The sequence below is a fragment of the Chromobacterium sp. ATCC 53434 genome (genome assembly GCF_002848345.1).
Classification (GTDB): Bacteria; Pseudomonadota; Gammaproteobacteria; order Burkholderiales; family Chromobacteriaceae; genus Chromobacterium.
Map to the genome: position 1 here is coordinate 1794581 of NZ_CP025429.1, position 56711 is coordinate 1851291.

Sequence of the window (56711 nt, forward strand, 5' to 3'; positions counted from 1 at the left end):
TTTGCCCTGGGCGGTGAGGACCAGCTCCTTGCTGGCGCCGGTCAAGGTTTTCGGCATCAGGAACCAGCGCTGGTTTTTGCGCGAGTTGGGCTGGGTGATGTAAATGGCGGTGAACGGCAGTTGCTCGGGTTTCTCCGGGTCGGTCAGCGACACCCCGACCGGCGTCTGGCCCAGGATTTCGATGCCGACCTTGGTGCCGTTGTTCTGACGCAGGATGCGGCGGATGACGCCGAGCAGCAGCGGATGGCTTTCGGTCTTGACCAGGATCAGCCGGCCGATCGCCAACTGGTCGATGGTCTTGCCGACGAAGGTCAGTCCCATGCCGGTGCTGCTGATGTCGTTGATGCGCCAGTCGTCGCCGCGTTCGGATTCCAGCGCGCCGACGTCCTGCACCTTGATCTGGAACGCGACACGGTCGAAGCCGATCGATATCTGGGCGGTCGACGCGTGCAGCGAGCGCTCAGACTTGCGCAGCGATTTGCCGCCGTCGTTGGACCAGCGCACGGCGAGTTTTTCGCACAGTCCGGCCCATTCCTCCCGCTCCAGCTCGCAGCCCAGCGCCGCGATCTGGGCCGGAATGCGGCTGTCCAGATCGAACATCAGATCGGCCAGCCGGCTGGTGATCTCGTAGGCCGACCAGTAGCGGTGCCATTTGCCGGCCATGCCGCGCAGCATGGGCTGCGGCGGCTCGGGGGCGGACAGGTTGTAGACGAAGATCGGTTCCTCCGCCGGCGGCTGCTTGTCCAGCGGGATGTGCTGGCTGATCAGCATCAACAACTGGTCGACGGCGACGATTTCCTTGTGCAGCATGTTCTCGGTCTGCGCCAGATGCAGCATGCCGGCCTGGATCAGCAGGTGTTCGCAGGTGATTTCCTGGCGCGCGTCCGGGTAGAGCAGGATGGGCGTGCGGGCGAAACCGGCGTCTTCGGCGTGCGTGTAGAAGCGGAAGCCCTGCTGCCAGGCCGTGCCCTCCGGCTTCAGATAGCGCAGGGCGTTCCAGGCCAAGAGCCGCATCTGGTGGTGCAGGCCGCGCAGGGTAACCAGTTGCAGGTCCGCCTCCGAGGTCTGGTTCTGCCCGCTCTTGTGCAGTCGCAGGCAGATCTGGTACGCGCTGGACAGCTCGTGCCAGTAGGCGAGGATGGTGGGCAGATAGCCCTTGCTGCCGCCTCTGGAGTGCAGATAATCCTGGCACAATTGCTGGTGGATGTCGGCCGCCTTATCGTCGACGTAGAGCAAAGTCCTGACCCGCTCTTTCAACGACATCTCGGTGTCTGCGTTGATCTTGGATACGGCCTTGATGATTTCCACCAAGGCGGTAAAGTATTCGGCTTGCGGCAGGTCGCGCACCAGCAGGGTCGCGGATTGCGCCACGCCGGATGCCGGTGTGTTTTTGCTGAGAAGTGAGCTGACTAGGGATTTGAAATCAAACATTGAGCCAAGCTTTTAATGAAAGTTATGTTCTGACTTATATGTCACTCTATCTTACGTCACGCTTTGACGATGGTGAAACCATAATCGCAAAATTATCCGAGATGCTTATCTGCAAACCTTTTTCCTTGTACGCGCCGGTGCTGGCTTTGTGCCTGGCCGGCATCATCGCGCCGCCGGCGGCGTTCGCCTCCGAAACGGTGCCCAAGGGCGTCGGAGTGGTGTTGGGCGGCGGCGGCGCCCGCGGTTTCGCCCACCTTGGGGTGCTGAAGGAGCTGGATCGCCTGCGCATTCCGGTGGCCTGCATCGCCGGCACCAGCGCCGGGGCGCTGATCGGTGGTATTTATGCCAATGGGCTGCCTCTTGACGAGATGGAGAAGGAGTTCAACGCTGCCGACTGGGACCAGATGCTGTCCGGCAAGCCGGCGCGCTCCGACATCCCGTACGACCGCAAGCGCGACGACTACAAGAACTACCTGGACATCAGCTTCGGTCTGAAGGATGGCGCCTTGCGTGTGCCGCGCAGCGCGATCAACTCCCAGGGCATCGAGCTGTACATCCACAAGATGACCCGCGACCGCGACATCGACGATTTCGACAAGCTGCCGATTCCGTTCCGCGCCGTCGCCGCCGATCTGAACAATGGCGACGCGGTGGTGTTCAGCAAGGGCTCGCTGGCGCGCGCCCTGCGCGCCAGCATGGCGGTGCCGGGTGTGTTCGACCTGGTGGAGGACGACGGGCGTCTGCTGGTCGACGGCGCCATCGCCCGCAATGTGCCGGTGCAGGACGTCAAGGGGCGCTGCGCCGATCACGCGATCGTCGTCGATGTCGGCACGCCGCTGATGAAGCCCGACGAGATCCAGACCTTGTTCGACGTGGTGGAGCAAAGCTCCAATCTGGCGGTGATGCGCAATGTGCAGGAGCAGATGAAGCTGCTGGACAAGAACGATGTGGTGATACGGCCGGACCTGGCCGGCTATGCCGCCACCTCCTTCGGCGACCATCAGGCCATCGTCGAGCGCGGCGCGGAGGCGGCGCGCAAGATGGCCAAACAATTGTCGGCCTATTCGGTGTCCGAGGCCGAGTACGCCGCCTGGAAGCGCCGGCTGCAGCGGCCGCGCTACCCGCTGCTGGACGAGGTCAAGGTGGAGGGCAAGGACGGCAGCTTCACCAAGGTGTCGTCGTTGCAGCAGGCGCTGAACTTCTCCGGGCCGACGGTGCCGGTCGGCGAGGCGAGGGACAGGCTGGCGGCCATCTTCACCGGCGGCGAGTACGACAGGCTGGGTTACCACATCGACAGCATTTCCGGCCGCAACGTGATGACGGTGATGCCGGTCGAGCGCAGCATAGGCCAGAACTACCTGCATTTCGGCCTCAACCTCAGCAGCGACACGCCCGGCGACAGCAGCTTCACGCTGCGCGCCTCGCACGAGTGGGCCGCGCTGAACAGCGCCGGCGGCTCCTGGCGCAACGATGTCGCCATCGGCCACGACAAGGGCATCAAGACCGAGCTCTACCAGCCGCTGTGGCAGGGTAGCCCGCTGTTCGTCTCGGCCTCGCTGGGCTACCGGCAGAAGCCGTTCCAGCTGTTCAACGACGATCATACGGTGCTGGTCACCTTCAAGGACAATATCGTAGACACCCAGCTGAATGCCGGCGTGGCGCTGGGCCGCTACGGCGAATGGCGGCTGGGCGTCTACAAGCAGGACAACCATTTCACGGTGGCCCAGGGGTATTCGGACGATCTGGAGGCGCTGGCGTCCAGTCAGTACCGCGACGTCGGCGTGCAAAGCAGCCTGGTGGTCGACCAGTTCGACAATCCGCGCTGGCCGCGCTCCGGTTATTACTTCAACGGCAAGATAGGCGCGGGCTTGCCCGGGCTCGGCAGCGACGTCAACCAGAAGTTCTACGACATGACCGGCGAGCTGGCGCACACCTACGGCAACATCACGGCGCGCTTCACCGCCAAGGCCAGGGGCAGCGTCGACATCCGTTCCGAAGCCTTCATGCCGCAGAATCTTGGCGGCTTCCTGAACCTGACCGGCTACCAGAGCGGCGAGTTGCTGGCCAGCCAGGTGGCGCTGGCGAGGCTGATGATGTACTGGCGCGCGACGTCGCTGCCGGCGGTGCTGGGTTCCGGCGTCTATGCCGGCATGTCGCTGGAGGCGGGCAAGCTGTTCGGCGAGAATTTCAGCAGCCAGTCCAGTAGTCGCTGGATTCCGGCCGGCTCGGTCTTTCTGGGCGCGGATACCATCCTGGGGCCGTTCTTCATCGGCGTCGGCACCGCCAGAGGCGGACAGTTGACCGGCTATATCTACCTCGGAGTCGATTACTGAGCGATGCCGATGTGACGATCCGAATGCCTCGCCCGGCCTTGGTCGGGCGAGGGGCCAGTCCTTTGGTACAGGTTTTGATTGATTTGAATCAGTTTTAACTGTAGTTACTAGATTTTATAAGCCAAATGTCCTATCTCGGTATTAGCCGCTGTTCGGCGGCATACATACAATAACCGGGAGAAACAATGAATCGCCTCTTGTCGCGCAGTGCGCTCCTCATCGCCATGCTGCTGCTGCCTGTCGCCTCGGCGCTGGCTTCCACCAACGGCGGCTATACCCAGACCCGTTACCCCATCGTGCTGGTGCACGGCCTGTTCGGCTTCGGACAGGTGCTGGGCGTCGATTACTTCTACCAGGTGCCGGCCGCGCTGAAGGCCGACGGCGCCCAGGTCTTCGTGGCCGAGGTGTCGGCCACCGACAGCAATGAAGTGCGCGGCGAGCAGCTGCTGCAGCAGGTGCGGCAGATCCTGGCCATCACCGGCGCGCAGAAGGTCAATCTGATCGGCCACAGCCAGGGCGCGCCGACGGCCCGCTACGTGGCCGGCGTGCGTCCGGACCTGGTGGCCTCGGTCACCACCGTCGGCGGCGTCAACAAGGGCTCCGTCGTGGCCGACATCGTCCGCGGCGTCGCGCCGCCGGGATCGGTCAGCGAAACCGTCGCCGCCGCCGTGGCCGGCGCCTTCGTCAAGGTGCTGGCCTTCTTCTCCGGCACCAGCAACCTGCCGCAGCAGCCTATCGGCGCGCTGAACTCGCTGACCACCGCCGGCTCGCGGGCCTTCAACGCCAAGTTCCCGGCCGGCGTGCCGACCAGCGCCTGCGGCGAGGGCGATTATGCGGCCAACGGCGTGCGCTACTACTCGTGGACCGGCGCCGCGACCACCACCAATGTCCTCGACCCGCTGACCGTGCCGATGGGCGTGCTGGGCCTGGCCTTCGGCTCCACCCCGTCCGACGGCCTAGTGGCCGTGTGCTCGGCCCACCTCGGCCAGGTGATCCGCGACGATTACAAGATGAATCACGTCAACGAGATCAATCAGAGCTTCGGCCTGGTCAGCCTGTTCGAGGTCAGCCCGGTCACGCTTTACCGTCAGCAGGCCAATCGCTTGAAGAACGCGGGATTGTGACATGCGGCGTCCGCGCTTGATATTGCTGACGGTCTGCGTCGGCGCGCTGCTGGCGTGGTGGGCCTGGCCTTCGGCGAACCCGGCTGGGGCCGGCGTCGCCGTGGCGGCGGGGACCTTCGCGCCGTCTTTGCGCGGCACCGCCGTCGACGGCGCGGTCCGCGCCGTCGACGGCAGTCTGCGGGTGGACCAGGAGTTGCGCCGGCAGTTCGACTACTACCTGGCCACGCTGGGCGAGCGCCAGCTGCCGGCCATCCGCGCCGAGCTGCGCCGGCATCTGGCCCAGACGCTGGGCGTCAAGGCGCTGGCGCAGGCGCTGAATCTGTTCGACCGCTATGTCGCCTATCGCCAGTCGCTGGCCGGCATGACGGTGGCGGCCGGCGCCGACCTGCCGCAACGGCTGGCCAGCGTGCGGGCGGCGAAGCTGCGGTACTTCTCCGCGGCCGAGGTCGAGGGTCTGTTCGGCGACGAGGACCGTTACGACGGCTTCACCGCCGGGCGGCTGGCCATTCTGGCCGACCCCGCGCTGAGCGCGGAGGAGAAGCGGCGGCGGATCGCGGAGCTGGAGCGGCAGCTGCCGCCCGAGCTGCGCGCGGCGCGCGAGGAGCCGGTCAAGCACCTGGAGCTGGCGCAGGCCGAGGAGGCCTTGCGCCGGCGCGGCGGCGGCGAGCAGGAGCTGTACCAGCTGCGCGCCGCCATGGTGGGGCAGGCGGCGGCGGACCGGCTTTCCGATCTGGATCGGGAGCAGGCGGCCTGGCGGCAGCGGGTGGACGATTTCAAGCGCGACAGCGCCGCCATCGCGGCGAATGCCCAGTTGAACGCCGCGCAGCGGCAGCAGGCGCTGGCACAGCTGCAGGCCAGTCGTTTCACGTCGCAGGAGGCCTTGCGCTTGCCGGCCTACGCGCCGGTCAACTGAGCCGCAATGCAAACAGGCGCCGTTGCCGGCGCCTGTTTTTTATCGATCCGGCGGATCAATCTTCGGCGTGGAACAGCCGCTGCAGCGCCTCGCCCGGCTCGGCCTCGCGCATGAAGGCCTCGCCGACCAGAAAGGTGTGGACGCCGCTGCTGCGCATCAGCCGCACGTCGTCAATGGTGGCGATGCCGCTCTCGGTGATCGCGATGCGGCCGTCGCCTATGCGCGGCAGCAGTTTCAGCGTGGTGGTCAGGCTGACTTCGAAGCTGCGCAGATTGCGATTGTTGACGCCGACCAGCTCGGTCTCGAGCGCCAGCGCGGCATCCAGCTCCGCCTCGTTGTGCACCTCCACCAGCACCGCCATGCCCAGCTCGCGGGCCAGCGTCTCCAGCGCCTTCATCTTGGGCAGCTCCAGGGCCGCGGCGATCAGCAGGATGCAGTCGGCGCCCATCGCGCGCGCCTCGTAGACCTGGTATTCGTCGACGATGAAGTCCTTGCGCAGCGCCGGCAGGTGACAGGCGGCGCGCGCGGCTTCCAGGTAGCTGGCGTCGCCCTGGAAGTATTGGCGATCGGTCAGCACCGACAGGCAGGCGGCGCCGTGGGCGGCGTAGCTCGCGGCGATGGCCGCCGGCTGGAAGTCCTCGCGTATCACGCCCTTGCTCGGGCTGGCCTTCTTGATTTCGGCGATGACCCCGGCCTTGCCCAGCGCGTGCTTGGCGCGCAGGGCGGCGACGAAGTCGCGGCGATCCTGGCGGGCTTCGGCGTCGGCCCGTACCGCGGCCAGCGGGCGGCTGTTCAGCGCGGCGGCGATTTCCTGGCGCTTGGTGGCGATGATGGTGTCGAGAATGTCGGACATGCTGGCGTCGAGTGTTCGTAATCGGATGGACCATCATGCAGAACATCCCGGACGATGGCAAGGGGCCCCGCTTTCCGGATGCTTGATTCAAATCATTCCCGTTCCCGGCGGCGGATCCGATACTGCGGCCATTCCACCTGTCGGAGTTTCGCCATGGCGCGCGCTCATCCATTGTTTTCCGCCCCACATCGGGCGGCCTTCCTGCCCGGCATACTGCTGGCCATCCTGATGCTGGCGCTGTGGAGCGCCGAGCTGGCGGCGCGCCTGTTCGGCCAGGGCCTGCCGCTGGCGTTGCCGGCGATGCTGGCCCACGGCTTTCTGATGCTGTTCGGCTTTTTCCCGCTGTTCATGGCCGGCTTTCTGTTCACCGCGGGCCCGCGCTGGCTGAACGTGCCGCCGCCGGGGCGCGGCGCCTATCTGGCGGTGCCGGCGCTGCTGGTCGCCGGTCTGGCGCTGTGGCTGGTCGGCGCGGCGACGGGCGGCGTCTGGCTGCTGGCCGGCCATCTGCTCTACAGCTTGGGTTTTGTCGGCCTGGGCGGCGGTTTCGCCCGGCTGCTGCTGCGCAGCGCCGCGCCGGACCGGCGCCATGCCTGGGCGGTGCTGTCGGCCTTCGGCATCGGCGCGCTGGCGCTGGCCTGCGCCGGCTACTGGTTGCTGAGCGGTGACGTCCGCGGCTGGTTGTGGATGCGGGACCTGGCCTTGTGGGGGTTTCTGCTGCCGGTTTTTCTGACGGTGTGCCACCGCATGCTGCCGTTCTTCTCGGCCAGCGCGCTGACGCCGTACCAGGCCTGGCGGCCGTGGTGGCTGCTGGCGGCGATGCTGGGCGGCGCCCTGGGACACGGCCTGCTGTCCATCGCCGGCTGGCCGTCCTGGGGGCTGGACCTGGTCCTGGCCGCGCTGTTCGGCTACACCAGCTGGCGCTGGAGGCTGGCGGCCTCGTTGCGCGTCAGGCTGCTGGCGATGCTGCATCTGTCCTTCGCCTGGCTGGCTGCCGGCTTCGCGCTGTATGCCTGGCAGGGCGCCTTTGGCGGCCTGGCCTGGGCACCGCTGCACGCGATCACGGTCGGCTTTTTCCTGACGATGATGATCGCCTTCGTGTCGCGGGTGTCGCTGGGCCATTCCGGACAGCCGCTGGAGGCCGGCAAGGCCTTGTGGGGCCTGTATCTGGCGGCGCAGTGGCTGGCGCTGGCGCGCGTCGCGGCCGACCTGCTGCCCCTGGGCTGGCGCGGCGGCCTGTACAGCCTCGCCGCGGCGGGCTGGCTGCTGACCCTGCTGTTGTGGGGCGGCCGTTTCCTGCCCGTTTATCTGCGTCCGCGCGCCGACGGCCAGCCGGGCTGAGCGGCGCCGGACTTCAAAACTGGAGAACATCATGAATCCATCCGAATCACTGATCCGCCAGCACCGCGATTGCGACGCCCGTTTCGCCGACGCCGAGCAAGCCGCGCGCGCGAAGGACTGGCCCGCCGCCGAGTCCGCCTTCGCCGCGATGCGCGGCGAGATGGAAGGCCATTTCCAGCTGGAGGAGGAGCGCTTGTTCCCGGCCTTCGAGCAAGCCAGCGGCATGCGCGGCGGCCCGACCGTGGTGATGCGCGCCGAGCATGCGCAGATGCGGCAGTTGCTGGATGGCATGGCGGAAGCGCTGGCCGCCGGCGATGGCGACGGCTTCCTGGCCGAGGCCGACACGCTGCTGATCCTGACCCAGCAGCACAATATGAAGGAGGAGAACATCCTGTATCCGATGTGCGAGCAATGCCTGCCGGACCTGGCGGGTCTGCTGCAAGGGGCCGGCGGTGCCGCTTGACCTGCGGGACCTGCCGCCGCCGGAGCCGATGGACATCGTGCTGAGCCAGGCCGAGCGGCTGGCGCCGGGGCAGTCGGCCAGCTTCGTGCTGCCGCGCTTCCCGACGCCGCTGCCGCCGCTGCTCGATCAGATGGCCGGCCTGGCCTACCGTTTCGAGCTGTCCGGCGACGGCGGGGTGCTGCTGCGGGTGGAGCGGTCGTGATGCAGGGCTGGCCGTCGTACGACAGGGCGCCGCCGCTGAGCCTGCCCTTGCCGTTTCTGCTGGCGGCGCCGTGCTGGCTGTTCGCCGCCGGCCTGTGTCTGGCCTTCATGCCGCCGGGGCCGCTGGACCGTTTCGACCCGGAGGCGCTGGCCGCCGTCCACCTGCTGGCGCTGGGCGTGCTCGGCAACGCGATGTGCGGGGCGGCGCTGCAGATACTGGCGGTGGTGGCCGGCGTCGCGTTTACCCGGCCGCGATTCTTGCTGCATGTCTTGTTCTGGCCTTTGCAACTGGGCTGCGGCCTGCTGGCGGCGGCCTTTCTGCACGGTTTTTCGCCGGCGCTGCTGTTGCCGGCCGCGGCTCTGCTGGGCTGGGCGCTGCTGGTCTTCGCCGGCGTCGGCCTGCATGGCGTCGCCAGCAGTCCGGCGCGCGACGCGACGAGCCGCGGCATCGCGTCGGCGCTGGCCGCGCTGCTGGCGGCGGCCTCGCTGGGCATCGCGCTGGCGGGCACGCTGGGCGCGGGCTGGCCGCTGCCGTGGAAAGCCCTGTTGGACTGGCACGTGTTGTCGGCCCTGGGCGGATGGCTGCTGGGCCTGGTGATGGCGGTGGCGGTCACCGTGGTGCCGATGTTCCAGATCACGCCGGCCTATCCGGCGCGTTGGATGCGCGATGCCGCCGTCTTGTGGCCGGCGGCGTTGCTGGCCTCCGGCCTGGGCTGGCAGCTGGGGGCGGGACCGTTGGCCGGCATGCCGGCGTCGGCGGTGGCCATCGCCTTCGCCGTGATGACCTGGCGCCTGCAGCGGCGGAGCCGGCGTCCGGCCGATTGCGGACGGCGTTTCTGGCAGATGGCGATGGCGGCGTTGGCGCTGGGCCTGATGGCGGCCTGGGCGGCGGCGGCGGATTGGGCCGCGGCAGGCTGGGCGGCGCTGAGCGGCTGGCTGCTGCTGTTCGGCCTGGGCGTTTGCGCGATGCTGGGCATGTTCTACAAGATACTGCCCTTCCTGCTGTGGCTGAATCTGCAGCGCAAGGCGCCGCCGGGCAAGCGGGCGCCGGCCACGCTGGCGCTGCTGCCGGAGGCGGCGCAGCGCCGCTGTCTGTACGTCTGTGCCGCCTGCCTGACGGCTGGCTGCGCGCAGGTTCTGGGCGGCGTGCCGGGAATGGCGGCCGGCGCAGCGGTCTGCGGGCTGGCCGCGCTGGTGGCGGTGGACGCGGGCAGGGCGGTGTGTCGCTACCGGGCCTGCGTTCGAAGCTGGCGCGAGGCTCAGGCCGGCGGCGCCATGCCGTAGTTGGCCAGCGCGGCCGGATCGGGCAGCGCGATGTCGCGACCGTCGACCTCGACCAGGCCGGCCTTGCTCAGCTGTTGCAGCACCCGGGAGAAGGTTTCCGGCGTCAGGTTCAGCCGGGAGGCGACCAGGTTCTTGCTGGCCTCCAGCGTCAACACGACTTTTTCGCCGGCCGACGCGTCGTCCAACTGCTGCAACAGGTAGCCGATCACGCGCTGCAGCGCGCTTTCCACCGAGTAGCGCTCGACATCCCGCACCATGCCGTGCAGGCGCAGCGACATGCCGGCCAGCATATTGCGGGCGAAGCCCGGGTCCTCGGCCAGCGTCTGGAACACGCCGGCGGCGCCGATATGCAGCAGCAGGCTGTCTTCCAGCAGCTGGGCCAGCACCGGATAGGGCTTGCCGAGGAACATCACCGCCTCGGCGAAGCTCTGGCCCGGATGGATGATCTCCACCACCTTCTCGACGCCCTGCGGCGACGGAATGGCCAGCTTCACCTTGCCGTAGACCACCAGATACATGCCGTCGCAATCGTCGCCGCGCTGGAACAGCAGCTGCCCCCGGTCGCCGCGCTGCGCGCGGACATGGCTTTGCAGCGCGGCCAGCTGCCGGTCCGACAGCTGCTGGAACAACGGTTGGTGGCGAAGATGCTGGACGATGTCGATCTGGGACATGGTATGGCCTTGGATAATGCGTGACAGTTACCGATGCTAGCCTATCCGGCCAAATGGAAAAAGGCCGCCGGATCGGCGGCCTCGCGGTTTTCGCCGCGGATCAGCGGGACACGAAGCCGCCGTTGATGAACAGCGTCTGGGCGGTGGTCCAGCGGTTTTCCGGCGAAACCAGATGCTTGATCAGCGGCACCAGATCGGCCACCTGGCCCAGCTCGCCGTTGATGCTGGCGCGTTTCAGATAGGCCACGGTCTCCGGCGTTTCCACCGAGTAGAAGAAGGCGGTGTCCATCGGGCCGGGGGCGACCACGTTGACGGTGATGCCGCGGTGGCCGATCTCCTTGGCCAGCGCGCGGGTGAAGTCCTCCAGCGGCGCCTTGCTGCCGGCGTAGACGCCGTAATAGCCGGTGGTGGCGGCCAGCAGCGAGGTGCCGATGCTGACGATGCGGCCGTTGTCGCGGATGCGGCGGCCGGCTTCCTGCAGGCAGAAGAAGGCGGCCTTGGTGTTCAGCGTGAAGATGGCGTCGAATTCCTCTTCGCTGACCTCGGTGACCGGCTTCTTCACCATCATGCCGGCGGTATTGATTAGGATGTCGAGGTGGCCGAAGCGGTCCTCCACCGCGTCGAACAGGCGGCGGATTTCGGCCACCCGAGTGATGTCGGCCTGGACGGCGAAGGCCTGGCCGCCGGCGGCGTTGATCGCGGCGGCGGCCTGCTCGGCGCCGTCGCGGGAGCCGTCGCTGTTGTAGTGGATGGCGACGGCGGCGCCGTCGGCGGCCAGCGCTTCGGCGAAGGCGCGGCCCATATTGCGCGATGCGCCGATGATCAGGGCGACTTGGCCTGCGAAGTTGGTTTGGCTCATTTCACTTCTCCGTGATGGTTTGCCGCGGCGGCGCGGCGGGCGGTTGACGCTTCGCAGTGTATTGTTTCGATATCGCCAGATAAACGGTGCAAATTTGATTACACTATCCAGATAATCGATCTAATTGAGGCGGACATGGACCGGATTCAGGCAATGCGGGTTTTCGCAGCGGTGGTGGACGCCGGCGGTTTCACCCGCGCCGCGCAGCAACTGCAGCTGCCGCGCGCCACCGTTTCCAGCGCGGTGCAGCAGTTGGAGGCCCAGTTGGGCGTGCGCCTGCTGCACCGGACCACGCGCCGGGTGCAGCTGACGCTGGACGGCGGCGGCTTCTACGAGCGCTGCCAGCAGCTATTGGCCGATTTCGACGAGGTGGAGGCCTTGTTCAGCCAACAGGGCGCCAGTCCGCGCGGCCGCTTGCGCATCGATGTGCCGGGGCCGATAGGGCGGCAGGTGCTGGCGCCGGCGCTGCCGGACTTTTTCCGCCAGTATCCGGACATCGAGCTGGAGCTGGGCGTGACCGACCGGCCGGTCGACCTGATCCAGGAGGGGGTGGACTGCGTGATCCGGGTCGGGCAACTGGGCGAGTCGCGGCTGGTGGCGCGCCGCATCGGCATGCTGCCGCAGGGCAACTACGCCAGTCCGGACTATCTGGCGCGCTTCGGCGAGCCGCGCGCGCCGGACGAGCTGCCGCGCCACCAGGCGGTCAACTACGCCTCGCCGTCCACCGGCAAGGTGTTCGGCTGGGAATACCTGCGCGACGGCGAGCGGCGCGAGTTGGCGCTGCGCTCGCCGATCAGCGTCAATCAGGTGGAGACCTATATCGCTTGCGCGCTGGCCGGTCTGGGACTGATCCAGCTGCCGCGCTACGACGCCGAGCCGCATCTGGCGGCCGGGCGCCTGGTCGAGGTGCTGGCCGACTGGCCGCCGCCGGCGATGCCGGTGTCGGTGTTGTATCCGCACCGACGGCATCTGTCGCGGCGGGTGCAAGTCTTCGTCGAATGGGCGGCGGCGCTGCTGCGCGAGCGGCTGAGGCTGGAGGGGTGAGTGTCTGTATGGGATTAGTCTGAAAAAAGCGGAGGGTGGAACTATCTTGTAAGCAAATTGCCTGACTGGCTGGTTTTTTGTTAACGAATTGTTTGATATATGCGGTTCAGGCGATGGTTTGGCATATTGTTGCGTCCGGTGCGCGGAGCGGGCGCGCTGTGGCGGCGCCTTCGGCGCTGGGGATTGGGGAAGCGGCCGTGGCGCAATGGCGCGGCCTTGCTGGCGGCGCTGGCCTTGATCGGCTGGGGCGCGCACCACTGGCTGGCGGAGGACCCGCCGCCGCCGGTGCTGACCGCCAAGGTGGAAAGCGGCGAGCTTGAGGACCTGGTGCTGGCCAGCGGCGTGATTCAGGCCTTGCGGCAGGTCGATGTCGGCGCCCAGGCCACCGGCCAGCTGAAGACGCTGAAGGTAGAGGCCGGCGACAAGGTCAGGCGGGGCCAGTTGCTGGCCGAGATCGATCCGGAGGACAGCCTGAACGAGTTGCGCGCCGCCGAGGCGTCCCTGGACGCCCGCGTCGCCCAGCGCCAGGCCAAGCAGGCCTCCTTGCATCAGGCCGAGCGGGAGCTGGCGCGCCAGCGGCGCATGCAGGTCGAAGGCTCCACCTCGGACAAGGAACTGCTGAACGCCGAGACCGGCTATCTGACGCAGAAGGCCGGCCTGGCCGATTTGCAGGCGCAAATCCGCCAGGATCAGTCGGTGGTGGACGGCAAGCGCACCAAGCTTGGCCATACCCGCATCCAGGCGCCGATGGACGGCGATGTGCTGGAGATCGTCACCCAGCAGGGCCAGACCGTGATCGCCACCCAGACGGTGCCGGTGATACTGAAACTGGCCGATCTCAGCAAGGTGACGGTGCGCGCCTATGTGGCCGAGGCCGACGTGATCCGCGTCAAGGCCGGCCTGCCGGTGTACTTCACCGTGCTGGGCGCGCCGGACCAGCGCCACTGGGGCAAGCTGCGCGCCATTCTGCCGACGCCGGAAAAGATCAATAACGCGATGTTCTACAAGGCGCTGTTTGACGTGTCCAATCCGGACGGCAAGCTGCGCGTCGACATGACCACCCAGGTCAGCATCGTGCTGTCGCGGGTAGACAAGGCGCTGAGCATCCCGCTGTCCGCGCTCGGCGCGGTCGGCAAGGACGGCCGCTACGCGGTCAGGGTCAAGGGGCGCGACGGCAGGCTGGAGGAGCGGCGCGTGCGCGCCGGTCTGAAGACCTCGACCCGGGTCCAGGTGCTGGACGGACTGAAGGCGGGCGAGCTGGTCGTGACCGGCGAGCCGGCCGACAAGCCGGAGGACGGCGGCGCCGTGGTGGTCAGCGCATGAGCGGGGCCGGCCTCGAGCTGGACGGCGTCTGGCGGCGGTTTCCGTCCGGCGACGGCGAGGTGGCGGTGCTGAAGAACGTGAGCCTCGGCATCGCCGCCGGCGAGATGGTCGCCATCGTCGGCGCCTCCGGCTCCGGCAAGTCCACGCTGATGAACATACTGGGCTGTCTGGACCAGCCGTCCGACGGGCGCTACCGGGTGGCCGGCCGCGATGCCGCCAGCCTGGATGGCGACCAACTGGCCGCGCTCAGGCGCGAGCATTTCGGTTTCATCTTCCAGCGCTACCACCTGCTGCCGCATCTGAGCGCGCTGGACAATGTCGCGATGCCGGCGGTCTACGCCGGCATGCCGCTGCAGGCGCGGCGCGAGCGGGCCCAGGCCTTGCTGGCCCGGCTGGGACTGGCCGACAAGGCGCGCCACCGCCCGGGCCAACTGTCCGGCGGCCAGCAGCAGCGGGTGTCGATCGCCCGCGCGCTGATGAATGGCGGCCGCATCATCCTGGCCGACGAGCCGACCGGCGCGCTGGACAGCCGCAGCGGCGACGAGGTGATGCGCATCCTGAAGGAATTGAACGCCGCCGGCCACACGGTGATCATCGTCACCCACGATCCGGCCATCGCCGCCCAGACCGACCGCGTGATCGAAATCCGCGACGGCGAAATCCTGCGCGACAGCGGCGCGGCGGCGCCGTCCGCGCCAAACATCGGCGAAGAGGCGCCGGCGGCGGCCGGACCGTCGCTGCGCGAGCGGATGGCCGAGGCGTTCAAGATGGCGTTGCTGGCGATGCTGTCCAACCGCCTGCGCACCGCGCTGACCATGCTGGGCATCGTCATCGGCATCGCCTCGGTGGTGTCCATCATCGCGATAGGCGAGGGCGCGCGCGACTATGTGCTCAACGACATCCGCGCGATGGGCACCCAGACCATCACCGTGTTCCGCGGCAAGGACTGGGGCGACGACAAGGCCGACGGCATACGCACCTTTCTGCCCGGCGACATCGTCGCGCTGGCGGGCGAGGGCTATGTCGACAGCGTGACGCCGGAAACCACCCAGCCGCAGCGCATCCGCTACCGCAATGTCGACGTCAACGGCTCGGTCAGCGGAGTCGGGCGGGACTTTTTCCGCGTGCAGGGCATGAAGATGGCCGAGGGCCAGGGCTTCAGCGGCGACGATATCCGCCTGCAGCGCCAGGTGGTGCTGCTGGACAAGAACGCGCGCCGCAAGCTGTTCGGCGACGGCGAGGCGGTGGGCCGGGTCATCCTGGTGGGCACGGTGCCGGCCACGGTGGTCGGCGTGGTGGCCCAGCGCGACCGCGGCTTCGGCGGCAATTCGCTGCAGCTGTGGATGCCGTATTCGACGACGGCCAGCCGCCTGTTCGGCCAGCAGCATTTCGACCGTTTCGTGATCCGGGTGACCGACGGTCAGCCGACCAAGCTGGCCGAAAAGGCCATCACCACGCTGCTGACCCAGCGCCACGGCGGCAAGGACTTCTTCACCTACAACATGGAAGAGGTGGTGAAGACGGTGGAAAGCACCAGCCGCACGCTGGCGCTGCTGTTGACGCTGATCGCGGTGATCTCGTTGCTGGTCGGCGGCATAGGCGTGATGAACATCATGCTGGTGTCGGTGACCGAGCGGACCCGCGAGATCGGCATACGGATGGCGGTTGGCGCGCGCCAGGGCGATGTGTTGCAGCAGTTCCTGACCGAGGCGGTGCTGGTCTGCCTGGTCGGCGGCGCGATAGGCGTGGCGCTGTCCTACGGCATCAGCTTCGTGTTCGCGCTGTTCGTCAGCAAATGGAAGATGTCGCTGTCCTTGACGGCGATTGCGCTGGCGGTGGCCTGCTCGTCGCTGATCGGCGTGCTGTTCGGCTTTCTGCCGGCACGCAGCGCCGCGCGGCTGAACCCGATAGACGCGCTGGCACGGGAGTGACGGAGATGAGGAAGCACAGATGGCCGTGGCTGGCCCTGGCCATGCTGCTGGCCGGCTGCCAGGCCACGCCGTATCAGCGCCAGGTCTTGCAGGCGCCGGCGCGATGGACGCAGCCGGACGAGGCGGTCCAGGACATGGGACGGGAGGCGTGGTGGGGCGGTTTTGACGATCCGGCGCTGCTGCAAGTGCTTGAACAGGCGCGCAGCCGCAATCCCGATCTGGAAATCGCCTTGCTGAAACTGCGCAAGGCGCAGCTGGCGGCCGATCTGGCCGACAGCGACGCGCGGCCGACGCTGGACGGATCTCTGTCGGCCAAGCATTCGCGGCCGCTGGACGGCGGCAGCGGCGTCAACACCCGTTCCATCGGCCTGTCGGTATCGTACGAGGCCGACCTGTGGGGCCGGCTGGACGCCGCGCGGCGAGCGGAGGGCGAGGCTTTCGTCGCCAGCCGCTACGATAGCGTCGGCGCCGATCTGCTGTCCGACGGCGCGGCCGCCGGCCTGTATTGGGACATCGCCGCGCAGAAGGCCAGGCTGGCGCTGACTGGGGCAGAGCTGGCCGACGCGGTCCGCATGCAGGCGCTGGCGCGCGCCAAATGGCGGGCCGGCGCTCTGGCAGAACAGGACGCGATCCAGGCCGAGGCCGAGGCGCTGGCGCGACGCGCCAGCCTGCTGGGCCAGCAAGAAGCGCTGAGCAAGAAGGAGAACGCGCTGGCCATGCTGCTCGACGCGCCGCCGGGCGCGCCGCTGCCGGCGATTCCGCCGCTGGCCGCCCGGCCGGCGCTGCCGGGCATCGCCGCCGGCCTGCCGGGCGAGCTGCTGCGGCGGCGTCCGGACCTGAGGGCGGCCGAGGCCAGGCTGCGCGGCAAGCTGGCCGAGGTCGATCAGAAACGGGCGGATTTCTTCCCGCGCTTCAGCCTGAACGGGGACCTGAGCCGGAGCAGCGCCGTTCCCGGCGCGCAACTGGGCCTGGGCGCGACCTTGTCGCTGCCTTTTCTGAACTGGCGGCAGATGCGGCTGAAGCTGCAATCGAGCGAGGCCGACTACCGCCTGGCCGAGGTCGAGTTCCGCAAGGCGGTGTACGGCGCCTACGGCGAGGTGGAGGAGGCGCTGGACGCGCGGCGCCGGCTGGAAGGCAGCGCGGCGTTGCAGCGCGAGGCGCTGGCGCTGGCGGCACGGAACGTCCGCCTGGCCGAGAGCCGCTACCGTGCCGGCGAGACCGACATGCAGTCCTGGCTGGACGCCGCGCGCGGCGAGCGCCAGGCGCGGGAAAAGCTGCTGGACCTGAATCTGGAGCGGCTGAAGAACCTGGCCTTGCTGTACAAGGCCTTGGGCGGCGCGCCGTCTGCCTGAGCGGCGTCGGTCCCGATGCCGGCCGGATTCAATCGCGGCGCGGCACCGCGATCACGCGCGGCGCATGGCCGGTGTGCGCCAGCAGCCGAGCCAGGTCCTCCACCGGCACGCTCAGCGTCGCGGTGTTGACCAGCGGGTGGCAGAGTATCGCCTCCCGCGACCACAGCGTCTGGTCCACCACCACCTCCACCTGATGTTCGCCGTCGTTGACCGCGGCCAGCAGCGTCACCGATCCCGGCTCCAGCCCCAGGTATTTCTTCAGCCGCTCCGGCGAGGCGAAGCGCAGGCCCTTGGCTTCCAGCGCCTCGCCCAGCGCCTTGATGTCGACGCCGGCGTCGGCCGGCACCGCCACCAGGAAGTGACGGCGGCCCTTGGCGTCGCACAGGAACAGGTTCTTGCACTCGGCGCCGGGCAGGCCCGGCGTCAGTCGCGCGGCCTCTTCGCAGGTGTAGACCGGCGGGTGTTCGAAACGTTGGTAACGGATGCTCTGCTCGTCCAACAGGCGGTACAGGGCGTGTTCCATGTGTGGGTCTCCGGCGTTTTCATTCTATTCGAAACTATCACGGCCTGAGCGCCCGCGTCATCCCGCCAGCTTCGCGATCAGGCTCTCCAGGGCTTGCATGGCGGCATCCGGCCGGCCGTCCATCTGGGCGCGCACGATGGCGCCGTCCACGGCCAGCGCCAGCATTTCCGCCTGCTTCTCCTTGTCCGGGCCATCGGCCAGCGATGCGGCGATCGCCTGCCGCATGTCGGCCTTGTGCCGGCGCGCGGCCTCGGCCACCGCCGCGTCCGCCGGCATTTCTCCTACTCCATTGATGAAAGCGCAACCGCGGAAGTCGTCCGACGCCAACCATTCCCGCAGGGCGGCAGCCGGCGCGGCGGGGCCGGCGTGACGGGCCAGCGCGTCGCGGAACCATGCCATCCACAGGCCGTGGCGCTGTTCCAGATAGGCCAGGATCAGCTCGTTCTTGCTGGGGAAGTGGCGATAGAAGGTCACCTTGGTGACGCCGGATTCGGCGATGAGCCTATCTATGCCGGTGGCGCGCAGGCCTTCCCGATAGAAGAGTCTGTGGGCGGTGGCGAGGATGCGGTCGCGAGCGGACGGCGCGGCGATGTCGGCGATGGAAGTCGTTCTCATGGAATGATTGTAGACAGACTTGTCTACTTGGGTCTAGACTGATTTGCGTGTAGACAGACCTGTCTACTCAATTCGAAAAGGAAATCGATATGGAAATCCGTCCGCCGCTGCCGCCGTTCACCCGCGATACCGCGATCGAGAAAATCCGCCTGGCCGAAGACGGCTGGAATAGCCGGGATGCGGCGCGCGTCGCCCTGGCCTACAGCCTGGATACCCGTTGGCGCAACCGCGTCGATTTTCCGCAGGGCCGGGCCGAGGCTCAGGCCATGCTGGAACGCAAGTGGAAGCGGGAGCTGGATTACCGGCTGATCAAGGAGCTTTGGGCGTTCGACGGCAACCGCATCGCCGTGCGTTTCGCCTATGAATGGCGCGATGACGCCGGCCAGTGGTATCGCAGCTACGGCAACGAGAACTGGGCGTTCGGCGCCGACGGCCTGATGACGGATCGTCACGCAAGCATCAACGACATGCCGATCGCCGAAGTCGAGCGCAAGTTCTTCTGGCCGCTGGGGCGGCGGCCGGACGATCATCCGGGCTTGAGCGAATTGGGTCTCTAAGCGGGTTCTCGGGCCGTGCCGCGGGGTGCGATGTTTCGTCTTGCGCATGCGGAATGGACAGAGTGAGGTCTGGCTGATTAGTATCAATGCCGTTGACATTGCCTTGGGCGGCCGAGCCGCCCGCCATCGGGAGCCATACCCATGCTAGACACCATACGTCGGCGCTTCCTGGCGCTGCAGCCCAGCGCCGACTTCTGTTCGCTGCGCTATGTGGAGGAGGACCGCGAGCAGTTGCGGGTCCGTCAGGGACGCCAGCAGCCGCTGAGCCGCCGCCACGACCGCGGCGCGATGCTCACCGTGCTGGACGGCGGCGGCTACGGTTATGCCGCCACCGCCGATCTGAGCGAGGCCGGCCTGCGGGCCGCCTTCGAGCGCGCCCGGTCCTGGGCGCGCGCCACCGCCGGCCACGGCGTGTTCGACTACCGCGGCATCGCGCTGCCGCATCCGGGCGGCCGTTACCAGGGGCAGGGCAGCGTCGAGGCCGAAGCCTGGCCGCGCGCGGCCTTGCTGGACCTGCTGCTCAGCGAGTCGGCGGCGGCCAAGGGAGACGACGCGCGCATCGTCGACTGGTCGGCCGGCCTGGTGCGCCAGGACATCCGCCAGCTTTACCTGACCTCCGGCGGCGGCGAGACGGAGCAGCAGTTGCGCGCCGTGACGCCGTCGCTGGCGGTGACCGTCTTCGCCGACGGCCGGGTGCAGACCCGCAGTCTGGGCGGGCAGTACGGCGGTCTGGGACGCCAGGGAGGGATGGAGCTGATCGCCGAGGCCGGCCTGAAAGGCGCGGGCCGCCGCGTCGCCGATCAGGCGTTGCAGCTGCTGTACGCCCCCAACTGCCCGAGCGGCGCGATGGACTTGCTGCTGATGCCGGAACAGATGATGCTGCAGATCCACGAGAGCATAGGCCATCCGCTGGAGCTGGACCGCATACTGGGCGACGAGCGCAACTACGCCGGCACCAGTTTCGTCACGCCGGACATGTTCGGCAGCTACCGCTATGGCTCCGAGCTGCTGAACGTCACGTTCGATCCCTTGCAGCGCAAGGAGCTGGCCAGCTACGGCTGGGACGACGACGGCAAGGCCGCCGCCAAGGCGTGGCTGATCCGGGACGGCGTGCTGGAGCGGCCGCTGGGCGGCGATATTTCCACCGCCCGGGCCCGTCTGAACGGCTTCGCGCTGGACGGCGTGGCCAACAGCCGCGCCTGTAACTGGAACCGCCCGGCGATAGATCGCATGGCCAACCTCAACGTCGAGCCGGGCGACAAGACTTTCGAGCAGCTGGTGGCCGGCATCGAGCGCGGCGTGCTGATGCAGACCAATGTCAGCTGGTCCATCGACGACTCGCGCAACAAATTCCAGTTCGGCTGCGAATGGGGGCAGCTGATCGAGGACGGCGAGCTGAAGGGCGTGGTGCGCAATCCCAATTACCGCGGCGTTTCCGCCAGTTTCTGGCGTTCGCTGAAGGCGGTCGGCGATGCGAGCACTTTCGCGGTGCTGGGCGTGCCGCACTGCGGCAAGGGGGAGCCGAACCAGGTGGTTCGGGTCGGCCATGCGTCGCCGGCCTGCGTGTTCGGCGACGTGGACGTATTCGGAGGAGCGGCATGATGCGCGCGCATTTGAAAACCCTGGCGGCGGCGTTGAGCGGCCTGTTGCGCGACGGGGAAGGCTATACGCTGTGGCTGGAGGCCGAGCGCAGCGATTTCATTCGCTTCAATCACGGCAAGGTGCGCCAGGCCGGCTCGGTGGAGCAGGCTTATCTGGATCTGCGGCTGATCCGCGGCAGGCGCCAGGCCACGCAGCAGCTGTCGCTCAGCGGCGGCGCCGACGATCTGGCCCTGCTCGAGACGGCGCTGCCGGCATTGCGCGAAGCGCTGGAGCAGGTGGAGGATGATCCCTTCCTGCTGCTGAACGAGCAGGCGCAGAGCAGCGAGCGCGTCGCGGCCGCCGCGTTGCCGCCGGCGGAAACCATGGTCGCCGATATTCTGGCCGCCGCCGACGGGCACGAGCTGGTCGGCATTCTCGCCAGCGGCGAGATCAGCTTCGGCTTCGCCAACCATCTGGGCCAGTTCAACTGGCAGCAGGGCGAGAGCTGGAACTTCGACTGGAGCCTGTATTCGCACGGCGACAAGGCGGTGAAGCGCAGCCGGGCCGGCAGCGCCTGGGATGCGCGGGCCTTGCGCGCCGACATCGCCGAGGCGGCGGAACAGCTGGCCTTGCTGAAGTTGCCGCTGAAAACGCTGGAGCCGGGCGAATACCGCGCCTATTTTACGCCGACGGCGCTGAGCGGCCTGCTGTCGATGCTGAACTGGGGCGGCTTGTCCGAGAAGGAGTTGCGCGCCAAGCGCAGTCCGCTGCTGAAGCTGGCGAGCGGCGAGGCGAGGCTGTCGCCGCGGGTCGCGCTGGCGGAGGCGGGCGGCGAAGGGTTGTCGCCCCTGTTCCAGGGAGAGGGCTTCATCCGGCCGGAGCGGGTGGAATTGATTGCCGGGGGCGAGTACCGCAACAGCCTGATCGGGCCGCGCAGCGCGCGCGAGTTCGGCCTGGAGCCGAACGCCGGCGACGACGAATACGCGGAGTCCATGCAGCTGGCGGCCGGCGATCTGCCGCGCGACGAGGCCCTGCGGGCGCTGGGCACCGGCGTCTACCTGTCCAATCTGTGGTACCTGAACTTTTCCGATCGCGCCGCCTGCCGCATCACCGGCATGACCCGCTTCGCCTGCTTCTGGGTTGAGGACGGCCGCATCGTCGCGCCATTGGGCGTGATGCGCTTCGACGACAGCCTGCTGCGCCTGCTGGGCGACGAGCTGGAGGCGCTGACCGTCGAGCGCGAGCTGCTGGTGGACGCCGGCAGCTACGGCGGCCGGGCTACCCAGAGCAAGCTGCTGCCGGGGGCGCTGGTCAGGTCGCTGCGCTTCAGTCTATAGGCCGAGGGCCGCCGGAGGTGGCCGGCGGCCATGTGGTTTTTGCATGCAAAATGCCTTTGGCATAAATCGGCGCGCGGTTGATATGACCAATGTTCATTGCATTTCTTTCGAGGTCTTCGGGGCGCGCGCGGCCGGCGAGGCATGCTTTCTCTTCATCGCGCATGGTGTAGAATGTCCGGACGGCAAGCGGGAAAACGTTCCGGCGCGCCGATGCCCATCTTTCCAGTCTTCGCCGCGATGGCGAAGCCTGTACCTGGCGGCGTGGCCAACCGTATGCCGCGCCGCGACACCGAATCAAGGAATGCGTTGTGACCGATATCGCCAAGCTCGAACCGAAAGCCGTCTGGGAGCATTTCCAAACCCTGTGCGACATTCCGCGCCCGTCCAAGCACGAAGAGCAGGTGCGCGACTACATGAAGGGCTGGGCGGAGCTGCGCGGCCTGGAAACCGTCGTCGACCAGGTGGGCAATCTGATCATCCGCAAGCCGGCGACCCCGGGTTACGAGAATAGAGCCGGCGTGGTGCTGCAGGGCCACCTCGACATGGTGTGCCAGGCCAATAGCGGCACCGAGCACGACTTCTTCAAGGACCCGATCCGCCCGGTGCTGAACGATGGCTGGCTGATCGCCGAGAACACCACGCTGGGCGCCGACAACGGCATCGGCGTCGCGCTGGGCATGGCGGTGCTGTCCGGCGACGACGTCGCGCACGGCCCGGTGGAAGTGCTGCTGACGCTGGACGAAGAGGCCGGCATGGGCGGCGCGCTGGGTCTGGAGACCGGCCTGCTGCAGGGGCAGTATCTGATCAATATCGATACCGAGGAGTGGGGCGAGTTCTATATGGGCTGCGCCGGCGGCGTCGACGTCAACGTCAGCCGCGAATACGTCGTCGAGCCGGTTCCGGCCGGCTTCCAGGCGGCGGGCCTGACCATCAAGGGCCTGAAGGGCGGCCACTCCGGCGCCGACATCCATCTGGGCCGCGGCAACGCCAACAAATTGCTGATCCGCCTGATCCGCGAACTGGAAGCCGAGACCGATTTGCGCCTGGTCACGCTGAAGGGCGGCACCGCCCGCAACGCGCTGTCGCGTGAAGCCTTCGCCGTGGTGGCCTATCCGGCCGCCGACGCGGCCAAGGTGGCGGGCAAGCTGGACGCCTTCCAGGCGCTGATGCGCTTCGAGCTGGCCGGCGTCGACGAGGGTGTGACCGTGTTGTCCGAATCCGCCCCGGCCGCGGGCGTGCTGTCCCGCGCCGATCAGGGCGCCATCCTTGCCGCGCTGCACGCGGCGCCGCACGGCGTCAAGCGCATGAGCCAGCGCGTGGCCGGCGTCGTCGAAACCTCGAACAACCTCGGCGTGGTGACCATTGTCGATGGCAAGGTATTCGCCAATCTGATGGTGCGGTCCTTGCTGGACTCCGGCACCTGGATGCTGGCGCGCGAGATCGAGAGCCTGTTCGGCCTGGCTGGTTTCTCCATCGGCATGGAGGGCGGCTATCCGGGTTGGGCGCCGAACCCGCAGTCCAAGCTGCTGGCGCTGTTCAAGGACGTCTACCGTCAGGAGTTCGGCGGCGAGGCCGCAGTGCAGGTGATCCACGCCGGCCTGGAGTGCGGTATCCTGGGGTCCAAGTACCCGAATCTGGACATGGTGTCCTTCGGTCCGAACATCCGCGGCGCGCACGCGCCGGGCGAGCGCGTCGAAGTGGAGTCGGTCGGCAAGGCCTGGCAGTTGCTGCAGGCGGTGCTGAAGGCGATTCCGGCGCGTTGAGCGGTTTCTCCGGCAATAAAAAACGGCCTGGTTCTTCCAGGCCGTTTTTTTATATCGGGCTTCGCGCTATCGTGGCATGCTGTGCCTTTGCCAAAAGCCTAAAGCCTAAAGAAAGCCATGACAAAAGAACGAGTGAATATCCATCTGCGCATCCAGTATCTGTGCAAGGGCGCGCTGGCCTTGTCCATCGGCCTGTTCGGCCTGCTGGTGGCCTCGGGCAATATCGTCGATTACGATTCGAACTGGCAGTTCGTCCGCCATGTGCTGGCGATGGACACGATGGAGCCGTGGTTCCAGGGCGCGGCGCTGAAGCAGCGCGCGGTGCACGACCCGCTGTGGCAGCGCGCCGGCTATTTCGCCATCGTCACCGGCGAGATGGTGTTCGGCCTGCTGTGCACCGCCGGCGGCGTCGGCATGCTGCTGTCGGCGGCCGGCAACGGCTGCCTGCGCTGGAGCAAGAGCGTGTTCAACCTCGGCGCGATGCTGGCCATCCTGGTGTGGTACTTCGGTTTCGCGGTGGTCGGCGGCGAGTATTTCGCGATGTGGGCCAATCAGTGGAACGGCCAGATGAAGGCCTATGCCTTCATCAGCTTCATCGTGATCAGCCTGATCTACATCCGCCAGCAGGAGCAGGCGGACTAAGAATCTGTTCACGATCTTTTCCGGCAGCGACCATCTCTGCCGGATGCAGGGCGCGAAAAGCGGCCCGCCGCAGTGCATTCACTGCAAGGGGCGTTTGACAAAGCCATGCGCCGGCAGAAAACGGCCCCGAGACGCTCGTAAAAAGATCGTAAACAGGCTCTAAGGCAGCGGAGCATGCGGCCGCCGCGACGCGGCGGCCGCGAGGCCGTCAGGCCAGCCGCTCGCGTATGCTCTTTTCTATGCCGGCGGCGTCCAGGCCGCACAGCGACAGCAGCAGCGCCGGGTCGCCGTGCTCGACGTAGTCGTCCGGCAGGCCCAGCTGCAGCACCGGCGTCGCCAGGCGCATCGCCTGCAGCGCCTCGACGCAGGCCGAGCCGGCGCCGCCCATCACCACATTCTCCTCGACGGTGACGATCAGCTCGTGGCTTTCGGCCAGCCGGCGCAGCAGCTCGACGTCCAGCGGCTTGACGAAGCGCATGTCGGCGACCGACGCGTCCAGCCGCTCGGCGGCGGCCAGCGCCGGGTGCACCATGCTGCCGAAGGCCAGGATGGCGATTGTGCCGCCCTGGCGGCGCAGCACGCCCTTGCCGATGGGCAGGGCCGTCATCTGCTGCTCGATCGGGGCGCCCGGACCGGTGCCGCGCGGATAGCGCACCGCGCTCGGGCCGTCGTGCTGGAAGGCAGTGTACAGCAGCTGGCGGCATTCGTTCTCGTCGGACGGCGCCGCCACCATCATGTTCGGGATGCAGCGCAGATAGCTGAGGTCGAAGGCGCCGGCGTGGGTCGGGCCGTCGGCGCCGACCAGGCCGGCGCGGTCTATCGCGAACATCACCGGCAGGTTCTGCAGCGCCACGTCGTGTATCAGCTGGTCGTAGCCGCGCTGCAGGAAGGTGGAGTAGATCGCCACCACCGGCTTGATGCCGTCGCAGGCCATGCCGCCGGCGAAGGTCACCGCGTGCTGCTCGGCGATCGCCACGTCGTAGTAGCGGTCCGGGTGCTCCTTCTCGAAGCGCACCATGCCGGAGCCTTCGCGCATCGCCGGCGTGATGCCGACCAGGCGCCCGTCCAGCTTGGCCATGTCGCACAGCCAGTCGCCGAACACCTGGGTGTACTGCGGCTTGCCGGCGCCGCCCTTGCCGCCGGCCAGGCCGTTGGCCGGGTCGAACTTGGTGACGCCGTGGTACTTGACCGGATCGTTCTCGGCCAGCTTGTAGCCCTGGCCCTTCTTGGTGACGATGTGCAGGAACTGCGGCCCCTTCAGGCTGCGGATGTTCTTCAGCGTGTCCACCAGCACGTCGACGTCGTGGCCGTCGATCGGGCCGATGTAGTTGAAGCCGAACTCCTCGAACAGCGTGCCCGGCGTGAAGAAGCCCTTGACGTGCTCCTCCATCTTGCTGGCAATCTCCTTCAGCGGCGGGGCGATGCCCAGCACCTTGCTGGAGCCTTCGCGCATCGCGGCGTAGAAGCGGCCCGACATCAGCTTGGCCAGATAGTTGTTCAGCGCGCCGACGTTCGGCGAGATCGACATGTCGTTGTCGTTCAGCACCACCAAGAGGTCGGTGTCCATCGCGCCGGCGTTGTTCAGCGCCTCGAAGGCCTGGCCGGCGGTCATCGCGCCGTCGCCTATGATGGCGACGCTCTTGCGGTCGATGCCCAGCGTCTTGGCGGCGACCGCCATGCCCAGCGCGGCGCCTATCGAGGTCGACGAGTGGCCGACGCCGAAGGTGTCGTATTCGGACTCGTCGCGCTTCGGGAAGCCGGCGAGACCGCCGTGCTGGCGCATCGTGCCCATCTGTTCGCGGCGGCCGGTCAGTATCTTGTGCGGATAAGTCTGATGACCGACGTCCCAGACCAGGCGGTCGTTGGGCGTGTCGAACACGTAATGCAGGGCGATGGTCAGCTCGATGCTGCCCAGGTTGGAGGCGAAGTGGCCGCCGGTCTTGCTGACCGACTCCACCAGGAATTCGCGCAGCTCGCGCGCCAGCTGCGACAGCTGGTTGCGCGGCAGCAGCCGCAGATCGGCCGGGCTATTGATCGTTTCTAGCAGCGGATACATTGTTGTGAGTCTGCAATGGTAGGGCTCGCCGGGCGGTGAGCCGCCCTGGTTTCGATTGTTCTGGCGTCGAGCGGTTCAAAACGAGCGGGCGACGATGTAGTCGGCCAGTTGTTTCAGGCGTTCGGCCCGCGGGCCGAAGCCCTCGAGCGCGGCGAAAGCCTGGTCGTGCAAATCTTTCGCCATCCGCTTGGCCTCGGCGAGGCCCAGCAGGCTGACGTAGGTGGGCTTGTCGTGGGCGGCGTCCTTGCCGGCGGTCTTGCCCAGCGTGGCGGTGTCGGCCTCGCAGTCCAGGATGTCGTCCACCACCTGGAAGGCCAGGCCGATGCGCTTGGCGAAGGCGTCCAGCGCTTCCTTCTCCTCGTCGGACAGCTCGTGGCCGGCCATCGCGCCCATCAGCACCGACGCGCGTATCAGCGCGCCGGTCTTCAGCATGTGCATGAATTCCAGTTCCGGCAGCGTCAGCGGCAGGCCGACGCTGGCCAGGTCTATCGCCTGGCCGCCGGCCATGCCGGCGTGGCCGGCGGCGTGCGCCAGCGTGCGCGTCATTTCCAGCTGGCTGGCCGGGGCGATGCCCGGCAGCGGCTGGGAGACCAGTTCGAAGGCGCGGCTCTGCAGCGCGTCGCCGACCAGGAGCGCGGTGGCGTCGTCGTAGGCGACGTGGCAGGTGGGCTTGCCGCGGCGCAGCACGTCATCGTCCATGCACGGCATGTCGTCGTGCACCAGCGAGTAGGCGTGGATCATCTCCAGCGCCGCGCCGATGCGGGCCAGATTGTCGCGCTCGGCGCCGACCACTTCGCCGGCGGCGAAGACCAGCAGCGGACGCACGCGCTTGCCGCCTTCCAGCGTCGCATAGCGCATCGCCTGGTGCAGCCGTTGCGGCGCGCAGTCGGCGGCCGGCAGCAGCTTCTCCAGCGACTGCTCCATGTATTGCTGGATGGCGCTCATCCAGCCGGTGAAGGTTTCATTGGCCATTGGGCAGATCCAGCGCCTTCAATTCGTTGTTTTCCAGGATTTTCAGCTGCTGTTCCGCGTCGGCCAGCTTGCCCTGGCAGAACTTGATCAATTCGGTGCCCTGCTTGTATGAAGCGAGGGCGGTTTCCAGCGGCATGTCGCCGCTGTCCATCGCCTGGATGATGTCCTCCAGCTGGGCCAGCGCGCTCTCGAAACTGGCCGGGGCTTTGGCGGCTTTTGCCATGGCGGTCTTCCTGTTGCATGTCAGGCCGACATTCTAGTCCAATTCCGCGTTGAAACGACAGCGTCGTTTCGGACGGTCGATTCCGGCCCGGCGTCGATTGGTGTAGGGTGTAGGGCCTGTTTTCCGATCCGAGACCCGACATGACCGTTCCCGTCCGTTCCATCCTGATCACCGGCTGCTCCAGCGGCATCGGCTACCACACCGCCAGATGGTTCAAGGACCGTGGCTGGAGCGTGTTCGCCAGCTGCCGCAAACCGGAGGACGTGGACAGGCTGCGGGCCGAGGGTTTCGTCTGCCTGCCGCTGGACGTCGACGATCCGGCGTCGATTCACTCGGCGCTGGACCAGGTGCTGGCGCAGACCGGCGGCCGGCTGGACGCGCTGTTCAACAACGCCGGCTTCGGCCAGCCCGGCGCGGTGGAGGACATTTCGCGCCAGGCGATGCGCGAGCAGTTCGAGACCAATCTGTTCGGGCCATGGGAGTTGACCTGCGCGGTGATGAAGGTGATGCGCGCCCAGGGCCATGGCCGCATCGTGTTCAACAGCTCGATACTGGGCTTCGCCGCGATGCGCTGGCGCGGCGCCTACAACGCCAGCAAGTTCGCGATGGAAGGGCTGTGCGATACCTTGCGCCACGAGCTCCACGGCAGCGACATCCACGTGTCGCTGGTGGAGCCGGGGCCGATAGAAAGCCGCTTCCGTCCGAACGCGCTGGCGCGCTTTCTGCGCCATGTCGACATCGACGGCAGCGTGCACCGCGACATTTACCAGACGCAGCTGGAGCGGCTGAAAAAAGAAGGCCACGCGGCGCCGTTCACGCTGCCCGCCACGGCGGTGGCGGAGGCGGTGTGGCGGGCGGCGACCGGCGCGCGTCCGCGCGCCCGCTACCGTGTCACTTTCCCGACCAAGCTGTACTGGATGCTGCGCCGCGTGCTGCCGCAACGCTGGTACGACGGCGCTTGCCGCGGCGCAACATGAGGCGTATTGCCCGCATTTGAATTTTCCTGATGCCATCTTGATAATTTTTTGTTGATCCGCGTAGCGAATTGGCCTTACAGTCATTCGCGCCCGTCATGGCTGACGTATTCGACAGCCCTCTGGCCGGCGACAAAAAGATGGGAGCCGTTCAAGGCACCCACGCTACGAAGGAGATGACAATAATTATGAAGCACCTGAAATGGTTGCCTGTGCTGGCATTGGGCGCCTCGCTCGCGCCGCCGGCGCTGGCGGCGGACCCGGCCAAGGTGTTGAGGGTGGCGTTCAGCGCCCCGGAAACCGGCTTTGACATGGTCAAAGTGCACGATGTCTATTCGATGGCAGTCGGAGAGAACATATTCGACGGCCTGCTGACCTACGACTACCTGGCCCGGCCGTTGAAAGTGGTGCCCAACACCGCCAGCGCGATGCCGGAGGTGTCGGCGGACGGCAAGGTATTCACGTTCAAGATCAAGCCCGGCATCTATTTCGCCGACGATCCGGTGTTCAAGGGCAAGCGGCGGGAGTTGACCGCCGCCGACTACGCCTACACCTTCAAGCGCTTCGCCGATCCGAAGAACAACGCCCCGAACGGCGCGTCCTATACCGACTTCATCGCCGGCCTGGACGAGGCGGCCAAGAAGGCGGGCAAGACCGGCAAATTCGATTACGACACGCCGATTCCCGGCCTGCAGGTGCTGGACCGCTATACGTTGCGCATCGTGCTGAAGAAGCCCAATTTCGGCTTCCTGTACACCGTCGCGGCCAAGGACGCCGGCGCGGTCGCGCGCGAGGCGATAGACGGCTACAGCCAGGACACGCTGTCCCATCCGGTCGGCACCGGCCCCTTCATGCTGAAGGAGTGGAAGCCGGGCAGCCGCATCGTGCTGGTGGCCAATCCGGGCTTCCGCAAGACCGTTTTCGACGGCCTGCCGGGCAGCGAGCCGGGCGACGCCGAAATCTATCAGGCGCTGAAGGGCAAGTCGCTGCCCCAGGTCGGGCGCGTCGAGATCCGCATCATCGAGGAAGACCAGCCGCGCTGGCTGTCCTTCATGAACAAGCAGCTGGACTGGATCGTCGTGCCGAAGTCGGCGATGAAGTCGGCGCTGAACATCAATCCCGACAATCCGTACGACACCACGCTGCGTCCGGCGCTGGCCAAGCGCCATATCCGCCTGAGCCACACCCTCGGCCTGGACAGCACCTATGCCTACTTCAATCTGAAGGATTCCGTCGTCGGCGGCTACGGCAAGGACAGGGTGGCCTTGCGCCGCGCCATCGCGCTGGCCTATCCGCTGAAGAAGGAAGTGATCCCGCTGCTGTACGGCAATCAGGCGATTCCGATGCAGGGCCTGGTGCCGCTGGGCATGGTGGGCTTCGACCCGCACTTCCAGGGACAGGTCGGCTACGATCCGGCCACCGCCAACGCGCTGCTGGACGAGTTCGGCTACAAGATCGGCGCCGACGGCTACCGCACGCGTCCCGACGGCGCGCCGCTGGTGATCGAGCAGGCCACCCAGTCCTCGGCCTCCGACAAGCAGTTCAACGAGATCTGGCAGAAGGCTTTCGACAGCATCAAGATCCGCGTGCGCTTCAAGACCGCCAAGTGGAACGAGAACCTGAAGGCCGCGTATTCCAACAAGCTGCAGATGTGGAGCCTGGGCGGTTCCGCGTCGACGCCGGACGGCGACGACTTCGTGACCGTTTTCTCCTCGCGATCGATAGGCCAGGGCAATCTGGCCGGTTACCAGGTGGCCGCTTTCGACAAGCTGTACGACGCCTCGCAAGTCCTGCCGGACGGGCCGGAACGCCAGGAGCTGTACCGCAAGATGAACCGGCTTGTCGCCGCGCAGCAGCCTTACATACTGGGCGTCACCCGTTTCTACAACGAATTGACCCAGGGTTATGTCAGCGGCTTCAAACGCCATCCGATTTCCGCCCAGGCCGGCTTCTGGCGCTATGTGGACGTCGCGCCGCATTGAGCGCCTGAGTGAGGGAAAAACATGTTTGCATATATCGTTCGCCGTCTCTGGCAAATGATCCCCACGATGCTGGGCGTCATGCTGCTGGTGTTCGTGCTGTTCAACTGGGTGGGCGGCGATCCCACCTACATTCTGGAAGGCAAGCGCCTGACGCCGGAAATGATCGCCAATTTCCGCGCGCAGATGGGGCTGGACAAGAGCCTGCCGGAGCAATTCTTCCTGTTCGTCAAACAGGTGCTCAGCTATGACTTCGGCAACTCCTGGGCGACCCAGCACTCGGTGGCCCACACGCTGGCCACCCGCGTCGGCCCGTCGCTGATGCTGGCCGGCGGCCTGCTGGTGCTGGAGCTGTTCACCGCGCTGCCGATCGCCGTCGCCGTCGCCTATTTCCGCGGCGGCCTGACCGACCGCATGGTGACGCTGATCTGCACGGTGGCGATGTCGGTCAGCTCGCTGGTCTACATCATCGTCGGCCAGTACCAGCTGGCCTTCGCCTGGGACCTGTTCCCGGTGATGGGCTGGGACGACGACAGCGTCGCCGCCAATCTGCTGCTCTATCTGCCGCTGCCGCTGCTGCTGGGCCTGTTGGTGTCGCTGGCGCCCAGCGTGCGCTTCTACCGCAGCTTCGTCGTCGAGGAGCTGAACCACGACTATGTCCGCACCGCGCGCGCCAAGGGCCTGTCGGAGCCTGCCGTGCTGTTCAAGCACGTGCTGCGCAACGCGCTGATCCCGGTGGTGACCAATGTCACGATGTCGTTGCCCTTCCTGATGCTGGGCTCGATGCTGCTGGAGCGCTTCTTCGGCATTCCCGGCATGGGCAACGAGTTGCTGAACGCGGTGGACAAGAGCGATTTCCCGGTCATCAAGGCCATCACCATCACCATCGCCGCCGCGGCCATGGTGTTCAATCTGCTGGCCGACATCCTGTACAAGTGGATCGACCCGCGCGTGCAATTGAAGTGAGCGGGGGAGAACGATAATGACGACATTGCAGAATACCGCCGGCGGCGCGCCGGCGGCGCCGTCCCGCAGCCTGTGGGCGCTCGGATGGCAAAGACTGAAGCGCGACCGCGTCGGCTTCGTTTCGCTGTGGGTGGTGCTGGCCTTTATGGCGCTGGCGCTGGCCAGCTGGCTGGGCCTGATCGGCCGCGGCTGGAACGACGAGATCGCCGTGTCCTACGCGCCGCCGACTTCGCTGTTCCAGGCGCAGAAGGCGGCCGCGGTGGCGCATCCGCGCAAGCCGGCCGCCGAGCCGGCGGCCGAGGGCCTGCTGCCGTCGGAAGATCCGATCTGGGCGGAAACCCAGAAGGCGCGCCAGAACCGCGGCCAGTACGTGCTGCCGGAGGCGAAGAAGGCGGAGTCGCTGACCTTCGGCGCCGACCAGCGCGGCCGCGACATACTGGACAAGGTGATCAAGGGCACGTCCACCTCGCTGTTCGTCGGCTTCTTCGGCTCGATGCTGGCCATCGTGATCGGCACCGCGCTGGGTGCCTGCGCCGGCTTCTTCGGCCGCAAGACCGACGACTTCCTGATGTGGTTCTACAGCGTGTTCACCGCGATGCCCGACATGCTGCTGCTGCTGGCCTTCGCCGCGGTGGCCGGCCGCGGGCTGGGCACGGTGATCCTGGTGTTGTCGCTGACCACCTGGACCGGCGTGTTCCGCCTGGTGCGCGCCGAGTTCATCAAGCTGCGCTCGCGCGAGTTCGTGCAGGCGGCCGACGCCATCGGCGCCAGCAGCGCGCGGCGGATGTTCGTCCACATCCTGCCCAATATCTCCCACTTGCTCTTGGTGCAGTTTTCCTTGCTGATGGTGGGCCTGATCAAGTACGAGGTGATCCTGTCCTTCCTCGGCTTCGGCGTCGACGTGCGCCAGGTCAGCTGGGGCTCGATGCTGGCCGAGGTGCCGGAGGAGCTGATGCAGGGCTACTGGTGGCAGCTGGCGATGGTGGTGGTGTTCATGTCGCTGCTGGTGACCGCATTCAGCATGTTGACCGATGCGCTGCGCGACGCGCTGGACCCGAAGGTAAAGTGAGGATCACACCATGAGCAATGACAATCAAACCTTGCTGTCGGTCCGCGAGCTCCGGGTGCGTTTCCGCCAGGAGGACGGCGGCCGCTTCGAGGCGCTGAAGGGCGTCAGCTTCGACATTCCAGCCAACCGCACGGTGGCGCTGGTCGGCGAATCGGGTTCGGGCAAGTCGGTGACGTCGATGGCCATCATGCAGCTGCTGCCGCAGCAGGGCTGCGAGATCGACGCCGGCAGCCAGCTGCTGTTCCAGGGCAAGGACTTGCTGAAACAGAGTCCGGCCGAGCTGCGCCGGCTGCGCGGCAAGGACATCGCGATGATTTTCCAGGAGCCGATGAGCTCCTTGAACCCGGTGTTCACCGTCGGCGAGCAGATCGTCGAGACGCTGACGCTGCACGCCGGCCTGAGCCGCGGCGCGGCGTGGAAGCGGGCGGTGGAGCTGCTGCGCGAAGTGGGGCTGCCGGAGCCGGAGAAGCGGGTGAAGCGCTACCCGCACGAGTTGTCCGGCGGCCAGCAGCAGCGGGTGATGATCGCGATCGCGATCGCCTGCGAGCCCAAGCTGTTGATCGCCGACGAGCCGACGACGGCGCTGGACGTGACGATACAGAAGCAGATCCTGCAGCTGATCGCCGATCTGCAGAAGAAACACGGCATGTCGGTGCTGTTCATCACCCACGATCTGGGCGTGGTCGGCGAGTTCGCCGACGAGGTGGTGGTGATGCGGCACGGCGTGATCCGCGAGCAGGGCACGGTGGAGCAGATCTTCGAGAACCCGCAGGACGCCTACACCAAGGCGCTGCTGTCGTGCCGTCCGAACCTGGACCGCCGGCCGGAGCGGCTGGCGGTGATAGACGACTTCCTGAAGCCGGGCGGCTATGTGGAGCCGGCGGAGCGCGCGCGCGGCTACGCGGCCGGCGACGAGATCGTGCTGGACGTGCAGGGCCTGTGCAAGAGCTTCGACATCCGCGAGGGCCTGTTCGGCAAGCGGCAGTTCCACGCGGTGCAGGACGTGTCGTTCAAGCTGGCGCGGGGCAAGACGCTGGGCATCGTCGGCGAGTCCGGTTCGGGCAAGACGACGGTGGGGCTGACGCTGGTGCGGCTGCACCAAGCGACGGCGGGCCGTGCGCTGTTCCACGGCCAGGACCTGATCGGCATGAGCGCCAAGGCGTTTCACGCGTACAAGAAGCGCATCCAGATCATCTTCCAGAACCCGTATGCGTCGTTGAATCCGCGCTTCACGGTGGAGCAGATCCTGACCGAGCCGATGCTGTTGCACGGCATCGGCCAGGATGCGGGTCAACGGCGCCGTCTGGCGCAGGACCTGCTGGACAAGGTGGGCCTGCCGGCGGGCGCCTTGGCGAAGTATCCGCACGAGTTCTCGGGCGGGCAGCGTCAGCGCATCGCGATCGCGCGCTGCCTGACCTTGAAGCCGGAGGTGTTGATCTGCGACGAGTCGGTGTCGGCGCTGGACGTGTCGGTGCAGGCGCAGGTGTTGAACCTGCTGCAGGACCTGCAGGACGAGTACAAGCTGTCGTATCTGTTCATTTCGCACGATCTGGCGGTGGTGAAGCACATCTCGGACCAGGTGCTGGTGATGAACCAGGGCAGGGTGGTGGAGCAGGCGGACGCGGACGTGATCTATCGGGAGCCGCAGGACGGCTACACGAAGAAGCTGCTGGGCGCGATTCCGCAGGGCTGGAGCGCGGCGCTGGCGCCGGCCTAGTCCGTTTCCCGGTCGAGACAACCGGCCCCGCGGGGCCGGTTTTTTTGGGCTCAATTGTCGGCGAAGTCTATCAGCATCGCCCACTCGGTCTGCGGGCAGGCGGTATACCTGACCCTGGCCTTGCCGTCGCCGCCGGTGACGTCCAGCAGGCCGCCGTCGGGCAACTGGCCGATGGACAGCTGGTAAAAGCCGTCGCCGCCCTGGCCGTAGGCCGGGCCGTCGGCGAAGATCACGCCCAGCATCCGCTCGGCGCCGGGGCCGTGCCAGCTCGTGCCGATTTCGACGGTCCAGTCCGGCGGCAGCCTGTAGCCGCGCTGCAGCGGCTGGCCGTCTATCAGCAGCGCCTGGCCGTCCCAGGCCGGATCGCCGTCGATGTAGATGTCGTGGCTGGAGTGGTTCTTCACCGTCACGGTGGCCAGGCTCATCGGTTTCTCCTTGCGGATGAATGCCTCGCCAGAATAAGGCAAGATGCGGCGGCGGGCCGGCCGGCGCCGTCCTTTCAGACAGGCGTTGGCGGCCGGTCGGGACCATGAGATATTGGCGGGTCATTGATGCCCCTGCGGGGCGGAACGATAGGGGAATGATGATGAAGAAATGGATGGTGATGGCCGGCATCGCGTGCTCGTGCGCGGCGCAGGCGGCGGAGAAGCCCGCGCTGCCGGACGGCGCCTACGGTTTCGACTGGTATGGCAACACGCCGTGCCGCAAGATGGACAAGGAGACGCTGCGGCGTTTCAAATCCTGCGAGAGCGGCGGAAGCGGCTTCGGCGACGGCGTGCTGCCACTGCTGACTTGTCGTCATGGCAAGAATGATGAGTGGGTGATCTACGCCAGCAAGGCGCAATGCCGCGACGAGCGAGAGACGATGGAGGCCAACGCGCCGTGAGCGCTTAGCCCTTAGTCCTTAGCCCTCGGCGGGCGGCGCGATGCCGTCCGCCAGCTGTCGCAGCAGCCATCCGGCCGCCGCGCCCATCGGCCGCCGCGCCGCCCAGACCAGGTCCACCGGCATCCGCTTCGGCCAGCCGGCCACGTCCAGTTGTTTCAATTCCCCGCCGCCGAAGCTGTCCACCAGCCAGCACGGCAGCTCGGCCCAGCCGACGCCCAGCCGGGCCATGTCCAGCAGCATCAGATAGCTGGGCGCATACCACTGCCGCTGGCCGGAGTCGGCCGGCGTCTTGTCGCCATAGGTGTTCAGCCGCAATTGGCGGTGCCGGCCGAGCAGCGCCTCGTCGACGCGCCCGCTCGCCGCCAGCGGATGGCGATGGGCGGCGTACAGCGCCAGCTCGCTGGCCTCGCGCTGGCGCTGGTGGCGGATGTCCGGCGGATAGCGGTCCAGCGCGCCGACCAGTCCCAGCTGGGCGCGGCCCGACAGGATCAGGTCCAGCACGTCCTCCTGCTCGCCGACCAGGCATTCGAGCTCCAGCAGCGGATAGCGAGCCTCCAGCAGGCAGGCCACGTTTTCCAGCGTCCGGGACTGGAAGGTGTCGGACAGCACGATGGTGAGCCGGGTTTCCACGCCGGCGCCGAGCTGCTCGGCCTGTTGCCGCAGATCCTGGCTGGCGGCGATGATCTGGCGCGCCTGCGGCAGCAGCAACTGGCCGGCCGGCGTCAGGCCGGGAATGCGGGTGCCTCGGTCGAACAGGACGCAGCCCAGGTCGATTTCCAGATTGGCGATCGCCTCGCTGACTGTGGGCTGGCTTTTGCCCAGTCGGCGCGCGGCGGCGGAAAAGGAGCCTAGCTCGGCGGCGTAGACGAAGGCGGTGACGGCGTCGATGGAGAGAGTCATATCGGTTTAACCGATGGTTTATATTTTTATAGTATCCGAAACGCCAATCATAATGCCAAGCATCGCACTTTTGGAGCAAGGAACAGTCCATGCATGCTACGGACAAGAAACTGGCGGAGCGCGTGCTGCACGCGGTGCTGTACGAAGTTTGCGCGATGGCGCTGCTGGTGCCGCTGGCCTCGCTGGCGATGGACAAGGATATTGTCCATATGGGCGCGCTGGCATTGATGATGTCGACGGCGGCCATGTTGTGGAATATGGTGTTCAATATGTTGTTCGAGCGCCTGGAGCGCCGCTTCGGCTGGCGTCGCACGGCGTCGGTGCGCTGTCTGCACGCGCTGGGTTTCGAGGGCGGCCTGGTGGTCCTGCTGGTGCCGCTGGCGGCCTGGTGGCTGGACAGCAGCTACTGGCAGGCCTTCTTGCTGGATCTGGGCTTCTTCGCCTTCTTCCTGCCGTACACCTATGTGTTCAACTGGCTTTACGATCATCTGCGCGCGCGCCTCGTCGCCCGGAGGGGTCTGGCCGCTGCCGTGGAGTGATTGATGAAAGTCTGGCTGTTCCTGATCGGCGCCATCCTGTCCGAGGTGGTCGCCACCTCGGCCCTGAAGGCCTCGGACGGTTTTACCCGCTTGTGGCCGTCGCTGCTGACCGCCGGCGGCTATCTGCTGGCCTTCTATCTGCTGTCGCAGACGCTGCGCCATATTCCGGTCGGCGTCGCCTATGCCTTGTGGTCCGGCATAGGCATCGTGCTGGTATCGCTGATCGCCTGGCTGCTGTACGGCCAGAAGCTGGATCCGGCGGCGATCGCCGGCATGGGGCTGATCATCGCCGGCGTGGCGGTGATCAATCTGTTCTCCAAGGCCTCGGCGCATTGAGCGGCGGCGCGCCGACGCGCCGCCTTGCGGCGTGTTGCGCCGCGCCGCGTATTGCCATTGGATTATCGGCGGCCTGGCAGGCCGGGTTTTTACCAACGAATTGCATAATTTCCCCATCATGAAATGACAATGTATTTTTAATTTTGTCGTTTCTATCCAGATATTTGGCGGGCGCTTCCCATCGGGCTCGCCCGTCGAATTGTTGAATATTAGCAATCGCTCAGTTGCTTTTTGCGGCAGTGTATTCCGATATGCCGTATTTCAAATATATTTACATTCCCATTTTGCATTCATTACAATCAATGGTTTATCGGAAATTTCCGATCGTACATATGTGTCAGAAGGTCACGTGATCACTACAAGAGCGATGACCTGCTGAATTCTGAAACTCATCCATACTGTATGCATAAAGACACTTCGCGTTTGCGTATCCACTTGCAGTGCCCGGATTTTCACTATCAGGAAATAGGCCAGGATGCCGCGGTGATCGAGGTCTGCGAACGCTGGCCTTTGCTGAAGGCGATTTATTGCGGCGCCGGGCCGGCGCAAGGGGATGGGGCGGCGTACGAGCGCGAAGTGGCGAGCGATACGGCTTGATGGAGCGAAACATGGCGATTCTGGCGGTATGCGGCGTGAAGGGCGGCTGTGGCGCCACGACGGTGGCCGCGTCGCTGGCCTTGTTGTGGCAGCGGCAGCAAAGGCCGGTGCTGGCGATGGACTTGTGCCGGCAGAATCTGCTGCGCCTGCATTTCGGCATGGCCTGGGACGAGGGCGACGGCTGGCGCGGCAGGCTGGATGCCGGCGCCGACTGGATGCGGGCGGCCTGGGAGGTCGGCGATCACCATCTGACGCTGGTGCCGCATGGCTGGGTGGGCGTCGACGCCAATCGGAACGATCCGGAGGACGGCTGGCTGCGCGACGAGCTGGCGCGGCTGGAGACGCGGACCGGGCAGCGCACGGTGCTGGACCTGCCGGCATCCGGCGTCGCCGAGCGCGAGCAGGGTCTGAATGCCGCCAGCCACGCGCTGGTGATACTGTCGGCCGAGCCGGCGTCCTGCGCGCTGCTTGAGATGACCGAGGCCGAGTTGGTGGCCGGCGGCCTGCCGCCGGAGCGCATCCTGTTCGCCATCAACCACTTCAATCCCGTACGCAAGCTGGACGGCGACGTCGAATTGATGCTGCGCAAGACGCTGGGTCCCAGACTGGCGCCTTTGCCCATTCACCGCGACGAGGCGGTGCGCGAGGCCTTCGCCAAGCAGCAACCGTTGTTCGATTACGCGCCGGACAGCCAGGGGGCCGACGATTTGCGTCAGCTGGCGGCCTGGCTGTCGGTGCGGCTGGACGCTCACCGGAGCGAGACATGAAGCTGCCGGCGGCCGATTGGCGCGACTGGGGCTTGCGGCTGGGCTTGTTGCATCCGGCCGATGCGCCGCGCCCCGCCTTGTTGCTGCTGTCGCTGTTCATCGTCACGCCCGCCGCGGGCTGGGCCGCCTGGGGCGCCGCCGCGCGCCGCTACTTTCCGCAGGTCGATTTCGCCCGGCCCAGGCCGGCCGACGCCTTGCGCATCCTGTTGCAGCTGATCTGGCTGTCATTGATCAAGCCGCCGAGCCCCCGGAGCCACCACGGGCGGCAGACGGCCTTGCCCCATTTGCTCGAATTCGGTCGCCACGCATTGGCGGCCGCCGTCGAGCGGCGCCATCGCGTTTCGTCCTGGCTGGAGGCGCGCTATCCGCAGCTGTTCGATCCGGTCCGCCAGCGCGGTTCGGTGGAGGCCTTCGCCGAACACGCCTGGTGGCGCAATGCTGCGATCCGGGCCGGCTGCTATCTGCTGGCGGCCTTGCTGGGCGTGGTGCTGGTGACCACGCCGTTCGACGAGTATTCGCAGGCGGTGTTCACCGTGGTGCTGCTGGCGATGGCCTTGTGGGTGCGGCGCATCCCCGGTCCGGTGCCGACGCTGATCCTGATGGTGTTTTCCATCGCGGTGTCCACCCGCTACATCTGGTGGCGCACCACTTCCACCATCAATGACGACAGCTGGCCCAATCTGATCGCCGGCGTGATTCTGCTGGGCGCCGAGGTCTACGCCTGGCTGGTGCTGCTGCTGGGCTTCTTCCAGTCGTCCTGGATGCTGGAGCGCAAAGTGGTGCCGCTGCCGGCCGACACCTCGCTGTGGCCCGTCGTCGACGTGTTCATCCCCATCTACAGCGAGCCGCTGCGGGTGTTGAAGCCCACCGTGTTCGCGGCGGCCAGCATAGACTGGCCGGCCGACAAGCTGCGCGTGCACATCCTGGACGACGGCACCCGCGACGAAATCCGCGAATTCGCCGCCCAGATCGGCGTCGGCTACATCGTCCGCAGCGAGCACAAGCACGCCAAGGCCGGCAACATCAATCATGCGCTGGGCCTGACCGACGGCAGCTTCGTCGCCATTTTCGACTGCGACCACATTCCGGCCCGCTCCTTCCTGCAGACCACGATGGGCGGCTTCCTGAAGGACGAAAAGCTGTCGCTGGTGCAGACGCCGCACCATTTCTTCTCGGCCGACCCGTTCGAGCGCAATCTGGACACCCGCGACAGGGTGCCCAACGAGGGCGAGTTGTTCTATGGCCGGGTGCAGGACGGCAACGATCTGTGGAACGCGTCCTTCTTCTGCGGCTCGTGCGCGGTGCTGCGGCGCGAGGCGCTGATGTCGGTCGGCGGCATCGCGGTGGAAACCGTCACCGAGGACGCGCACACCTCGCTGAAGATGCACCGGCGCGGCTATCGTTCGGCCTATATCAATCTGGTGCAGGCGGCGGGCCTGGCCACCGAGAGCCTGTCGGCCCACGTCGGCCAGCGGATACGCTGGGCGCGCGGCATGGCGCAAATCTTCCGCAGCGACAACCCGATGCTGGGCAAGGGACTGACGCTGGGGCAGCGCTTCTGCTATCTGAACGCGATGATGCACTTCCTGTACGGCATTCCGCGGCTGGTCTTCCTGACCGCGCCGCTGGCCTTCCTCTTGTTCCACGCCTACACCATCTACGCGCCGGCGCTGGGCCTGGTGTTGTACGTGGTGCCGCACATGGTGTTCTCGGTGATGTCCAACTCGCGGATGCACGGCGCCTTCCGTCGTTCGTTCTGGGGCGAGGTCTACGAGACGGTGCTGGCCTGGTACATCACGCTGCCGACGACGGTGGCGCTGTTTTTCCCCGGCCTGGGCAAATTCAACGTCACCGCCAAGGGCGGCCTGGTGGAGCAGGACCATGTCGACTGGAACATCACCAAGCCCTATCTGTTTCTGCTGGGCCTGAACCTGCTGGGCGTCGGCTTCGGCGTCTACCGGATATGGACCGGTCCGTCGGACGAGATCGGCACCGTGGTGGTGAACCTGTTCTGGGTGGGCTACAACACCCTGCTGCTCGGCGTCGCGCTGGGCGTGGCGCGCGAGCTGCGCCAGGTTCGGGTCTCCCACCGGGTGCAGAGCCGGCTGCCGGTGTCGCTGCACCTTCCGGACGGCAGGGTCTATCCCTGCCACACCATCGATTATTCGGAAGGCGGCATGGCCTTGGAGCTGCCGGAGGGCCTGAAGCTGAGACTGAAGCAGAACACCCTGCTGACGGTGTCTATGCGCCGCAGCGGCCGCAGCCACGCGCTGTCTTGCCGCCTGGTGTTCGCCAAGGGCGGGCGGCTCAGCGTCCGCTTCGTCGGCATGACGCTGGACGACGAGATGGCGCTGGTGCAATGCACATTCGGCCGCGCCGACGCCTGGCTGAAGACCGACGAGCGCAGGCACGAGGGCTCGCCGCTGGGCGGGGCCTGGGACATCTGGCGCATGGGCGGCCGCAGCCTGTGGCAACTGGCGCTGCAGGCGGCTTCGCCGCTGATGGTCCGCAGCAGTCGCTGGGCGGGCTTCTGGAATTGGCTGGGCAGCCTGCTGCCGCGGCAGCCGCATATTTATCGGGACAACAAATGATCAGCCGCATACCAAGAAAAACCCTGTCCATCGCGCTGGCCGGCCTGCTGCTGGCGGCGCCGGCGCTGACCGCCAACGCCACCGGGGAGGCCGTCGCGGCCTCCGAGCCGGCCAAGGCGGCGCCGCTGGTTTCCGTTCGCACCCTCAGCTTCAAGCAGATGGGCGCCGGCTATCCGCTGAAGATGCGCGGCGACAACAGCATGGTCGGCGTCGGTTTCGGCAGCCGCGGCGACGAGGTGATCACCGGGCTGACGCTGCACCTGCGCTATACCTTCTCGCCGGCGATGCTGGCCGACCTGTCGCATGTGCAGGTGCTGCTGAACGACGAGGTGGTGTCGGTGCTGGCCCTGCCCAAGGAGCAGGGCGGCAAGCCGCAGCAGCTGAGCCTGGCGTTGGATCCGCGGCTGCTGGCCAATTTCAACCAGCTGAAGTTCCGCCTGATCGGCCACTACACCAATCGTTGCGAAGACGAAACCCACAGCAGCCTGTGGGCGGAGATCAGCAATACCAGCGACTTGCAGCTGACGGTGCAGGCGCTGCCCTTCGTCAACGACCTCAGCTATTTCCCCGAACCGTTCTTCGACCGCCGCGACTTCTCGCCGTTGAAGCTGCCCTTCGTGTTCGCCGCGCGCCCGTCGACGACCTCGCTGCAGGCTGCCGGCGAACTGGCCTCGTGGTTCGGCGCCCAGGCCGGCTGGCGCGGCGTGCGCTACAGCGCCGCGCTGAACAGCCTGCCGGCGGCGCAGCACATGATCGTCTACGCCACCAATAGCCAGCGGCCGGACTTTCTGGCCAAGCTGCCGCCGGTGTCGGCGCCGACGATCAGCATCATGCCGCATCCGGACCGGCCCGAGCGCAAGCTGCTGCTGATCATGGGCCGCGACGACAAGGACCTGAAGCTGGCCACCGACGCGCTGGTGCTGGGCCAGGCCGGCATCAGCGGCAGCCAGGTGACGGTGCGCGGCCTGAAGCTGGCGGCGCCGCGCAAACCGTATGACGCGCCGAACTGGGTGCGGCCGGACCGGCCCACCAAATTGGGCGAGTTGGTCGACAATCCGCGCGACCTGCAGGTCACCGGCCAGCAGCCGGCGCCGGTGCGGGTTTCCTTCCGCGTGCCGGGGGATCTGTTCACCTGGGGCAGCCGCGGCATCCCGCTGGACCTGAAGTTCCGCTACACCGGACAGCAGCAGGCCGCCGGCTCCCGGCTGAACATCGGCATCAACGAATTGTTCGTGCAAAGCCTGAACCTCAACGCCAGCGGCCTGGGCAGCACCCAGACCAGCCTGCGTCTGCCGGTGCTGGAGAACGGCCTGCTCAGCAATATCGACCGCATCCTGCTGCCGCCGTTCCGCGTCGGCAGCCGCAACGAGATGCAGTTCCAGTACGTGTTCTCGGCTGAAAAGCAGGGCGAGTGCGCCAATAATCTGGCCGATGGCAACCGCGCGTCCATCGATCCGGACTCCACCGTCGATTTCAGCGCGTATCCGCATTACGCGGCGATGCCCAATCTGGGCCTGTTCGCCACCTCGGGCTACCCGTTCACCCGGATGGCCGATCTGGCCGACACCGCGGTGGTGCTGCCCAGGCAGCCGGCGCAGCAGGACATCGGCGCCTTCCTCAATGTGATGGGCAATATGGGCCAGTCCACCGGCTACCCGGCGCTGCGCTACCGGCTGGTCGACGAGGGCGCGCTGGACGGGGTCAAGGACAAGGACCTGCTGGTGATCGGCAATGCCCGCAGTCTGGGGCTGCTGAAGGCCTGGCGCGACAAGCTGCCCACCTCGCTGGACGGCGCCAGCCGCAAGGTGGCCGAGGGCGACGCCGACACCATGCCGGCGGGCCTGGGCCAGGCGCCAGGACAGTCGGCCGGCGGCCGCATCAACGGCCAGGCCGATTTTGCCGCCCAGGGCCGGCTGGGGGCGATACTGGGCTTGGAGTCGCCGCTGGCCGGCGGCCGCAGCGTCGTCATCGTCACCGGCAGCGAGCCGGACGCGATGAGCGCCGCGACCGGCGCGCTGTCCGACGACGGCAAGGTCGCGCAGATGTCCGGCAGCGCGGTGCTGATCCGCGGCGACAGCGTGGACAGCCAGCAACTGGGGCCGGTCTACTACGTCGGCAGCCTGCCGCTGTGGACCTGGATCTGGCTATTCCTGTCCGCCCATCCGTTGTTGCTGGCCGGGCTGTCCGCCTTGGCGGTGCTGATCTTCGCCTTCTCGATCCTGCGGCTGTTCAAGGCGCTGGCGGCCCGCCGTCTGAAAGGGTCCTGAGATGAGCATGCTGCGACGCGCGTGCCTGGCGGCGCTGGGCGCGCTGGCCTTCGCCTCCGCCCAGGCGGCGCCGTGCGACGGCTGGCCGGCCTGGCAGGATTTCCGCGGGCACTTCGTTTCCGACGGCGGCCGGGTGCTGGACCGCGGCGCCGACGGCCAGCCGACGACGTCGGAAGGGCAGAGCTACGCGCTGTTCTTCGCGCTGGTCGCCAATGATCGGCCGGCTTTCGACAAGCTATTGCAATGGACGCGCGACAATCTGGCCGGCGGCGACCTCAGCGCCAGGCTGCCGGCCTGGCAATGGGGCAAGCGCCCCGACGGCCAGTGGGGCGTGATGGACGCCAACAGCGCGTCCGATTCCGATCTGTGGATAGCCTACAACCTGCTGGAGGCCGGCAGGCTGTGGCGCGAGCCGCGCTACACCGCGCTGGGCAAGCTGCTGGCCTTGCGCATCCTGCGCGAGGAGGTGGCGGACCTGCCCGGCCTGGGGCTGACGCTGCTGCCGGGCCGCGAAGGCTTCCGCAAGCCGGAGCTGACCCGGCTGAACCCCAGCTATTTGCCGCCGCAGTTGCTCGCGCGTCTCGCGAATGCCTTGCCCGGCTCCGGCTGGGCCGCGCTGCGCGGCACTTCGCAACGCATGCTGCTGGAAAGCGCGCCGGCCGGCTTCGCGCCGGACTGGATCGCCTACCGCAACGGCTTCGTCGCCGACGACGCCAGCAAGGCGTCCGGCAGCTACAACGCCATCCGCGTCTATCTGTGGGCCGGCATGCTGGCGCCGGAGGCGCCGGAACGCGCGGCCCTGTTGGGCAAGTTGAAGCCGATGGCGCAATGGGTCGCCAGAACCGGCCTGCCGCCGGAAACGGTGGACACCCGCAACGGCAAGGCCCAGGGCACCGGGCCGATAGGCTTTTCGACGGCGCTGCTGCCTTTCCTGCAGGCGCAGGGCGACGACGCGGCGCTGCAGACGCAGCTGCTGCGCGTCGAGGCGATGCCGCTGTCCGAGCGGCCCGATGCCTACTACGATCACGTGCTGACGCTGTTCGGCCAGGGTTGGCAGCAGGGCCGTTACCAGTTCAAGGCCGGCGGTGAACTCCGGCCGGCCTGGGAGGGAGCATGCGCCGCGTCCTGAGCGCCTTGCTGGCGCTGGGCCTGAGCGCGGCCTTGCACGCCGCGCCGGCGGCGGTGGACCCGGCGCAGGCGCTGCTGGAGCAGGCCAGGCTGTGGCAATCGCTGGGCCGGCCGCTGGAAGCGCAGCAGGCGCTGGACAAATTGCGGCGCATCCATGCCGCGACGCCGCAGGACAGAGCGGAGGCGCTGACCTTGCAGGCGCTGGTGCAGGTGCAGCAGCGGCAGGACAGGGATGTGCAGAAGACGCTGGCGCAATTGCGCAAGCAGTATCCGGGCTATGCCGGCATCGCCCGCGTCGAGCAGTTGCGGCGCGTGATGGGACCGGACCGCAACAAGCTGCTGACCGCGCGCTCGCTGTTCAACAGCGGTAAGTACGAACAGGCCTACGCCGCCTTCAACGAACTCTATCAAGGGCCGCCGCCGTCGGGCGCGCTGGAGCTGGAGTACTGGCAATTGGTGTCCAGGCTGCCCAATGGCGGCTGGGCGCGCAGCCAGGCCGAATTGAGAAAGCTGATACGGCAAAGCCCGTCCAATCATAAAAACCGGTTGACCTTGGCCGGCGTGCAGCTGCAGCGCCCGCCGGTTTCGCCGCAGCTGCTGGCCGAGCTGAAGGCGCTGAGCCAGTTTCCCGACAGCCGGAACGAGGCCTTGAGCCTGTGGCGCAGGGCCTTGCAGCAGGCGGACCTGCCGACCGATGCCTATCAGACCTATCTGCAGGCGGTGCCGGACGACGAGTTGATCCGCGCGCGGCTGGATTCCTTGCAGGAGGGGAGGCGCAAGCAGCGTGAGCTGCTGGCCGACCCGGCCTACCGCGCCTTGCTGGCGGCCGACAAGCAGTTGGACGCCAACCAGCTGGCCGCGGCGGAAAAGAGTCTGCAACTGGCCGCCGGCCGTTACGGCAATCAGCCGCAGTATCTGAAGAACCTCGGGCGGCTGCGCGAGAAGCAGGGCCGCTACGCCGACGCGGTGGCCAGCTACCGGAAGGCAGGACAATCAGGCGACGACGGCTGGAAGCGCCGCGTCGCCGACGCGCAACTGGCCGAGACGCTGGCGCAGGCGCGGACCGCGATGGACGCGCGGCAATGGCAGGCGGCGCGCGCGCTGCTGGACAAGGCCGGCAAGCTGCAGCCCGCCGGCGTCGACGTGCTGTTGGCCGACGCCGAATGGCAGGCGCGGCAAAACCGCGCCGAGCAGGCGCGCCAGCTGTACCGCCGGGCGCTGGATAGGAAGCCGGACAGCGGCCAGGCGCTGGCTGGCCTGCTGCGCGGTTATCTGGATGCCGGCCGATACGCCGACGCCGACCGGATGCTGCAGGATCTGCCGCAGAAGCAGCGACGCGCGCTGGGCGCCTCCTATCTGTCCGCCCGCGCCGAAGTGGCGCGCGAGCTGGGCGACCGGCTGCTGGCCCAGGGGCAGACGCGGCAGGCCTTGCCGCATCTGCAACGCGCGGTGGAATTGCAGCCGCGTAACGTCTGGAACCGCTTCGCGCTGGCCAATGCCTGGCTGGCCGCCGGCGACGCCGGCAAGGGCGGCGCCATGCTGCGCCAGCTGGCCGACGAGCCGGCGGCCAGCCCGGAAAGCCTGTACGCCTACGCGCTGTTCCAGGCCAAGCTGGACAATGACGGCGCGGTGCTGGCCACGCTGCAGCGCGTGCCGCCGGCGGCGCGCAGCGAGGGCATGGCGGCATTGCAGCGCCGTATCTGGCTGCGCGAGACGATACGGCTGGCCGACGCCGAGTCGGCGCTGGGCCGGGCCGCTCAGGCCAGGCGGCGTCTGCAAGGCGCCGAGCGCCAGATGCGGGGCGATCCGGCGCGGCTGTCCGAGCTGGCGCAAGCCTGGCTGCGGGCCGGCGACGCCGATCACGCGCGCCAGCTGCTGCTGTCGCAATACCTGGAGCAGCCGTCCACCGACAACGAGCTGGCGTACGCCGACCTGCTGCTGGGCCTGGACGACGCCGCGGCGGCCGAACCGCTGCTGGAGGCCGCCGGGAAGACGCGGCAGGACATGAGCGACGAGCAGAAACAGCAGCTGGCGGGTCTGCAGGCGACGCTGGCGGCGCTCCAGGCCGACCGCGCGCGGCTGGCCGGCGACGACGCCGGCGCTCAGGCCATCCTGGCCCGGGCCGCGCAGGCGGCGCCGCAGGACACTCGGCTGCAACGCAGGCTGGCCGACTACGATATGGACGCCGGGCGCTGGGACGCCGCCCGTGCCCGCCTGCTGCAGGTGTTGAACGCGAAACCGGACGACGACGAAGCCCAGCTGCAATTGGTGGACCTGTACATCAAGACCGGCGACAGACAGTTGGCCGAGCAGGGCGTGAACCAGCTGCTGCAAGACAAGCCGGGACGCAGCCTGGACTTCCGGCTGAGGGCGATGAACCGTCTGGGCGAGATCGGCGACACCGACAGGCTGGACCGCGAAATCGCCGGCCTGCTGGCGCGGGGCGTCAACAGTCCGGGCCTGATGGGGCAGGCGGCCCGGCGCGCGCGGCAGACGCACAGGCCCGAGCAGGCGCTGGCATGGTATCGCGCCGGCTTCGCGCCGGCCTCGCAGGCGCCGGCCGAGACCGGCGGCTTGCCGCCGGGACGCCAACCGTTGCGGCCGGTGCCGGCCGAATCGGCGCAGCAGGAAGGCTTGCACGAGGGCTACGCCGAGTTGCTGGACGCGCGCAGCGTCAAGATCTGGCAAGGTGTGGACCTGAGCTACCGCAGCGCCGACAACGGCACGCCGGGCCAGTCGCAGTTGATGATGTGGCAGGCGCCGCTGCTGGTGGAGTCGCCGGCGCCGCGCGACGGGCGCTATTTCCTGCGCGCCGACGCCGTCAGCATCAAGGCCGGTTCGCTGGACAACAGCCCGGACAACGCTTACGCGCTGCAGCGCTTCGCCTCCATCGCCGCTTGCGCGGCCGGCGCCGACGTCCAGAGCTGCGCCGGGCGCTATGGAGCGCAGACGGCGCAGGGCGTGGCGCTGGGCCTTGGTTACGAAAACGAGCAATGGCGGGTCGATGTCGGGAGCACGCCGCAAAGCTTCCCGGTGTCCAATGTGATAGGCGGCGTCCGTTATTCGGACAGCGTCGCGATGCTGAACTACAAGCTGGAGGCCTCGCGCCGCCCGGTGACCAGCTCGCTGCTCAGCTATGCCGGCGTGCGCGATCCCTATACCGGCCAGACCTGGGGCGGGGTGGTCGCCACCGGCGTCGGCGGCAGCCTGGGCTACGACAAGGGCGGGCGCTTCGGCGTGTGGTCCAATTTCGCCTACCAGCAGCTGAGCGGCGAGAACGTCGCCGACAACCGCAAGCTGACGGCGATGGGCGGCGTCTACTGGCGCTTGCTGAAAGCGCCGACGCGACAGCTGACGGTGGGCGTCAACAGCATCAATTTCTGGTACCAGAAGAATCTGGGCGAGTTCACCTTCGGCCAGGGCGGCTACTACAGCCCGCAGCGCTACAACTCGCTGTCGCTGCCGCTCAGCTACGCGGGGCGCAACGAGCGCTGGAGCTGGCTGGCGCGGCTGTCGGCGTCGATTTCCAGCGCGCGCGAATCGGCGTCGCCGTTCTATCCGACCCGGCCGGACCTGCAGGCGCAGGCCGGCGATCCGTATACCAGCGCGAGCTCCGGCCCAGGCTGGGGCACCTCGTTGAGCGGAGCCTTCGAATATCAGCTGACGCCGCGGCTGGCGCTGGGCGGCATGCTGGAATACCAGCATTCGCAGTATTACCAGCCGGGCCGGGCCCTGTTCTACCTGCGCTTTCAGCCGGATGGCGCGTCGCTGACGCTGCCGTTCCCGGTGGAGCCGTTGCAGCCGTATTCGAGCTTCTGAGGAGGATGGCGTGAATCTGAAGTCCATTTGCCTGGCTGTCGTCCTGGCGCTGCCGGCGGGCATCGCGGCGGCGGCGCCGGTCCCGGCCCAGGCCCGGACGGAGCTGGAGGCGGCGCGCGCCTGGTACTGGCAGCATCCGTACCAGCCGGAGGCGATCAACCGCCTGGCGCTGCAGCTGGTGAAGGCCGGCGACGCCGGCGCCGCCATCGTGCTGCTGGAACGCGCAGCCCGCATCGCGCCGGACCGCGAGGACATCCGCGCCAATCTGCAGCGCCTGCGGGCCGGTTCGCGCCGCGTGGCCGACGTCGGGCTGCTGGAAGCGGAGCCGGTCGCCGGTCGGCAGGAGGCGTCGGCCGAGGTGTCCGAGCCCGCCTTGCCGGCGCCGTGGCCCTTGCCCGCGGCCAGCCCGTAACAGCGCCGTTCCAGACGCGAAAAAGCCGGTCACGCATTGCGGCGCGACCGGCTTTCTCATTGGGAGCGGGCGTTACTGTACCGGGTACTCGGTCCAGTCGCCGCCGTCCTGTTGCAACAGGAAGCGCTTGCCGCTCTGCATCACAATGGAACTGGCGCTTTCCGACACATACGGCGTGGACGGCAGCTCGCGGGCGAAGTCGGCCGGCTGGTAGTCGGCGCCGAACGGGCTCTTGCCCATCATCCGCGACAGGATGGTAGACACCGCCAGATAGCTGCTGGGTTGGTCTATCCGCACCTGGCTGGGATGGCCCTGTCCGCCGATCACCTTGATCGCCGCCGGCACGATGGTGATGTGTGGCGTCGGGATTTCGCGCAGGCCGCTGAACTGCTGCTTGTCGCCGCGCAGCGCCGCGCCGTGCTCGGGCACCATCACCAGGATCAGCTTGCGATGGCTCTTCTCCAACTGATCGATGAACTGGGACAGATCGGCGAACAGGCGGTTGGCGCGGTATTTATAGCTGTCCATGGTGTTCAGCCCCGGCGCGGACGGGATGCGGTTGCCGTCGTGCAGGCTGATGGTGTTGTAGTAGGTCGCCACATGCGCGCTGCTGTCCTGCTGGCGCTGCTCCAGCCAGCGATTCAACACCGCGTAGTCGCTGTAGATCGGGCTGTTGTCGAAGGAACGCAAGCCTACCGGCAGGCCCTGCTGCGACATCAGCGGCTGGTTCAGCCGGCCGTCGGTGCGAATCTGCTTCAGGAAGTCGTCGAAGCTGCCGTCGTGGTTCAGCGTCAGCTCGGTCTTGAAGCCCAGCGCCGCCAGATCCTGGAACAGATAGCAGTTGTCCGGCGCGCTCTGGTACAGCTCGGCGTGCTTGGGCTGGCCGCAACTGGCGCGCAGCACGCGCAGCGCGGCCGGACCGCTGTACGGCGTGGCGGAATTGAAATTATTGAACAGGAAGTCGAAACGCCCCAGCAACGGGTGCTTGTCCAGCCCGATGGTGCGCAGATCGTCCCAGGACAGCGAGCAGATGTGCAGCAACAGCACGTCGAAGCCGGGGTCGGCCAGCGGCCCCTGGAAGTTTACCGAGCGCCGGCCCTCGCTGCTGAAGAAGGCTGCCAGTTGTTGATCCGGCGTTTGCGGCGCGGTTTGCGCGCCGGCGGTCGGCGCGGCGGCGCCGCTGTCGGCCACCGCCGCGGCCGGCGTCTGCGGTCGGTCCTGCCACAACTGGCGTCCGCTCAGGCCCAGCAGCGAAATCACCACGATGACGCCCAGCCGCAGATAGCGCGACAGCAGCCAGTAGCCGCACAAGAGGATGATGGCGCCGGTCAGCAGCGACAGCGACAGCAGCCGGCTGCTCAGGTCCAGCAGATAGTGCAGGCTGAAGCCTTTCAGCGTGGACAGCTGCTGCAGCGCGATCTCCGGCGCCGGCAGCCAGCTGTCGTGGTAGAGCAGGGCCGCGCCGGCGACCAGCGCCAGCGCGGCGCGGACGCGCAGCCGCAATTTGCCGGAGACTGGGATCAGCAGCAATAGCGCGAAGGCGAGGTTGGGCAGCGGGTGCAGGTTCAGCGTGCCTTGCCAGGACAGCAGCAGCTTGGCGATGAAGTAGACGCTCCAGGCGCCCAGTCCCAGCGACGGGGCGGCGGCCGGCGGCGGCGCTTCTTGGGTGGCGGTATGGCTGGATTTCATTTTCGCGTGTGATCCGGCTCGGCGCGGCGGCGATGGGCCAGCGGCGCCTCGTCCTGTTGTTGCAGGCGTTGCAGATAGGGATGGGGCTGGAAGTGGCGCATGCGGCGCAGCAGCAGCCGGCGCAGCCACGGCAGCAGCCGCGCGCGCAGCTGATAGCCGGCGACGCCCGCCGCCAGCGCGGTCAGCAACACCATGAATTGCAATTCGCTCAATTCGGGATTGAACATGGTTTTCCTTTACTTGTCGCCGCGGCGGCGCAAGGGCGTGCGTTGCAGCACCGGGGCGGCGTAGGCGTGGCGACGCTCGCGCTGATGCGGCGCCTGCGACAGCTGCAGGCTCAGGTCCGGCAGTTTGTCGAAGCCGGGCTGCCTGGCCAGCTGCGACAGCGCCAGCAGAATGCTGTCGCTGTCGGCGCTGCGCACCTCCATCTGGGCCACTTCGCCTATCGGCATGCGGAACAGATTGCCCAGCGCGGCGTCGGCGTCGTTTTCGCGGCAGGCGAACAGGAATAGATAAGCATGGTCGCGATCGGCGGTGCACAGGTCGCCGGCGCGCTGGAAGCGGCCCAGCGCCAGCAGTTCGGCCGGCGTGGCGCCCAGCGCCGGCTGCAACTGGATCAGCATGTTGCTGACGTCGATGGCGCGGCTGCGCTGCACCGCCGCGTCCGCCATTTCGACAAAGCGCGCCGGCGGCAGGTAGCCGCGGTCGGCTTCCGGACGGCTGGCGGCGCGCAAGGCGTCGGCCTCGATCTCGCCGCCGCCCTGATAGACCGCCTGGCGCAGTGAATGGACGATGCCGGCCAGACTTGTGAAGCGCAGCTCCGCCGGCAGCACGGCATTGGCGCCGAGGCGCAGCAGCAACTGCTCCTCGTTCTGGCGCAGCCGGCGGTTGCCGACTTCGCGCACGACGATTTTCAGTCGCTTGCCGCTTTGCCTGCGTAGCTGCGAGACGGCCTGGCCCAGCGCTTCCTTGGTGCTGCCGGCGGAGTCCAGCAGCACGGTGGCGGCCACCGCGTCGTGCGCCGCCTCCAGCAACTGCGGCAAGTCGTCAAACAGCCGCCAGTGTGGCGTTGGCGGCGTATTGCCGCTGAGGGCCGCGATGGTGGCCAGCACCTGCATGGTATCGGTGGCTAGGCGGGCGGGGCTTTCCGCCGCGTCGGCGGGCGCGTCGTGGTCGTCGGCTTCCAACTGGGCGCGCAGCATGTGGCCGACGTTCAGCTCCAGCGTGCGCAGCCTGGCGGCCTCGCCGGGCGCGGCGCCCAGCCAGTGAGCGGTCTGCCAGCCGTATAGTCCGTCGCCCAGCGGCTCGGCATAGGCCATGCCGGCGCAGTCCCGGCCCAGCTGGCTCAAGGCGGCCAGCGCCGCGGCGTCCAGTCGGGCGCTGTCCAGCAGCAACAGCAGCGCGTGACCATGGCGGGCCGCCCAGTGGCTGCAGGCCTGCAGCACCCGGCGCGCCACGGCCGGCTGCTGCAGCGGCAGATAGTCCTCGGCGTGGTCCAGTACTACCGTCATGCCGCCGGTGGCCGGCTGCAGCGCGTCGCGGCAGCGGGCCAGTTCGTCGAGGCAGGCGGTGACCCGTTGGGCGGAGGGCTTGCGCGGCTGGCGCGGCGACAGCAACTGCAGGTTGCCGGCGTGGATGCGGCGATCCAGCCAGGCGGTGTCTTGCTGCGGAGCCGGTTCCTGCCTGCTGGCGCAGACCAGCGGCTGGCTGCCGGCCGAAGGCAGGTTGGAGAACAGCAGCGCCTGGGCCAGTCCTGATCCGGGGGCGGCTATCAGATAGAGCGCGCCTCCGTTCAGGGCGGAGGCCGATGGCGGGATTCCCTCTATGCCCAGGCTTTGGGATATGTCCATTGCAGTATTTTTGTTTTCAGATCATTTAAATAGTATCAGCCGCATGGTTTGCAATCAAACCGCGGCCATGTCCGACCTCGCCTGAGTGTAGGCGGCCGGGCGGGCCGCAGACTGAAATTTCAGGGTTTTTTGAACCAGATGTCCAGGTAGGCCTGGCGATAGGCTTGATCATCCTCGACGTCGCCGTCGCGCGGATGGGCCAGCAGCTTGTCCTGCGTCACCAGTATCGGCCTGCTGACGAAACCGCTGGGCGGCTGGCGGACGAAGCCGCGGTTCAACTCGTCCGCCAGTTGCCAGCCTTGCTGATTGCACGGTTCGGCCACCGTGGCTTTCTGCTGGGAAATGCCCTCCCGGATGCGGTTCATCGCAGAGTTGGAGCCGTCGCCGGCCGAGATATTGACAATGTCGGAGCGGCCCGCCTGATGCAGCGGGAAATTGCTGTTGTCGAAATACAGGTCGTTGATGGCCAGCGTATGGGTCCAGCCGCGGCCGTAGCGGCGCGCCAACTGCGGCACCAGGGCCGGAATGAGCTGCGCGGTCTTGCTCAGATCCACGTCCTCCACCGCCAGCACCTTGCAGCGCTTGCAGCCGGCCAGCGCAGCCTTCATCGCGGCGGCCTTGCGCATCGCGATGGCGAAGTGCGAGTCGGTCAGGATCACCGCGCCGACGGCGCCGGCGCTGCTGCCGATCGCGTAGTCCACCGCGGTCTGCGCCACCGCCAGCGGGTCGGTGGTGACATTGGCGAACAGTTCGGCATTGGGGCCGGGATTGCCGCCGGCATGCCAGCCGACTGCGATCTTGCCCATCTGCTTCAACATTGCCAGCTCCAGATGGTAGCCGGCGCTGTCGGCGCCGATCAGCGCCACGCCGGCCACGTCTTTGGCCGAGGCTTGCAGCAGCAATTGCTCGCGCACCGCGTCGTTGCTGCTCTTGGCGTCCGCCACCTTCACCTGCCAGCGCAGGCGGCCGGCGGCGTTCAGAAAGCTGCGGGTGGTCTTGGAAATGCCGCCGTTGCGCAGGTCGTAGGCGATCAACAGCACGTGGCGGCCGCTTTGCGCCGTCGGGCCGGCCGAGGGACCGGCGGAGCCGGTCGTCGGCGTCGCGTGGGAGGACGCCGGGCAGGTGGCCAGCATCAGCATCAAAAACCGCAGCAGGGCGCGACGTGTCGGAATATGGCTCATGGGCGCCCCGGCAGAGAGTGTGTGCGCAATCGGTTCTCCTGCTGCGGCGGTGGTTCTCCATCTCAAATATAGCAAGCGGCCTGTCCATTGCTGGACAGGCCGCGTTGCGCAGCCGAGATGGGCGCGGCTAGTGGGTGTCGCGGTTCAGATAGGCCGGCGCGCCGGCCGACCAGGTCTCATGCACGGTGATTCCGCGCAGATCGGTCACGGCGTCGTTCAGCGGATCGCGTTCCAGAATCACCAGGTCCGCCTGCTTGCCGGGCTCCAGCGATCCCACCATGTGGTCCATGTGGCATTGCCAGGCGGCGTCCAGCGTCACCGCCCGCAGCGCCTGTTCGCGGCTTAGGCGCTCTTCTGGATTGAGCGGGACTTTTTCGCCTTCGGGCGCGCCCTCCATGATGCGGAACGCCGCCTGCTCCATCATGCGCAGCGGCCCCAGAGGCGAAACGAAGTGGTCTGAATGCAGACTGATGCGTATGCCCTTGTCCACGGCCGATTTGCAGCGGTCCAGCAACTGCGCGCGCTCGCTGTCCAGAATCGTGTGCTTGAAGCTATAGCCCCAGTAGCCGACATGGCCGATCAGAAAGCTGGGATTCAGCCGCAGCGCCGCCATCTCATCGATGGCCGCGTCGTTCAGCAGCGAGGCGTGTTCGACGCGCAGCCGCAGTTTGCGCCGCTGTTCGACCTGTTCTGCGGGTTTGCCGTGCTGCGGCGTCAGCACCTGCCGATAGCCGCCCAGCACATATTCCATCGCCTTGTCGCCGTTGGCGTGCACCAGCACCGGCCAGCCCTGATCGACCGCCTTTTCCAGCATGCGGTTGAAGAGGCCGGTGTCCGGATAGTTGCTCAGGCCGGTATCCGGCACGTCGGGAATGGAGTGCTCGTCGGCACAGGCATAGGGCTGGGTCTGATAACCGGTCAGCCCCTGATTGGAGCCATCGGCGATCAGCTTGATCGCCTTGATCGCGAAGCGGGGGTTCCGGGCATTGTCCAGGTCCGGTCGCTGGTGTCGCAGCCAATGGTCCAGCTTGGCCTCCTCGGGAGGCGTGAACAAGGCGGCGGCGATGCGCACCGGCCCCCGGCGCGCCGCGCTCTTGATCAGGCCGATTTCCAGATCCGGCCATGGCGTGGCGCCCAGACCGGCATCGAACAAGGTGGTGATGCCCATCTGGCTGGCATTCTGCAATACCTGCTTCAGATTGGACAGGAAGAGGGGCAGCGACGGAGGCGGCACGACCTTGAGCACCTTGGCGATACCCATTTCGGTCAGTACGCCTTCTGAGTTATCACGTATATCGGCTTTCCGCATCGCCGCGCCATTGACGTAGGCGATGTGGCCGGAGGCGTTCATCAGCAGGATGGGCACCGTGTCGCTGAGCGCGTCTAGCGTGTCGGCGGTAATGTCTTCCCATTTGGCCATCAGCGACGGATCGACGCCGAAGCCCAGCACCCAGCGATGGCTACGCTGGTGTTCGGGCAGGCTTTCGTGCTGTTTCAGCGCGTCGAGGATGGCCTGTTTTATGGTCTGGCTGCTGTACTCCGGATTGAGCTCCTGCTGGCGCGGCGGCGGCAGAAACGGTGACAAGGGCAGCCAGTCCGGCGCTTGATACAGCGCGCTGGGCAGGATGTGCATATGGGCGTCGATCAGGCCAGGCAGCAGCGTGCGGCCAGCCAGGTCGATTTCGCGAGGCCGGTGCGCCTGCATCGCCTGGCGCACGTGCTGCAAGGCGCCGACGGCGACGATCACGCCGTCGGCCATGCCCAGCGCCTCTACCTGGCGGTTGCCTTCGGCGGCCAGCGTGTGGATGACGCCGCCGTGGAAAATCGCGGCTTGCGGCGCCTGCGCCGGGGCGTGCGAGCCATAAGCCTGCTCGATCGCCGCTTCCAGTTGCTCCGGGGTGGCGGCCTCTGTCAGTGGCCCGGCGGCCAGTTCCGGAAGATGGGGCAGGGTGCAGCATGCGCAGCCCAGATGATGTTCGTGACTCATGCAATTCTCCTCGCGTGGAAGGTGCGATTGCGATGACATGATTATGTCATCGAAATATATGTTATATTATCTAAAAACAATTTCAACTGAATTGGGACGGGCGATCTGTCCGGATGGCGAAAGCGGGCATGGGCATGGCCTGTACTTGAAAAGAAGCCGGCGGCGGGGGCAAGGGGATCGGAGCGCGAGTCAAAACCGGGTATAATCGACGCATTTTTCCATCCAGAAAACCAAGATTCAGCACCATGGAACAACTTGCCAAGAGCTATGAACCGGGCGACCTCGAGCGCCGCTGGTACCAACACTGGGAACAGGCCGGCTACTTCAAGCCGAGCATGGACACCGCCAAGCCGTCCTTCGCCATCCAGCTGCCGCCGCCCAACGTCACCGGCACGTTGCACATGGGCCACGCCTTCAACCAGACCATCATGGATGGCCTGACCCGCTTCTACCGGATGAAGGGCCACAACACCGTGTGGGTGCCGGGCACCGACCACGCCGGCATCGCCACCCAGATCGTCGTCGAGCGCCAGCTGGCCGATCAGGGCCTGAACCGCCACGACATGGGCCGCGAAGCGTTCACCAACAAGATCTGGGAATGGAAGGAAAAGTCCGGCGGCACCATCACCAGCCAGATGCGCCGCGTAGGCTGCTCGGTGGATTGGGACCGCGAATACTTCACGATGGACGACGTCCGCGCCGAGGTGGTGACCGAAGTCTTCGTCCGCCTGTACGAACAAGGCCTGATCTACCGCGGCAAGCGCCTGTCCAACTGGGACGCCCGGCTTGGCACCGCCATCTCCGACCTCGAAGTGGTCTCCGAGGAAGAAGACGGCCACATGTGGCACATCAAGTACCCGGTTGTCGGCAGCGATGAATATGTCACCGTCGCCACCACCCGTCCGGAAACGCTGCTGGGCGATGTGGCCGTGGCCATCGCCCCGGACGACGAGCGCTACCTGCACCTGGTGGGCAAGCAGCTTGAGTTGCCGCTGACCGGCCGCACCATCCCGGTGATCGCCGACGAGTACGTCGACAAGGAATTCGGCACCGGCTTCGTCAAGATCACCCCGGCGCACGACTTCAACGACTACGAAGTGGGCAAGCGCCACGGCACCCAGCTGATCAATGTGATGAGCCTGGAAGCCAAGATCCTGGCCAAGGCCCAGATCTTCGGCTTCGACGGCGCCGCCCAGGGCGTGATCGAGCTGCCGGCCGCCTACGCCGGCCTCACCGCCTCTGACGCGCGCAAAGCGATGCTGGCCGATCTGCAAGCCCAGGGCCTGCTGCTGGAAACCAAGCCGCACAAGCTGATGGTTCCGCGCGGCGACCGCACCGGCACCGTCATCGAACCGCTGCTGACCGACCAATGGTTCGTCGCGATGAACAAGGTCGCCGACGGCGACGCCACCGGCCAGTCCATCGCCGCCAAGGCGATCGAGGCGGTGGAATCCGGCGAAGTGCGCTTCGTGCCGGAAAACTGGGTCAACACCTACAACCAGTGGATGAAGAACATCCAGGACTGGTGCATCTCCCGCCAGCTGTGGTGGGGCCACCAGATCCCGGCCTGGTACGACGAAGACGGCAACATCTATGTCGGCCGCACCGAGGCGGAAGCCCAGGCCAAGGCCCCGGGCAAGACGCTGCGCCGCGAGCAGGACGTGCTGG

At 67.2% G+C, this 56711-nt stretch carries 49 protein-coding genes (2 of these 49 running past the window's edge); 32 read left to right on the forward strand and 17 right to left on the reverse strand.

Going from position 1 to position 56711, the window contains the following annotated elements; genetic code table 11:
- Positions 1–1371 carry the 5' portion of a PilZ domain-containing protein gene (locus tag CXB49_RS08165; RefSeq protein ID WP_233492994.1) on the reverse strand. The gene continues 87 nt to the left of window position 1, outside the view, so the window shows 1371 of its 1458 coding nt (coding positions 1–1371); the start codon lies at positions 1369–1371; the stop codon falls past the left edge of the window.
- Positions 1372–1532: 161 nt separating this feature from the next.
- On the opposite strand from CXB49_RS08165, the gene CXB49_RS08170 reads away from it, so the two are divergent.
- The 3 genes from CXB49_RS08170 (at position 1533) to CXB49_RS08180 (ending at position 5801) form a co-directional block, all read left to right on the forward strand.
- Complete coding sequence (locus CXB49_RS08170) at positions 1533–3764, forward strand: patatin-like phospholipase family protein (RefSeq protein ID WP_158300677.1); 2232 nt, start codon at positions 1533–1535, stop codon at positions 3762–3764.
- A 185-nt stretch (positions 3765–3949) separates the two neighbouring features.
- Positions 3950–4888, forward strand: coding sequence for a triacylglycerol lipase (locus CXB49_RS08175; RefSeq protein WP_101707931.1), 939 nt, complete (start codon positions 3950–3952; stop codon positions 4886–4888).
- Position 4889: 1 nt separating this feature from the next.
- Positions 4890–5801, forward strand: coding sequence for a lipase secretion chaperone (locus CXB49_RS08180; RefSeq protein ID WP_101707932.1), 912 nt, complete (start codon positions 4890–4892; stop codon positions 5799–5801).
- A gap of 55 nt (positions 5802–5856) precedes the next feature.
- Here CXB49_RS08180 and trpC read toward each other — a convergent pair whose 3' ends face one another.
- The gene (gene trpC, locus CXB49_RS08185) at positions 5857–6654 is read right to left on the reverse strand and encodes an indole-3-glycerol phosphate synthase TrpC (protein ID WP_101707933.1); all 798 of its coding nucleotides are present in this window, start codon (positions 6652–6654) and stop codon (positions 5857–5859) included.
- 153 nt (positions 6655–6807) lie between these two features.
- On the opposite strand from trpC, the gene CXB49_RS08190 reads away from it, so the two are divergent.
- From CXB49_RS08190 to CXB49_RS08205, 4 genes are read left to right on the forward strand one after another with little or no spacing between them, the layout of a single operon-like run.
- Positions 6808–7992 carry an NnrS family protein gene (locus CXB49_RS08190; protein ID WP_101707934.1) on the forward strand — a complete coding sequence of 395 codons (1185 nt, stop codon included), beginning with the start codon at positions 6808–6810 and terminating at the stop codon, positions 7990–7992.
- A gap of 31 nt (positions 7993–8023) precedes the next feature.
- Complete coding sequence (locus CXB49_RS08195; protein WP_101707935.1) at positions 8024–8455, forward strand: hemerythrin domain-containing protein; 432 nt, start codon at positions 8024–8026, stop codon at positions 8453–8455.
- Positions 8445–8657, forward strand: a complete 213-nt coding sequence (locus tag CXB49_RS08200) for a DUF2249 domain-containing protein (protein ID WP_101707936.1) — start codon at positions 8445–8447, stop codon at positions 8655–8657. Before CXB49_RS08195 ends, CXB49_RS08200 begins: the two co-directional genes overlap by 11 nt.
- Positions 8657–9940: a hypothetical protein gene (locus tag CXB49_RS08205; RefSeq protein WP_101707937.1), complete on the forward strand. Its 1284-nt coding sequence runs from the start codon at positions 8657–8659 to the stop codon at positions 9938–9940. The genes CXB49_RS08200 and CXB49_RS08205 overlap by 1 nt, the downstream gene beginning before the upstream one ends.
- On the opposite strand, the gene CXB49_RS08210 is transcribed toward CXB49_RS08205, so the two are convergent.
- Together CXB49_RS08210 and CXB49_RS08215 are read right to left on the reverse strand one after the other, a co-directional pair.
- Positions 9916–10611 (reverse strand): Crp/Fnr family transcriptional regulator, encoded by a 696-nt coding sequence (locus tag CXB49_RS08210; RefSeq protein ID WP_101707938.1) that lies wholly within the window; start codon positions 10609–10611, stop codon positions 9916–9918. The two genes, CXB49_RS08205 and CXB49_RS08210, sit on opposite strands and share 25 nt — an antisense overlap.
- A gap of 100 nt (positions 10612–10711) precedes the next feature.
- Entirely contained in the window at positions 10712–11470 is a 759-nt protein-coding gene (locus CXB49_RS08215; RefSeq protein WP_101707939.1) for an SDR family oxidoreductase, read from the reverse strand.
- A 153-nt stretch (positions 11471–11623) separates the two neighbouring features.
- Here CXB49_RS08215 and CXB49_RS08220 point away from each other — a divergent pair, with 153 nt between their 5' ends.
- From CXB49_RS08220 to CXB49_RS08235, 4 genes are all read left to right on the forward strand, one after another.
- Complete coding sequence (locus CXB49_RS08220) at positions 11624–12514, forward strand: LysR family transcriptional regulator (RefSeq protein WP_233492995.1); 891 nt, start codon at positions 11624–11626, stop codon at positions 12512–12514.
- Between the two features lie 183 nt (positions 12515–12697).
- Positions 12698–13837 carry a macrolide transporter subunit MacA gene (gene macA, locus CXB49_RS08225; RefSeq protein ID WP_199406806.1) on the forward strand — a complete coding sequence of 380 codons (1140 nt, stop codon included), beginning with the start codon at positions 12698–12700 and terminating at the stop codon, positions 13835–13837.
- Positions 13834–15768, forward strand: a complete 1935-nt coding sequence (locus tag CXB49_RS08230; RefSeq protein WP_101707942.1) for a MacB family efflux pump subunit — start codon at positions 13834–13836, stop codon at positions 15766–15768. The genes macA and CXB49_RS08230 overlap by 4 nt, the downstream gene beginning before the upstream one ends.
- 5 nt (positions 15769–15773) lie before the next feature.
- Positions 15774–17120, forward strand: a complete 1347-nt coding sequence (locus CXB49_RS08235; protein ID WP_101707943.1) for an efflux transporter outer membrane subunit — start codon at positions 15774–15776, stop codon at positions 17118–17120.
- 28 nt (positions 17121–17148) lie between these two features.
- Here CXB49_RS08235 and CXB49_RS08240 read toward each other — a convergent pair whose 3' ends face one another.
- Entirely contained in the window at positions 17149–17643 is a 495-nt protein-coding gene (locus tag CXB49_RS08240) for a prolyl-tRNA synthetase associated domain-containing protein (protein ID WP_101707944.1), read from the reverse strand.
- Positions 17644–17700: 57 nt separating this feature from the next.
- Entirely contained in the window at positions 17701–18258 is a 558-nt protein-coding gene (locus CXB49_RS08245) for a TetR/AcrR family transcriptional regulator (protein WP_101707945.1), read from the reverse strand.
- An 89-nt stretch (positions 18259–18347) separates the two neighbouring features.
- On the opposite strand from CXB49_RS08245, the gene CXB49_RS08250 reads away from it, so the two are divergent.
- The 3 genes from CXB49_RS08250 to CXB49_RS08260 all read left to right on the forward strand — a co-directional run bounded on the left by CXB49_RS08250 (position 18348) and on the right by CXB49_RS08260 (position 21733).
- Complete coding sequence (locus tag CXB49_RS08250; protein WP_101707946.1) at positions 18348–18815, forward strand: DUF1348 family protein; 468 nt, start codon at positions 18348–18350, stop codon at positions 18813–18815.
- Positions 18816–18956: 141 nt separating this feature from the next.
- Positions 18957–20417: a TldD/PmbA family protein gene (locus CXB49_RS08255; RefSeq protein ID WP_101707947.1), complete on the forward strand. Its 1461-nt coding sequence runs from the start codon at positions 18957–18959 to the stop codon at positions 20415–20417.
- On the forward strand, positions 20414–21733 hold the full coding sequence (locus CXB49_RS08260; protein ID WP_101707948.1) for a TldD/PmbA family protein: 1320 nt from the start codon (positions 20414–20416) through the stop codon (positions 21731–21733). The genes CXB49_RS08255 and CXB49_RS08260 overlap by 4 nt, the downstream gene beginning before the upstream one ends.
- On the opposite strand, the gene CXB49_RS23340 is transcribed toward CXB49_RS08260, so the two are convergent.
- A complete protein-coding gene (locus CXB49_RS23340) occupies positions 21723–21896 on the reverse strand; it encodes a hypothetical protein (protein WP_158300678.1) in 174 nt (57 codons plus the stop codon). The genes CXB49_RS08260 and CXB49_RS23340 overlap by 11 nt on opposite strands.
- 145 nt (positions 21897–22041) lie before the next feature.
- Here CXB49_RS23340 and CXB49_RS08265 point away from each other — a divergent pair, with 145 nt between their 5' ends.
- Complete coding sequence (locus tag CXB49_RS08265; protein ID WP_101707949.1) at positions 22042–23496, forward strand: aminoacyl-histidine dipeptidase; 1455 nt, start codon at positions 22042–22044, stop codon at positions 23494–23496.
- A 117-nt stretch (positions 23497–23613) separates the two neighbouring features.
- Positions 23614–24138 (forward strand): DUF2165 family protein, encoded by a 525-nt coding sequence (locus tag CXB49_RS08270; RefSeq protein WP_101707950.1) that lies wholly within the window; start codon positions 23614–23616, stop codon positions 24136–24138.
- Between the two features lie 208 nt (positions 24139–24346).
- Here CXB49_RS08270 and dxs read toward each other — a convergent pair whose 3' ends face one another.
- The 3 genes from dxs to CXB49_RS08285 all read right to left on the reverse strand — a co-directional run bounded on the left by dxs (position 24347) and on the right by CXB49_RS08285 (position 27389).
- The gene (dxs, locus tag CXB49_RS08275; RefSeq protein WP_101707951.1) at positions 24347–26194 is read right to left on the reverse strand and encodes a 1-deoxy-D-xylulose-5-phosphate synthase; all 1848 of its coding nucleotides are present in this window, start codon (positions 26192–26194) and stop codon (positions 24347–24349) included.
- A gap of 75 nt (positions 26195–26269) precedes the next feature.
- Positions 26270–27166: a polyprenyl synthetase family protein gene (locus CXB49_RS08280; protein ID WP_101707952.1), complete on the reverse strand. Its 897-nt coding sequence runs from the start codon at positions 27164–27166 to the stop codon at positions 26270–26272.
- Positions 27156–27389, reverse strand: coding sequence for an exodeoxyribonuclease VII small subunit (locus CXB49_RS08285; RefSeq protein WP_101707953.1), 234 nt, complete (start codon positions 27387–27389; stop codon positions 27156–27158). The genes CXB49_RS08280 and CXB49_RS08285 overlap by 11 nt, the downstream gene beginning before the upstream one ends.
- A 140-nt stretch (positions 27390–27529) precedes the next feature.
- Between CXB49_RS08285 and CXB49_RS08290 the strand changes: the two genes are divergently transcribed.
- From CXB49_RS08290 to CXB49_RS08310, 5 genes are all read left to right on the forward strand, one after another.
- On the forward strand, positions 27530–28366 hold the full coding sequence (locus tag CXB49_RS08290) for an SDR family NAD(P)-dependent oxidoreductase (protein WP_101707954.1): 837 nt from the start codon (positions 27530–27532) through the stop codon (positions 28364–28366).
- A gap of 185 nt (positions 28367–28551) precedes the next feature.
- A complete protein-coding gene (locus tag CXB49_RS08295) occupies positions 28552–30345 on the forward strand; it encodes an ABC transporter substrate-binding protein (protein WP_101707955.1) in 1794 nt (597 codons plus the stop codon).
- Positions 30346–30366: 21 nt separating this feature from the next.
- Entirely contained in the window at positions 30367–31308 is a 942-nt protein-coding gene (locus CXB49_RS08300) for an ABC transporter permease (RefSeq protein WP_101707956.1), read from the forward strand.
- Between the two features lie 16 nt (positions 31309–31324).
- Positions 31325–32377 carry an ABC transporter permease gene (locus CXB49_RS08305; protein ID WP_101707957.1) on the forward strand — a complete coding sequence of 351 codons (1053 nt, stop codon included), beginning with the start codon at positions 31325–31327 and terminating at the stop codon, positions 32375–32377.
- Positions 32378–32387: 10 nt separating this feature from the next.
- Entirely contained in the window at positions 32388–34094 is a 1707-nt protein-coding gene (locus tag CXB49_RS08310; RefSeq protein WP_101707958.1) for an ABC transporter ATP-binding protein, read from the forward strand.
- Positions 34095–34144: 50 nt separating this feature from the next.
- Here the strand turns inward: CXB49_RS08310 and CXB49_RS08315 are convergent, their stop codons facing one another.
- Complete coding sequence (locus CXB49_RS08315; protein WP_101707959.1) at positions 34145–34519, reverse strand: hypothetical protein; 375 nt, start codon at positions 34517–34519, stop codon at positions 34145–34147.
- Positions 34520–34674: 155 nt separating this feature from the next.
- Here CXB49_RS08315 and CXB49_RS08320 point away from each other — a divergent pair, with 155 nt between their 5' ends.
- Positions 34675–34980, forward strand: a complete 306-nt coding sequence (locus CXB49_RS08320) for a hypothetical protein (RefSeq protein WP_101707960.1) — start codon at positions 34675–34677, stop codon at positions 34978–34980.
- Between the two features lie 18 nt (positions 34981–34998).
- Here the strand turns inward: CXB49_RS08320 and CXB49_RS08325 are convergent, their stop codons facing one another.
- Positions 34999–35880: a LysR family transcriptional regulator gene (locus CXB49_RS08325; protein WP_101707961.1), complete on the reverse strand. Its 882-nt coding sequence runs from the start codon at positions 35878–35880 to the stop codon at positions 34999–35001.
- Positions 35881–35969: 89 nt separating this feature from the next.
- On the opposite strand from CXB49_RS08325, the gene CXB49_RS08330 reads away from it, so the two are divergent.
- The 9 genes from CXB49_RS08330 to CXB49_RS08370 all read left to right on the forward strand — a co-directional run bounded on the left by CXB49_RS08330 (position 35970) and on the right by CXB49_RS08370 (position 48336).
- The gene (locus CXB49_RS08330; RefSeq protein ID WP_101707962.1) at positions 35970–36419 is read left to right on the forward strand and encodes a multidrug/biocide efflux PACE transporter; all 450 of its coding nucleotides are present in this window, start codon (positions 35970–35972) and stop codon (positions 36417–36419) included.
- Between the two features lie 3 nt (positions 36420–36422).
- A complete protein-coding gene (locus CXB49_RS08335) occupies positions 36423–36755 on the forward strand; it encodes a multidrug efflux SMR transporter (RefSeq protein WP_101707963.1) in 333 nt (110 codons plus the stop codon).
- Positions 36756–37157: 402 nt separating this feature from the next.
- The gene (gene bcsR, locus CXB49_RS08340; RefSeq protein WP_101707964.1) at positions 37158–37352 is read left to right on the forward strand and encodes a BcsR/BcsP family cellulose biosynthesis protein; all 195 of its coding nucleotides are present in this window, start codon (positions 37158–37160) and stop codon (positions 37350–37352) included.
- Positions 37353–37363: 11 nt separating this feature from the next.
- Positions 37364–38119, forward strand: coding sequence for a cellulose biosynthesis protein BcsQ (bcsQ, locus tag CXB49_RS08345; RefSeq protein ID WP_158300679.1), 756 nt, complete (start codon positions 37364–37366; stop codon positions 38117–38119).
- On the forward strand, positions 38116–40710 hold the full coding sequence (gene bcsA, locus CXB49_RS08350; RefSeq protein ID WP_101707966.1) for a UDP-forming cellulose synthase catalytic subunit: 2595 nt from the start codon (positions 38116–38118) through the stop codon (positions 40708–40710). Before bcsQ ends, bcsA begins: the two co-directional genes overlap by 4 nt.
- Positions 40707–42977 (forward strand): cellulose biosynthesis cyclic di-GMP-binding regulatory protein BcsB, encoded by a 2271-nt coding sequence (gene bcsB, locus CXB49_RS08355; protein WP_101707967.1) that lies wholly within the window; start codon positions 40707–40709, stop codon positions 42975–42977. Before bcsA ends, bcsB begins: the two co-directional genes overlap by 4 nt.
- A gap of 7 nt (positions 42978–42984) precedes the next feature.
- Positions 42985–44106, forward strand: a complete 1122-nt coding sequence (bcsZ, locus tag CXB49_RS08360) for a cellulose synthase complex periplasmic endoglucanase BcsZ (protein WP_199406807.1) — start codon at positions 42985–42987, stop codon at positions 44104–44106.
- Positions 44091–47924 (forward strand): cellulose synthase subunit BcsC-related outer membrane protein, encoded by a 3834-nt coding sequence (locus CXB49_RS08365; protein WP_101707969.1) that lies wholly within the window; start codon positions 44091–44093, stop codon positions 47922–47924. Before bcsZ ends, CXB49_RS08365 begins: the two co-directional genes overlap by 16 nt.
- A 10-nt stretch (positions 47925–47934) precedes the next feature.
- A complete protein-coding gene (locus CXB49_RS08370) occupies positions 47935–48336 on the forward strand; it encodes a hypothetical protein (RefSeq protein ID WP_101707970.1) in 402 nt (133 codons plus the stop codon).
- 72 nt (positions 48337–48408) lie between these two features.
- On the opposite strand, the gene bcsG is transcribed toward CXB49_RS08370, so the two are convergent.
- The 5 genes from bcsG to CXB49_RS08395 all read right to left on the reverse strand — a co-directional run bounded on the left by bcsG (position 48409) and on the right by CXB49_RS08395 (position 55043).
- On the reverse strand, positions 48409–50025 hold the full coding sequence (gene bcsG / locus CXB49_RS08375; protein WP_101707971.1) for a cellulose biosynthesis protein BcsG: 1617 nt from the start codon (positions 50023–50025) through the stop codon (positions 48409–48411).
- Complete coding sequence (locus CXB49_RS08380) at positions 50022–50252, reverse strand: hypothetical protein (protein ID WP_101707972.1); 231 nt, start codon at positions 50250–50252, stop codon at positions 50022–50024. The genes bcsG and CXB49_RS08380 overlap by 4 nt, the downstream gene beginning before the upstream one ends.
- Before the next feature lie 9 nt (positions 50253–50261).
- Positions 50262–51875 (reverse strand): cellulose biosynthesis protein BcsE, encoded by a 1614-nt coding sequence (gene bcsE, locus CXB49_RS08385; protein WP_101707973.1) that lies wholly within the window; start codon positions 51873–51875, stop codon positions 50262–50264.
- 119 nt (positions 51876–51994) lie between these two features.
- Positions 51995–53056, reverse strand: a complete 1062-nt coding sequence (locus CXB49_RS08390) for a hypothetical protein (protein WP_101707974.1) — start codon at positions 53054–53056, stop codon at positions 51995–51997.
- A 127-nt stretch (positions 53057–53183) separates the two neighbouring features.
- A complete protein-coding gene (locus tag CXB49_RS08395) occupies positions 53184–55043 on the reverse strand; it encodes an amidohydrolase (RefSeq protein WP_101707975.1) in 1860 nt (619 codons plus the stop codon).
- Positions 55044–55288: 245 nt separating this feature from the next.
- Between CXB49_RS08395 and CXB49_RS08400 the strand changes: the two genes are divergently transcribed.
- On the forward strand, positions 55289–56711 hold the 5' portion of the coding sequence (locus CXB49_RS08400; RefSeq protein WP_101707976.1) for a valine--tRNA ligase. The gene runs 1397 nt beyond the window's last position; 1423 of the gene's 2820 nt are visible here — the first part of the coding sequence; its start codon is at positions 55289–55291; the stop codon falls past the right edge of the window.

Excerpts from the sequence above, each read along its gene's own strand:
- CXB49_RS08310 (WP_101707958.1), top strand. The coding sequence starts at position 32,388 with ATGAGCAATGACAATCAAACCTTGCTGTCGGTCCGCGAGCTCCGGGTG.
- CXB49_RS08195 (WP_101707935.1), top strand. The coding sequence starts at position 8,024 with ATGAATCCATCCGAATCACTGATCCGCCAGCACCGCGATTGCGACGCC.
- CXB49_RS08300 (WP_101707956.1), top strand. The coding sequence starts at position 30,367 with ATGTTTGCATATATCGTTCGCCGTCTCTGGCAAATGATCCCCACGATG.
- CXB49_RS08280 (WP_101707952.1), bottom strand. The coding sequence starts at position 27,166 with ATGGCCAATGAAACCTTCACCGGCTGGATGAGCGCCATCCAGCAATAC.
- CXB49_RS08205 (WP_101707937.1), top strand. The coding sequence starts at position 8,657 with ATGCAGGGCTGGCCGTCGTACGACAGGGCGCCGCCGCTGAGCCTGCCC.
- CXB49_RS08315 (WP_101707959.1), bottom strand. The coding sequence starts at position 34,519 with ATGAGCCTGGCCACCGTGACGGTGAAGAACCACTCCAGCCACGACATC.
- CXB49_RS08175 (WP_101707931.1), top strand. The coding sequence starts at position 3,950 with ATGAATCGCCTCTTGTCGCGCAGTGCGCTCCTCATCGCCATGCTGCTG.
- CXB49_RS08215 (WP_101707939.1), bottom strand. The coding sequence starts at position 11,470 with ATGAGCCAAACCAACTTCGCAGGCCAAGTCGCCCTGATCATCGGCGCA.
- CXB49_RS08260 (WP_101707948.1), top strand. The coding sequence starts at position 20,414 with ATGATGCGCGCGCATTTGAAAACCCTGGCGGCGGCGTTGAGCGGCCTG.
- bcsG (WP_101707971.1), bottom strand. The coding sequence starts at position 50,025 with ATGAAATCCAGCCATACCGCCACCCAAGAAGCGCCGCCGCCGGCCGCC.
- bcsR (WP_101707964.1), top strand. The coding sequence starts at position 37,158 with ATGCATAAAGACACTTCGCGTTTGCGTATCCACTTGCAGTGCCCGGAT.
- CXB49_RS08230 (WP_101707942.1), top strand. The coding sequence starts at position 13,834 with ATGAGCGGGGCCGGCCTCGAGCTGGACGGCGTCTGGCGGCGGTTTCCG.
- CXB49_RS08335 (WP_101707963.1), top strand. The coding sequence starts at position 36,423 with ATGAAAGTCTGGCTGTTCCTGATCGGCGCCATCCTGTCCGAGGTGGTC.
- CXB49_RS08330 (WP_101707962.1), top strand. The coding sequence starts at position 35,970 with ATGCATGCTACGGACAAGAAACTGGCGGAGCGCGTGCTGCACGCGGTG.
- bcsQ (WP_158300679.1), top strand. The coding sequence starts at position 37,364 with ATGGCGATTCTGGCGGTATGCGGCGTGAAGGGCGGCTGTGGCGCCACG.
- CXB49_RS08365 (WP_101707969.1), top strand. The coding sequence starts at position 44,091 with ATGCGCCGCGTCCTGAGCGCCTTGCTGGCGCTGGGCCTGAGCGCGGCC.
- trpC (WP_101707933.1), bottom strand. The coding sequence starts at position 6,654 with ATGTCCGACATTCTCGACACCATCATCGCCACCAAGCGCCAGGAAATC.
- CXB49_RS08290 (WP_101707954.1), top strand. The coding sequence starts at position 27,530 with ATGACCGTTCCCGTCCGTTCCATCCTGATCACCGGCTGCTCCAGCGGC.
- CXB49_RS08305 (WP_101707957.1), top strand. The coding sequence starts at position 31,325 with ATGACGACATTGCAGAATACCGCCGGCGGCGCGCCGGCGGCGCCGTCC.
- CXB49_RS08380 (WP_101707972.1), bottom strand. The coding sequence starts at position 50,252 with ATGTTCAATCCCGAATTGAGCGAATTGCAATTCATGGTGTTGCTGACC.
- CXB49_RS08250 (WP_101707946.1), top strand. The coding sequence starts at position 18,348 with ATGGAAATCCGTCCGCCGCTGCCGCCGTTCACCCGCGATACCGCGATC.
- CXB49_RS08255 (WP_101707947.1), top strand. The coding sequence starts at position 18,957 with ATGCTAGACACCATACGTCGGCGCTTCCTGGCGCTGCAGCCCAGCGCC.
- CXB49_RS08320 (WP_101707960.1), top strand. The coding sequence starts at position 34,675 with ATGATGATGAAGAAATGGATGGTGATGGCCGGCATCGCGTGCTCGTGC.
- CXB49_RS23340 (WP_158300678.1), bottom strand. The coding sequence starts at position 21,896 with ATGCGCGATGAAGAGAAAGCATGCCTCGCCGGCCGCGCGCGCCCCGAA.
- CXB49_RS08285 (WP_101707953.1), bottom strand. The coding sequence starts at position 27,389 with ATGGCAAAAGCCGCCAAAGCCCCGGCCAGTTTCGAGAGCGCGCTGGCC.
- CXB49_RS08235 (WP_101707943.1), top strand. The coding sequence starts at position 15,774 with ATGAGGAAGCACAGATGGCCGTGGCTGGCCCTGGCCATGCTGCTGGCC.
- CXB49_RS08210 (WP_101707938.1), bottom strand. The coding sequence starts at position 10,611 with ATGTCCCAGATCGACATCGTCCAGCATCTTCGCCACCAACCGTTGTTC.
- bcsB (WP_101707967.1), top strand. The coding sequence starts at position 40,707 with ATGATCAGCCGCATACCAAGAAAAACCCTGTCCATCGCGCTGGCCGGC.
- CXB49_RS08395 (WP_101707975.1), bottom strand. The coding sequence starts at position 55,043 with ATGAGTCACGAACATCATCTGGGCTGCGCATGCTGCACCCTGCCCCAT.
- CXB49_RS08245 (WP_101707945.1), bottom strand. The coding sequence starts at position 18,258 with ATGAGAACGACTTCCATCGCCGACATCGCCGCGCCGTCCGCTCGCGAC.
- CXB49_RS08295 (WP_101707955.1), top strand. The coding sequence starts at position 28,552 with ATGAAGCACCTGAAATGGTTGCCTGTGCTGGCATTGGGCGCCTCGCTC.
- CXB49_RS08240 (WP_101707944.1), bottom strand. The coding sequence starts at position 17,643 with ATGGAACACGCCCTGTACCGCCTGTTGGACGAGCAGAGCATCCGTTAC.
- dxs (WP_101707951.1), bottom strand. The coding sequence starts at position 26,194 with ATGTATCCGCTGCTAGAAACGATCAATAGCCCGGCCGATCTGCGGCTG.
- CXB49_RS08390 (WP_101707974.1), bottom strand. The coding sequence starts at position 53,056 with ATGAGCCATATTCCGACACGTCGCGCCCTGCTGCGGTTTTTGATGCTG.
- CXB49_RS08170 (WP_158300677.1), top strand. The coding sequence starts at position 1,533 with ATGCTTATCTGCAAACCTTTTTCCTTGTACGCGCCGGTGCTGGCTTTG.
- CXB49_RS08270 (WP_101707950.1), top strand. The coding sequence starts at position 23,614 with ATGACAAAAGAACGAGTGAATATCCATCTGCGCATCCAGTATCTGTGC.
- bcsA (WP_101707966.1), top strand. The coding sequence starts at position 38,116 with ATGAAGCTGCCGGCGGCCGATTGGCGCGACTGGGGCTTGCGGCTGGGC.
- CXB49_RS08190 (WP_101707934.1), top strand. The coding sequence starts at position 6,808 with ATGGCGCGCGCTCATCCATTGTTTTCCGCCCCACATCGGGCGGCCTTC.
- CXB49_RS08180 (WP_101707932.1), top strand. The coding sequence starts at position 4,890 with ATGCGGCGTCCGCGCTTGATATTGCTGACGGTCTGCGTCGGCGCGCTG.
- bcsZ (WP_199406807.1), top strand. The coding sequence starts at position 42,985 with ATGCTGCGACGCGCGTGCCTGGCGGCGCTGGGCGCGCTGGCCTTCGCC.
- CXB49_RS08220 (WP_233492995.1), top strand. The coding sequence starts at position 11,624 with ATGCGGGTTTTCGCAGCGGTGGTGGACGCCGGCGGTTTCACCCGCGCC.
- bcsE (WP_101707973.1), bottom strand. The coding sequence starts at position 51,875 with ATGGACATATCCCAAAGCCTGGGCATAGAGGGAATCCCGCCATCGGCC.
- CXB49_RS08325 (WP_101707961.1), bottom strand. The coding sequence starts at position 35,880 with ATGACTCTCTCCATCGACGCCGTCACCGCCTTCGTCTACGCCGCCGAG.